Here is a 57,671-nt window from a genome sequence, read left to right on the forward strand (position 1 = left end):
ATATTTCGGACTGTATCAACTCCGGAGAGGCAAAACTTCGGACATATTTGTCGCCTTCCTTTCCAAGAATAAATTTTCCGGTATGGCTATCTGACTTTAGCTCGTGGAGAATTTCATGTGTAAGCAGCACAGACGACTCGGCCACAAAAAGTTCGAGGCCCAGTAGTTTGAGCTCATGAAGTCCCCCGATCTGGGCTATTGTACAGAGGCTTATTGCGTCAATCATCAAAGATCGATGTTTTTTCAGGGCTTCAAACGAGGTGGTAACATCGGCAACGTCCCAAGCGGTAAATATTCCGAGCCTATCATCTGAGATAAAGTTCTTCCATACCATGATCAGATTGGCATCGCGTATTGATGCAATGGCAGAAATTGGGAGCATATCCTTTCGATAGGCATCGGCCATTCTATTGTCTGCGGCAGATCTCCGGTCTAGTGCTTCGAAAAGCGCTTTAAAATCCTTCTCCGGATCCCCGGTATCACCGACAGCCATCTGGCGGAAGCTGGTCTGTGAGGCAAAGATGGTGCTGATCATTTGATAGCTCTCCCGAAGGGCCGCATTAAAAATATGCTGGATTTCTACGATTGTATATCTGATTGCCTGAGGTCCAAGTATAATTTCATCCCCGACCTTTTTGCCCAACATCACCATTGCCTCGGGACTGTCCGGGGACAGCTCTCCATGGCTTCTGCTAAGATCAGCCCTACCTTCGATACGGTAGGTTACCATCTGCTCTCCGGAACTGATGGTAACCTGGCAATCAATGCCAACTATCAGAGGATTATCAGGATGCTCCCTTTCTGGAGAGATGACCGTTCCCAGATGGATAAAGTTCTCATGCGCCGATACCCGGTCTATAAACTGCCTTCTTGCCTGCAGCGCAAAACGGTGGAATTTTTCCATCCTTCCAGAATCATGGCATGATATTGCAAGCTTAAATTGCATATCTATTGCCAATGTCCTATCCAAATGGTCTATAGAGTCAATAATATCACCAACCTTATCCCATTCTTCTTTTCTGTAATAAAGAAGTGCCAGCCTGCCTTGTATCGCCTGATCTTTAGGATAAACCTCCAGATATTCCAGGCAGGTAGCAATCGCCGCAGGAAAATCATTGATCTCTGCCTGGACATACGCTTTTAGCTCGGTCACCATCGCTATAGGTCCATTTTTTTTGGTAAGCACCTGGCATGCGGAAAGCAGTTTTCCATACTCGCCAGATCTGAAATAGAGCTTTAGCAGCTTTTGCGTGTTGGAAGAGTAGCTCTCCAAATCCGTCACCATTTCCATTAGCTCTATGGCCTCTTTATTCATCTTCAGTTCTTCGAACTGAAGCGACAGATCAAAGATGTCAACCTCTGGAGTGTTTTGATTGATTGTAGAGAGGATATGGCCGAAGATTTCCTTAGCCTCTTCATCTTGTCCCTTTTTTAAGGCTATCTTTCCCTTTAGCAATTGCGCGGTAATTGCGTTCTGATCTATGGAAAGTGCAAGATCATTATAACTGATCGCCGCTTCGATATTTCCGTGATCAATCTCTCTCTGGCACAGGTAATCGATGATGAAAAGCCGAAGACTCTGGGAAATATCCTGGGTCAGCAGTTCCCCGAATATATCGAGTGCTTTTTCCACCTCGCCAAGCTGCAAGTACAATTGGCCATGAAAATGTTCAAGTTCGTGGAGGTCGCTGCCAGATAGCAGAGACTTGAGCTCATCCATTAGGGCCATAGCTTCGTTTTCGCGCTTGGTCCTCGCTGCTGATATTGCTACATGTCTTAACGAAAAGCTGTCCCTTCTGTAGCTCAACGCTTCTTTGGCATCCTGATAACTTCCCTCAAAATCCTCAAGGTATGTCTTAGCAACGGACCTATTGATCAGAAACCAGACCCTGGACTCGCGCAGGTCGGTATTTTTGATTTCATCCCACGCCCTACTGTACAGCTCGACGATATATCCAGCCTTGCTTCTTGTATCATGGCTGATCTGTGATGTCACGACATGGTAAGGGCTCCTGATACTATCCAAGATAATTGTGCCCAAGACCGCCCTAAGCTCGTACTTGTTATCGGAGGCATTGTCAAGGGCAATCTGTCCCCAGGTGATGGCCATATCATATTCCCCCTTTAGCTGCGCCGCACGGGCAATCTCAAAGGAAACTTCCGTATGTTGCCGTATATCGACAGGCACCATTTCTATGATTTCCTTTAAACTAAGGCTTCTATTCAATCGGATAAGGGCGCCATAGATGCCAACATCATTGGGATTGATCTCCAGCCCTTTTTTTATCAGTCCCTTGGCATTCTCGCCATCTCCGATAAGTGAATAGCCCAGTATTGCCCAGCCAATTGCCTTTGGATCGTCTGGCTGATGTGCATGGGAATCGATGAAGTTCTTTGCTGCCTCTTCATCCTCAAGGAGATCCAAGTGAAATATGCCTAGATTGGCCTTTACCCTATAGCGTTCTCTCGGCGATAGGCTTTCCCAATCTTCATCAATCATTTTTTGAAAAAGCCTAATTCCCGCCTTCTGCTGGAAAGATTTCCGCAGGGAGTTTATTGCGTCGATCTGCTTATCAAAATCAGTCTTTGAAAACTTATCAGCATTTTCATTCTGAACTGCTGCCAAGACCTGTTTGATGAGCTGGGTCTGCTCTTCTTGACCGCTCAATATTTTTTCCGTGGTGTTCTGGATAGTTGCCAGTGATTTTTGAAGTTCTATTTGAGCGACCCTATCAATCTGATCAGGTGTAGCATAGGTTGGCGCGGCCCTGAACTTGTTTTCATGACTAGCTTTTATCAGGTGCATTTTTTCTGTGGTATAAATCTCCACATTATCCGTAACCTTATGGTGCTCATAACACATCAACATAAGGTTACTATACTGCCGCCTATCTTCGTTGCTACTTTCGGCATTAAACCTTTCTCCACCTTCCTTGGCACTCTCGATGTGGCATACCTGTCCAACGAAAATATTGTCCCCACGGAAAAGTGCATTAGAACATCCTGGGAATGCACACACATTCCCGCTTAAACTAAAAAGCAGTGTAAGCGTATCCTTCGTAGGAGCTAATCTTTTAACAATTTCCTTTTCCATTGAGCGCCAGAGTTGGTGGCAGCTCCTAAATTACCGAAATTCCTGCTCAGATTTAAGGATGTCGAAAACTAAGCTATGTAACCAATATCCATTGACAGTACAGTAGGATAGAAATCATATATTTTTGGCCTCATGTTCTAAAAGAAAAACCGGTCTATAGTTGGACAGGTCGTGTAAAAAAATTTCCAGTAGATATTAGCTGGTTAACTTCTCCAATGGTCAAAATCAAGCTGCTCCTGATCGACGAAGCTAAGGTCAAGTGCAGGGTGGTCTGGATAATCAAGCGGCGTGGCCTCGCCCGCAAAACGGTAATCCTTATCAATGGTGCAAGCCTCCATTAATTTTGACGGGATCTGGGTAAGGGCAATTTCGGTCAGACGTTCTTCGCTCGGTTCTTCCATGAGCCATTCCCAGGCAAGATCATCTGTAAGTATGGTAGGCATCCGTTTTTTAGAATTATGGATCTGCTGCATGATGCCATTGGCCGCCGTCGTTCCAAATGCAACGGTACGTACCCACTGCCCAGCTTCTTTATCGAACCAATCGTTATATACTCCAGGAAACCAGAAATATTCCTTGCCAACGATTCCAATTTGATATGGCACTTTATCGGTAGCCTTCAATAACTGCCCCTTTTTGCCATAGGTAGGCACATGCATGGATTCGATGATTCCGGTAGAAAGCACCAGGCATCTGCGCTGGCGTGCAGCCTCGGCCCACATGGATTTTTTTCCCACTTCGTTCTTAAACAGGTTTTCTGCCTTGAAATTTAGCGTCGTGTACATTCCCCTGAATTTCTTTGCCTCTTCGCGGTCTTTTGCATAGCCGGGGATAAATCCCCATTCGGCCTGCTGGATTTCGAAATCCCTGCGATCATCAGTAGCTACCACTATTGCGCATGGCGCATAATTGAATCCATTATGAACCCCGGTATCCAAAAAATCGTAATTCCTTACCGCTTTCTCTAACTGCTTAAGCTGTATAAATTCAGCCCTAGTCACTTTCTGTCCGTTGTAGTAACACATAATCCTATTTCCTTTTAGCGCGGATGTGCTCCGCTATTAATTTTCCTATATCGGTAGCCTCTTTCTGACGGCCCTGGGGGATAGAGGTCCAAAACTTATCTCCCGAAACGCCAACGCCAATTGAGATTACCAGTGGCCTTGCGCCTTTGCCAAAATCCACATGGAACACCCTTTTTCCCCCCAGCTCATGCTCTGCGATTCGCAGCTGCCGGCCCAGGTATTCAACATCAAACGGCGGTTCGATTTCTCTCATTACCTAAAGTTAGCGAAATAATCCAAATTAATCTTCGCTCTCCTCTTCGCGTTCTTCTGGATGTTCCTCGAAATATTCCCTAGCTTTTTTAAGTCCCGTTGCGATTGCAATGCCCTCATCACCAGATTCCTCCAAAACCCCATTTGCAATTTCTGTAGCCTTGTCCCTTAGATATTTGGGCTGGTTTTTATATGATGGCGGGTAGTCTCCGTTATACCATGGCATAATTCCTCCTTTTTTACCATAACACTCGCAAAATAGATTTGTTTCGGGCTGACATGCAGCTGAGCAAGCGGGCACATTATGACTAAAGAAAAAAATTACGCCAAGGCTATTATAATGCAGATAGAATAGTCCGTTAAGCGCATTTGATTCTTCCGGACCGTTTGCAATAGTTGCATCTGCTTGTTACCTTGTAGGAAAGTTAACTGTTGCGCAACATGAAACCTACCGATCCAAAGCTGACCAATATGCTAAAAATAGTGAAAGCCTATGAAGGCCAGGGGGAACAAAGCGTCATCGATAAGCTATTCGCAGGTGCGTTTTCGGCCAAATATAAGCCAGGGATCCGCGCATTGCAGGTGAGGGTTCCCATGTTGAGGCAGGAACACGGCAAAAATGCCCATGCTTTTCTTAGTGAACTTCCACCGGACACCTACTTTAATGCAACCCTTGAGTTTTTGGAAAGGAACAAGCTGAACCTGAAGCTCTACTATGGCACTGGGTCAACATCAGTTCCCAAACTAGAAGCACACTATACCTTAAAGGAAAAAATAACAAAACAGTCTCCTGAGGAAATAGAAATCATGGTCTATTCAGACAATATTCTTGGGACTTTCCTTTCCAGGAAGTTCAGGCTGGCAATCATCGGGTGATTACCAAAATATTTCTGATCGCTAATCCACAAAAAGAAAACGGCCCACATCCATGGGCCGCTTCGCTAAAATAAAAAAACCAATATTCTGGGCAACCAATGGCTATCCTGCTGCCTCCCAGATCAGCCGCAGGAGTTTCTTTAAGGTGTCGCGGAAGATTTCCCTCTCTTCTGGGATATTGATATCAATTCCGCATACACTGCTTTTATTTGTTTCGGCATGCCATACGTTATAATAAATCCCGCCAAGGATGATGGCAAAACATGCGCGCAGGGAAATATCACCGTTGTTTGCAGATTTATCGGCAAGCTCCAAAAGGATAGATGCCTTCCTTTCGCGCTGCTCGGAAACATCCCTCATCGTGGCATTTGCCGCCGAGATCTGCCAGAGAATGAACTTCTGCATTTCCACATTACTACTGAAATAATCAAACTGGCTCTGGTAGATGTTGGTGATAAAATCCTTTAGCTTGGACAGCTCCGGCAGCTCGCCTTCCTCTAGGCCGGTAAACACCGGCACCCAGAAATCCGTTGAGTGTATATATTCTTTTAGCAGGTTATCAAAATCCCCGAAATAAACATAGATATTCTTTGGATCGACATCGGCCTTGATCGCCACTTTGGTGACCGAAAGCCCATGATGGCCCTCTTTTCTTAAGATATCTCCGACCGCGCCGAGAATCGCAGCCCTTGTTTCTTCGGAATTCCTTTTCCTGAATTTATTCTTTCTGTTTTTCATCGATGAGCGCAGGGTCTATAAGTTATTGGTATTGACTTCCCAGTTGAAGCTTCTTTGCAATGTCGCTGAACGCATTGAGCACCTTATCCAGCTGGGGCCTGGTATGGGTAGCCATTAAACTCATCCTGATCCTGGAATCCTTTTTTGCTACCGCAGGGTACATGATAGGATTTGCATAAACACCTGCTCTAAGCAGCAATCTGCCTACCTCTAAAGTTTTAGGAATGTCCCTGATCTTGACCGGCACAATGCCAGATGCCGTTGTGCCGATATCCAGGCCCAATCCCTTTAGCCCATCCTGAAAATAGGTGATATTTTCCCATAGCATATCCTGCCACTCGGGCTCTTCATCGATAAGATCAATTGCCTTAAGTATGGCCATTGAAGCAGGGGATGCGGTAACCGAGAACAGGTGCTGGCGCGACTGGTATTTCAGAAACTGGATAAGCTCTGCACTTGCCACCACATATCCGCCCACATGCCCGAACGTTTTACTAAATGTCCCCGAGATGATATCCACCTTATCCAGCAGATCATAATCCTGGATCAGCCCTCGTCCGGTTCGTCCCAGCACTCCTATGCCGTGCGCATCATCTACCATAAGATATGCGCCGTAGAAATGGGTAAGCTCCAAGATTTTATCAAGCGGGGCAAGGTCGCCATCCTGCGAATACACCCCATCTACCACCACGATCCTTGTTCTATGGGTATCCCTACTTTCCCGCAACGCCCGCTCCAAGGCATCCATGTTATTGTGCAGGAACATCTTGATATTGGTATTCATGCAGCCTTCATAAACGCTGGCGTGGACGGCCATATCAAGGATTGCCATATCCTCTTTCTTAAGCAGGCAAAGTAGGCTCGCGCTATTTGCCGTGTACCCTGTTGTGTAGGTAATGGCCGCCTCCCTTCCAAAGAATGCTGCGATTTTTTGCTCTAGCATCTCGTGAAAAGAAAAATGGCCGCCAATGGCAGGGGAGGCACCAGCGCCCGTCCCGAACTTTTTGATGCCGTCGATTGCCGCTTTTTTGACCAGATCATGCTGGGTAAATCCGAGGTAATCATTGGACACCAGGCTGACGTATTTTTTCTTTCCGCCATAGCCCGCAATATCCAATTCTACCTCAGGGCCGCAGCCGCTCATTGTCTCCATACGGTAATTCAAATGACCCCTGCTTTTGAGATACTCCAGGTACTCTGCAAAGTATCTCGCACGCTGGTAGGCATCCATTCCCTCGATGTTTTCGAAGTCCTTAAAACTTGCTTTTTCAAAATTTATATCCATAATGTTTTTTGCTTTATGGAAGTAAAAGTATCAAGCCAACTCAAATGCCATTTTGAATTAGCGGAGTATTTGAAAAAAAGTTTTTTACGAGAAAAAATGTGCATTTTTATACTTGTAAAGCCTGTTATTTCAAGACCCATTGAATTAGATTTTATAACTCTCACCATTGGCACTTAACAAATGTTAAGCGAGATTTTGTTCTAAACCAGGCTTTCAAGGAGCTCATGTTTCAGCCGCGAGAAGGTAACCGAATTCATGTGGAGATAGGCAGCGATCTGCTTATCCAAAAACTGCAGGTTATTTTCCCTCTCGAGCATCGGAAACTGGGCATAGAATTCCCTGATCCTATCGATGCCCTTAAGCCCCAAAAGAATATCCCTCAACCGATCTTTATCCATAATGCTCGAAAGTATATTTGCCGCTAGCAAACTGGCTCCTGGATTTCTGGCAAATATCTGCCTGAGCGAAATCGTATCGATTGAAAGCAGCGTAGTATCTGCGCATGCCATAAGCCCTGTTTTAGATCTTCGTTTGTTAAAGAAGCTATCGGCTAGTAGCGCGATCTCGCCTTTCTGAAAAATACGAAACGGAACCCTCGCGCCAGCTGGATCGGTATAGAATGCATACGCCATGCCCTTATGGATGAAGAATGCTTTATTTGCAACCTTGCGCTCGGCCTGTAAAAGCGTAGGCTCGGCATATTCCTCATATTCCATCTCCGAATCAAGGGAATTCCTAAAGGTATGGTCATCTATCCGCTTGAAACTATCCAGAAAAGCCATCAGGTTATGGAATGCCGTTCTGGGTAGCCGTAATTTATTGGTGTTCATATTATGTATTGAATAGGGTGATTGGATAATTAATTCTTCTTTTTATTGGTCACTTTGTTTTACAGCTTTTAGTGAAACAAAAAAGACAGGCTTCCCTCCGGGAAGACCTGCCTGTTCACTATTAACTGATCTTGAGTATTAATTTTCTGTTGAAAAAGCATAAATGGTTTTTGTTCGATAGATTTCTCCGGGCCTAAGCAAGGTGCTCGGAAACTTTGGGCGGTTAGGGCTGTCGGGATAATGTTGGGTTTCCAGGCAGAATGCGGTTCGCAGACTATCAGGCCCTGTTCGCAGCCTGTTCTTTCCCTCCATAAAATTTCCAGAGTAGAACTGAAGTCCGGGCTGGTCGGTAAACACTTTCATCACAATGCCGGACTTTTCTCCCTTGACCATTGCGCTGGGAATGATTTTACTTTTGTTGAGCACATAGTTATGGTCATAGCCCTTGCCGAACCTGAGCTGCTCGTCGCTGTTACCAATTCTGCTTCCAATGGTCGTAGCGCCCCTAAAATCAAAGACCGTTTCCTCTACATCCCGGATTTCCCCGGTTGGGATTAGCGTGCTATCCACTGGCAGGAATGCATTGGCGTTGATCATGAGCACATGGCCCAAAATACTGCCCGTTCCATTGAGATTAAAAAAGGCGTGGTTGGTAAGATTGACGACCGTAGGCTTATCCGTTGTGGCTTCATAGTCTATAAGCAGCCTATTATCTCCCGTTAGCGTATAGGTAACTTTTGCAATTAATTCTCCAGGAAAACCATTCTCTCCATCAGGGGCCTTTAAGCTGCATACCAATACAGAATCACTTGCTTTCTCCAGCGACCACTTTTGATACTGGAAACCATCTTTTCCGCCGTGCAAAGCATTTACTCCATTATTAATGGTAATCTGGTATGGCTTGCCGTCTATGGAGAATTTACCCTTTGCGATCCTGTTGCCATAGCGTCCGATGGTTGCTCCAAAATAGGGTTCTGTGGAAGCGTCATAATCTTTTGGGTCATCGAATCCGACTACCACATCGACAAGCTTTCCGTTTTTGTCGGGCACTTTCAGCTCCATTAGCCTTGCCCCATTTTCGCAGAATTTTGCAGACGAGCCACTGGCGCCATTAATGGTAAACACTTTATATTCCGCCGTACTTTTGCAGCCGAAACTTGCAACTGCCAATAGGCCGATGGCGGAGATGGCCACCGCCTTTAAGTTTAAATTGATGTTTAAGATTTTCATAGGTAGATATTTCTAAAATTTCAATTATTTATTTGTGAAGGCTATTTTCACACCGAGCCACGGAGCAGCACCTGCATCGGGTTTCTCTTAGAACTGAACATTTTCCTCTGGATCATATCGGCTATAAAATTTCCCATCTGGGAAAAATCCGTACTTACAACGGTAATATCCAGCACCTGCTTCAATGCAGTATCATTAAAGGATATTACTCCAATGTCCCTTCCTAAAATCAGCCCAGTATTTTTTGCCAGTAATAGCACCTCGGCCAGATCCTGTTCGCGAAGCACAATATATACACTGCCCGAAGTAAGCGAAATAGCTTTCCCCAATCCCGAAAAAGAAACGTTGAAGGCTTTTGAGTCAAGCTCGCAATAATAACGTACACCATCAATGATCTCTTTGGGGTGATGGCTTCCTGAAGGGAACACTAACTCAAGAGCATTGTAGATGCGCAGCATCTCGCGCATCGCGCAAAGCCCCTCGCAGATGTCGCAGAAAAAATCCTGAAACACCGCACCAAGGTAGTTCGCGCCCTGCACCATTTTATCCAGCAACAACAGCTGTTCAGATGGGATGCGTTCGAGTAATTCCAAGACCATCGATTCGGGCGTTCCCTCAAAGAAGTGAGGCATCAACACGTAATAGTGGTATCCCCCAAGGTGCCTGTCTAGGAGCTCAGAAAATATTGCGGGATCGTAATGATGTATGCACAGATCTACCGATGCACCAGATCCAAGGCCAGTTACTATCCCATCATACACCATCTGTTTATAGGCACTAAGTTTATTGAAAAGCAAAAGCACCCGAAGCCTTGTATCCGGGACACGCTCCACAAATACTCCTTTGCCGGGAATCGAACTGATAAGTCCCTCCCTTCGTAGTAGAGCATATGCCTTTTCAACGGTGTCCCTTGCCACTTTGAATGTTATAGCTGCTTTGTTTACCGACAATAACTTATCTCCAAAGCCATACTCCCCACGTTCTATCTGAAGACGTAGCCGCAACGCAAGCTGTGCCGGAAGACTTATCACTCTTGAGGCATTTGACGCTAGGTTATTTGAACTCGAATTCTTCATTAGCCAAAAATCCAGTCCACTATTAATATGTTTTTTGCTATTACCATATTTTGTTTTCAATTATTAAAGTAAGCGGCTGGCCATCCAACCAAGCCGCTCTACTATCATTAACTAACCAACTATATACTAACCTAAAACAAGTACTAGTCGGCCACTTATTGTTTGTTAAACTCTATGATCATTTGTAAGAACAGCATATCAAGCCCAATCGGGCGGACAACGTCCGCCCGGGACCATCTATTAACTATTTAACCTAAACTATTCCATTTAAAGCTCTTTGCTCTCTCCCTTATCATTCACCTTATACCATTTTCCGCCCTCGAAAAGCGCTGCCTGATGGTCGCCTGCATGGCGATTGACATCTATACCAAGTACCTTTCCTTCATAATAAAATGCAATGTTTTCTGGAACTATTGTGTGTCCTGCTACAATGCGCTGTACCCCGAACACTCGGAGGGTTTCGGACACTTCAGCCTCGGTTGCCTTTGGGTCAAAGAAATATCCTCGGTACCAGAACAGCGAACTCTCGCCCTTAAAAAATGGATCGATCTTAGCATCGCCTACTCCCTTAAGTACCTTCACCTTATCATAATATGGCCTGCAAAGCCTGTTGATGTCCGCGACCGAAAGTCCAAGAGAGTTGATAATGGGAGATACCCCCGCGTGCATACATAGATTATCACCAATTTTTTCAATCGTATTCTTTGTGCGAAGCCATCTACCAAGCTCAGCGTCCGTACCGTAAAGCGACAGGTAATCAACCCCTAAGATTTTCGCCGACTCTATATATTTTTGCTGTACATAACGCAGGTCGCCGGAAAGGTTCATGATATCATGGTTTCCAAGTATCGTATGCACATATCCTCCGGCGGCTCTGGCTAAATCTTCAAGTTTATAGATCAGCCATATACTCTCGGGAACCGAAAGGCCGCGGTCGAAAAGGTCGCCGCATATAACAAGGTGTCCCCTGCCGAATGTCCACTGGTATTTTTCATTGATGACCTTGTTTGCGATTAGTAGCCTCCTAAATCCCTCGAACTCCCCTTCGATATCTGATACTATGAAAAGTTTTTCTGGCTGTACATACTCGGAAGCCTCGACCTTAAGCTCTAGGCGCAATGGCACCTTAAAATCCCAGTCGCTGTGTCCATCAAAATTTACCTCGATTTCCCTTTGTGTCTTTTTATCGCTCGCAAAACTTTGAATAACCGCTTTTCCACTTACTACCGACATCACCTTTGTACTGTCGCCCGCATACTTTGCATATGGGCCATCATTGATCCCTTGCGCAAATCCATTAAGGGCTAAAAGCGCCAACAGAAAACTGCCTATAATTTTTTTCATCATCATATTTTTAAATTCTCCTCTAATCATTCACTTAATTTTTTTACCGGAACCCAGATCTGCTTGAACTGCATTATATCGCTATCTATAAGGTAGCGCAGGATAAACCTTGCCTCCGAAACGGATATCTTGAGCTCTACCGCCACCTCTTCCAATACAAATGCTTCCTCGGAAACCACCATGATAAAAGCATCAACTGTCTCATTTGGTATGCCCAGCTCTTCCAGCGCCATCATTTTTTCTTTTTAGTTAATGACCTGATCAATTCCGTTTCTTTTGGATCATAGGGCGTTCCGTCCTTTCTGAAAATATCATGGAACCATAATGCAGGTTCCTTCTCGCCCCAATCTTTTTCGTCCCAGGCATATTTGGTCTGTGTCTTTCCATCGACCAGTCCCCAGTTGATTGCACCAATATTCTGCTTTTTGAGCATTGGGAGTATGGCCTCAAATGTGGACCCCCGCTTTCGAGCCATGTACTCTGTACATATCAAAGGCCTGCCTCCGGACACTCGGTTCAGAGAATCAATTCTTCTCTGGTGGATTTCGGGCTTATCGTAACTATGGTAGGTAATCACATCCGAATTCTCGATCTGAAATTTAGTTATTTCCCTTTCACCATCATCGTAGATACCAGAGGTCAGTGGCTGGGAAGGGTCAGCTTTCCTTGCCCAGCCGAAAGCCTCTATCATTAAGGGACGACTCTTGTCATGTTGATCGAACTGACCAGGTTCATTGTAGATATCCCACATCAGCACTCGCCTGTCTGTTCTAAAAGTTGTAAGGATATCGGTCAGATAGGCTTTAAGCGTATCGAGCAATGGCCCACCTTTCTGCACGATGTTCCCAGGATCTTTAAGCCATCCGCTGTTATGGATTCCAGGCTTGGGGCTTGGCTGCTCGCCTATTTTGTATGTATCATTCCAGCAGTCGTCAAAGAAAACGAATATGATCTTAATCTTATGTTTACTAGCTGCCGCTAAGAATTGTGACATTCGGTTCTTAAAGCCATTTGGATCTACTTGCCAGGCCAGATGGTGCAAATATACCCTCATCGAATTCATACCAATTGCCTGCGCAAGGGCCAGCTCGTGATCAATGGCTTTCAAATCGAAAGTGGCCTCCTGCCAGAACTCTAACTGGTTGATGGCATACGCAGGGCAGTAGTTCGCACCAACTAACCAGCCCTGTCTGCTATACCATTTTTTTGCTTGTGCTAATTCATACCGCTGCGCAAGTGCCAATTGTTCCAGCAGCATCAGGCAGATAATTATTGTAATATATTTCTTCATTTGATCAAAATTTATGTATTCTGTTAGCGTGAACCCAACCATTTTTCCTTTGGCCACACATAACACTTCTAAATGTATTTTCTAGGTCCAAATCTCCAATCGCTGTCACTAAACCTATCTAAAAAAACTTCCGCTTATTTGCATATTATACATTCTCAATTTAGGTTGACGTCCTAACCTTAAAATCTTATAATCGGGTAAAGTAACTCCTTATCTCCATTTGGGGGCAGGTCGTCTTTTGGGCCATAAGGTCTCTAAGGTGTTACCATCGTAGAGCACTCCGTCTTTCATCACATATCTGATCTCCCTCGTGTTATGTATATCCTCCAAAGGATTTTTTTCAAGTATCAATAGGTCAGCTATTTTGCCCGGCTCTAAACTGCCCAAATCTGCCTGAAGTCCGAGCGCCTGGGCGCCGACAATGGTAGCTGCCTGCAACACTTCCGTGTTGCTCATTCCACCCATCTGCAATGCCCAAATCTCATTATGCATCCCAATCCCCTCATTATTTCCATGACTACCAACTCCTATCTTCCCACCACTTTTAAATATCCCATAGTCGATCTTCGCTGTCGATAGAAAACCTGGCTGAATTGAATCTTTCGGGATCGACATCCGTATCGTTTCTAATGTCTCTGCACCGTTAGTTGTTGGACGAGCAATCGTTTGAGTAGGGTCACTATAGGTGAAACGTTCAAGCTTTACATCTTCTTCATGCCAATATTTGTATTTAAAAAATTCTTTTGCCGGTTCGATACCGTATCCCACTTGTAACGCAGGCGTCAAATAGGTCTCTGATTTTGCATAAAACTGGATGACGTCGTCATAAACGTCCCCCCATTCCGGGTTATGTTCTATCCCCGGACTACCATCCTTGATCATCGCTATTTGGCCGATTAAATCGCGATCTCCTTCATTGGTCATATTTAGACCTGCTTTATCTGATGCAAGTAATGTCCATTGTCTTTGCAAACGAGTTTTTAAACCATATTGCTTAATCGATATTCCACCCATTTGTTTTCTTTTGTTAATCGTATGCTGCACATCTGACTGGCTGTCCATTGAAACAGTTCCATCATAAGAACCCTCTGCCATACGCACAGCGCGGCCGACTGTGATGAGCCTTGGTCCAAGCATGTGACCGGATCTCAACAACTCTGCATAGCCAAAGCTGTCATAATTTTGGGATGGATCGCGGGCAGTTGTGACACCATACGCTAAGTTCGCCAACATCATCCAGCTCTGTTGGGGGAACACATTGGATGGGACACCTATATGGCAGTGGAGATCGATCAAACCAGGCATTATGGTTTTGCCAGCCAAGTCTATAACTTTAGCGTTTTTTGGTATATTGGGTTTACCTCGTTTTCCAATCGTCAGAATCTTTCCATCCTTGATCACCAATGTGCCATTTTCAATAACCTCCCAAGCACCCATGGTAATGATTTTTGCATTTGTCAGTGCTATTGTGCCCGTTCCAATCATTGAAGGCACAGTAAGGTTTACGGCAAGTGATTTTTCTGGTTTAACGATTGAAGTAACAATTCCCTTAGCTGGAATAAGCTTAGCTATTTCAGCAAGACTTGCACTATGGAATTGATTTGCAAATACCCAACAAATCATTTTACCATCACTGCTCCAAATCGGGTCTACGCCTGCAGCGAACCGTATCGCTGCTTTTGGCAAGCCATTATCAAATAACTCGGTTTTTGTGGTAGTTTTGTTTGCCTTAAGCAGCATTACATCATCTCCTTGTGAATAGATTAAGTAGTTCCCATCGGGAGAAAGCGAACACCCTGTAAGATGCCGGGGTCTCTGTTGCTTATCCGTTATCAACACTTCAATAGAATCTGACACAAGCGATTTGCTTATCAGTACTTGCGTCTGAGGTTTTGAACCGGGGATATAAGGTACGTAATAAATAGCTTTTCCATTCCTTGAAAACGAAAGCTTGTTCCATAGCTGAACATCCGTGTCTAGTATTCTTTGTTTCCCATCTATCAGTGAAATTAGCAATAAGCTTCCTTTGCCGGCATCATCGCGATCACCCAAAACAGGCTCACCCTTGATCACAGCAATATATTTTCCATCCTGAGAAAAACAGGGGTTTTGATACTGGCCTGAAATATCTGCCAGTTTTTTTTGCTGTCCATTCCTTGCATTTGTCAACCAAAGCGATCCTCCATCTTTGTCGTCCCAGGTTACGTATACAATCCAGTTTCCATCTGGCGACCATACAGGTTGATATTGGTTGATATTTTGTGTGGCTAGAATTTTTGGCGTCCCCTTTGGTATTTCCATTGTGTAAATCTTGTTCATAGCCGAAAACACCAATTTTTTCCCGTTGGGACTAATGCTAGCATTTCGGATATATTTTGTGTTGAAGTCGTTCTGTTTCAATTTGAATGTATGGTATGCCAAGGGACCACAAGAAACACTAACCCTTGCTTCAAAAGGAACAACTTTATCTTCACCTGTAAGTTCTACTTTATGTATCTTTCCTCCATAGCCGATGAAGATGGAAGAGTTGTCGGCTGAAAACGCAAAATTTTGCCGATAATCCTTACTCGTATCTTGTACTGAAAGAAATTGAACAAGCACTTTTTCTTTTCCTCTTTGGGTATTCATGAGATAAAGGCTCGTTCTTCCCTGTTTTTTACCAATACCCTTTTCCTTTCTCTGTTTTGCCTGTTGCCAAGCAACCCATTTTCCATCACTGGAAATGCAGTTAGCGTCTTTTGGCACCCCACCTGGTAACTTCACATTGGTGAGCAAAGTTGAGAGTCGCCGAAATGGGTCCTTATAAACCATTTCCTTGATTTCAATATTTCCATTTTCAATATTGCGAATATGAGTTTTCATTGTACCGGTGCTATCACACTGATAGGCAATGAATTTACTGTCGGGCGACCATACCGGATTGAGATGAAGCGCAACGCCCTTTGTGAGCTGTATCGCTGTTCCTCCTGAGATAGGAAGCAGATAAATATCCCCAAGCAGGTCGAAAGCCAGCATCTTTCCATCTGGGGAGGGATTCACATTCATACAACTACCTTCGGTAACAACGAACTCAATGTTCCGCGTAGGCTTTATAGGCAACTGTTGCGCCCTTGTTGTTAAAGTGCCAACAACTAGCCATACAAAAAAATTTAAATTTCTGATTATCATATATTTAGGATAATTTCTTTGTTTAAGTCTGGGCGGATTGCGATTTAAAATTAAGTTGCTTGATAGAGAGGTTCAACATTTCGGCCTGACGAAACTCAAACTGCTTGATGGCATACGCAGGGCAGTAGCTCGCACAACTAACCGGCCCTGTCTGCTTCACCATTCTTTTGCCTTTTCCATTGTCTATTGTTTGCGCAAAAAGTCCCGAACTCGCCATTATTACAAAAAGAAAAACTATTAAGTATTTTTTCATCTTATCAAAATTTTATGTTTTCCAGCAGTAAGCTGTCTTTCAAATTCTTTTACTCCAACTTCGGCTTTTGCCCCTTCTGGGATATCTACAGTAAGTTCAACTCCTCGCTGAACCCTTTTCCATTTAACCCCGAGTTCACCAAATGGGCTTCTATATGTCCCGCTGGCCCAGTCAAGATTTTTTGGAAAAACAGGCGCTATGGTAAACCGGGAAAAACCTGCGAAATCTTCATTGGGTTTTATCCCCACAAGGCTTCGATAGCACCATGCATTAAAATCGCCGAAGAACACATGGTTCAGGGACTCATCCTTTGGCTCCCATCCCTCGTACAATGTAGTTGCCCACCCAGTAATCCATTTGCCCCAGCCAGCGTTCGGATTAGTAAGAAGGGCAAAAGCCTCATCAGGGTAACCGTTATCGCTAAGTGCCGACAGGACCCATTTTGTTCCGAGCACCCCAAAATCAGGTACAAATTCTCTATCAAGCACGCCTTTTGCAAGCTCCGCCGCAACTGTTTTTATCGATTGCTCGGGACATAGCCCATTTACCAAAGCGCCGCTAAGTGCAGTAAGCGTTTTCACTTTGTAGGTTCCTGCCGATAGATCGAAAAACTCATCATTAAATGCCTCCTTTACGCTGTCGGCCATTTTCATATAACTGGCTGCCTCGACATATCCCAGCACTTTAGCCATTTTGGAAAGCACGACCAGATCGCGGTATAAAAATATTGTTGAGGTACAGGCTTTTGGCGTTTTTTCCACCGAAAGGAAATCGTCCAATCCTGTCCTGTAAATATTTCCGGATGCCTTAGCCTTTTCGGCCAAATAACCTACGTAGCGCTTTACCGCTTCATAATTTTCCTTTAGCACTTCTGTATCGCCCGTGTGAACATATACTTGCCAGGTTATCAGCGGTAATGCCGAACCCCAAGCTGGACCAAAATCCCTGTCCGATGGGTCGATCCAATGATATCCAATTCCTTTGGTTGGCGCTACCCCGGGCAGGCTTCCGTCTTCAAGCTGCACATCCCGGATATCTCCCAAAAACTTTCTGTAACTCGAGGCTGCATCAAAATTCCAAAGTCCAATCTCGCAAGCTACATGTGCATCGGCAAGCCACCCCATTTTTTCCCTTTGCGGACAATCTGTTGGGATGCCCACATAGTTTGAACGGTAGCTTTGAAGCGCTGCCGCATTAAGCTGGTTGAGCATTTTGGATGAACTTTTGAAACTTCCAGCTGTAGTAAAATCTGTGCTATAGAACAATCCAAGTATAGAGGATTTAGAAAGCTTTACCTCTCCCTGGACTTTTACCTGAACATACCGAGATCCATGGTAAGTAAACCGCGGGGTATAGGTTTCCACATTTCCGCCCCTTAAGATATAAATGTCGGTAGCAAATTTTGGATCAGATTGTGGCCCGATCATCTGCCCGGCATTATGTAGCGAGTCCAGCGAGCCGTCAGGATTCAACCGCTCACTGTACTTGATTATTGCTTTGTCACCAGAATTGCCCTTTATCTTTAACCTAACTACGCCCGCAAAATTTTCTCCCATATCGTAGAGGTAAACTCCAGCGGACAACTCCCTATAATCTTTTGGCTTGATATAACGGATGACCTTAACGGGCGGCATTGAAACCTGTTCCATTATACCCTCAGGTGATATCGCAGGCAACGCCGCTTTCCAGCCGCTGTCATCAAAACCAACCTTGTTCCAACCAGGCATCTCTTTTCTAGCATCATATATCTCGCCCGCTGGAAGGCTGTTGAACTGACTGGCTCCGTATCCGGTTTTCCAAGATGGGTCACTTGAAATCACTTTTTGAATGCCACCATTATACTCTAGCACCAGATCCATGATCACTCTAGGCGATTTTCTCCAACCGATCTTATCAAAATTCCAGATCGTCTTGCTCTGCATATTGAACCAGCCATTTCCAAGCTCAACTCCTATAGAGTTTTTACCAGTTCGCACCAGATGGGTGACATCATATTTGCTGTAATGCAACCGTTTATCGTATCTGGTAAATCCAGGTTCCAATACCGCACTGGTAACTGGTTTTCCGTTGAGCGTAGCATGGTGATATCCTACTCCGCAGATGTACAGCGTTGCCTTATTGAGCCGCATTCCGTTTCCATAATGATGCAGGCGAGAAGCGGTTGTAAATTCTTTCCGAAAGAGAGGGGATGGGCCAATGTTTATGTTTTCTGTTGACGTAATCCACGAACCCTTGAAATGGTAAATATCCTGCGCATCTGCAGAACCTATTCCGATCAGAAATGCCAAAAGTACTACCAGAAAAATCTTAATCCCGCTCATTTTATTTAACCGCTAACTGGACTACGCTTTTAGGTGGTAACACTACCATAAGCTTTCCATCTTGAAATTTCGCTGCTACAAACGGTGCCAGTTTTACCTCTGGACTTTTTCCAAAATCATTGAACGAATTTATTTTTGGCGCCGTAAGCAATTGCCCATTTATACTTGTTCCATGTATATCGATCTTCACAGTAATCTCTTTTGTAGGATCGATATTCACCATTGTGATGTTTATGGTTGAATCTTTTGTTGATGCAGATGCATTTACCGCTTTCAGGGACTTACCTTCGAAACTGTAATCTGGTGAGGAAATAGTCAAAGGAAGTAGTTTTGCATCTTGGTGAACCTTCATCATATCAAACACATGGTATGTAGGGGTAAGCACCATCTGATCTCCCTTGGTAAGAATGACCGAATGGATGACATTAACGGTTTGCGCCAGATTTGCCACTCGTATACGGTCTGAATGGTTATTGAAAATGTTCAATGTAGACGCAGCAATTAGCGCATCGCGCAGAGAATTCTGCTGGAACAGCCAATCCTTCGGCTGCCCAGGTTCCTGCGCAGTCCAGATTCCCCATTCATCTACCAGCAATGCCGCCTTTTTTTGGGGGTCATATTTATCCATAATGGCGCTATGTTTACTCACTACTTCCTCCATTTTTAGGGCATTGGCCAGTCCTCCGAAATACTGGTCCTCACCAAATGAGGTTGCAGATCCAGAGGGCGGCCAATGACCTGTGATGAGTGTATAGTAATGCAATGATAGACCCCACATTTGGCTCCAGTGAATATTTTTCATGCATACCTCTGTCCAGTTATAGTCCTCGGCATTTGCACCGGAAACAATCTTTTTAAGCTTAGGGGCACCAGGATAGGTTTCACAGAAACTAGCATATTGCTTATAAAGGCCTACGTAATGTTCAGGGGTCATATCTCCTCCACAGCCCCAGCTTTCGTTTCCCACTCCCCAAAATGAAATTCCATAAGGCTTTGGGTGTCCATTTTTTCTTCGCTCTTCGGCAAACGTTGATTTGGAATCTGAGTTCAGGTATTCGATCCAGCTTGCCATTTCCTGTGGAGTTCCAGTTCCAACATTGCCAGCAATGTAAGGCTCACAACCAATCCGCTCACACAGATCTAGGAACTCGTGCGTACCGAAGGAATTGTTCTCTTCGACCATTCCCCATGTTGTGTTTATTCTGACCGGACGTGAAGTTTTCGCTCCGATTCCATCACGCCAGTGGTATTCATCAGCGAAACATCCGCCAGGCCAGCGCAGGTTTGGCACTTTTATTTTTTTTAAGGCCATTACAATATCCTCACGGATTTTTCTATTCCGGTAAAATCCATCATAGATACTTCGCCCAAGGTGTTCTGCAAACTGTCCGTAGATATGCCTGCTTATAACTGGTGCATCAGTTTTAGATTCCAACTTGATTTCGGCTGTTTGCCCGAGGGCATAAGTTGAAGCTAGGAGCAATAAAAATGTCAAAAAGCGGGTCATTTTTTTGGCTTATATTTTTGTTCCAAGATCCAACTTATGCAGTCATCAATCCACTGCACCTTCGCTTTTTTATTGTTTATACCATATCCATGGGCTCCTCTTTCATAAAGGAAAATATCCATCGGCACATGATGCTGCTTCAAAGCTGCCGCGAAATAAAGGCTGTTCTTTACGTCAACTATCTTGTCATCCATACCAGAAGTCATAAATGTAGGCGGGGTATTTTCGGTAACCTGAAGTTCATTTGAATAATATTTGATCTGCTCGGAAGTAAACGACGGTCCGATCAGGTTCATCCTCGATCCTTGGTGGGTAAGCGAATCAGCAAAACTGATGACTGGATAAACTAACACCAAAAAATCTGGTCTCAATGAAGTCTTTCTTGGATTTTGAAGTTCTGTTTTGTCATATCTAACGCCTACCGTAGAAACGAGATGTCCCCCTGCAGAAAAGCCCATAATGCCGAGTTTATTTGGATCTACTTGAAGCTCTTTAGCATTTTCCCTGACATATTGTATAGCACGCTGTGCATCTGTCAAGGGCACTATCTCTTTGTGATCCATACGCAGATCAGAAGGCACACGGTAATCTAAAAGGATGGCGGTAATTCCCGACTCGCTAAGTTTCTTCGCCGCTGGTATTCCTTCGACACCGTTAGCTCTGCCACCATAGGAACCGCCTGAACAAACTATGACCACTGTTCCCTTGGCTTTTTCTTTTACGGGCCTGTAAACCGTAAGTTTTGGCACCTCTGTTTTCTCTTTTGCAAATGGTATTTTTCCTTCTGGGTAGAGGGGAATTATTTGTTGCGCTCGAGCGCTATAAGCGAACAGGAGCAAAGCCCATATTAATTTTTTCATATTTGGTTTATTCTGTTTGGTTAGGGATCTAATGGATCAAGCGGATCTCGGAATAAGGCGTCAACGACCGGATAAAATGAAAATTCATTTTCTGAAAGCCTTTTAAGCTCTCTATACGGAAGATACCCAAGCTCACGTTTGTTTCTGAGCTCAAATTTTGGGTCAGCTATATAATCTGCCTGATCCTTTGTCGTTAGCAGGAGGGCGGCCTTAGAAACTGGAAATCCATAATTTAACAGATACCTGCATGCGTTGCGAAAATTGGTTGTTGTATGCCTCGCATGTGGATCCATAATTATAGCTTTTTCAGGTATACCGAAGACCTTCATTAGGTAACGTTTCATTTCAAAAGCTTCGCAGTATCTGGTTTTAAAGGGATGGCAATAGCCTCCGCTAACGATGATAAAAGGGGCCTTCTTTTTGAAGTACCATTCCGCTGCCAAACCACATCTTGCTTTTCCCCCATCAGAAAGCCTTTCACCATATTTGTCTGGTCCTTCTCCAGGAATCACAAGTGCAGAAAATGCAAAATTTGAAAATCCGATTCTGCTAACCTGCATTTTGGCTGCCCGATTCTCTTTCTTGTCAAGAGGTTCGAATCTAGCAGCTTCATCCCTACCATTAATCCGGAGCAATCCAAGCGCCACTTCCAAAGGACCTTCGTAGAAATACTTTGGTGCGTTAGCATTCGTAATCTCAGCTAGCATACCTGAAATCTTTAACTGGTAGTTCTTGCTGCCGATTGGATAATTTGCACTATCTATTGAGGGATACCTTAGCCTACCAGTAAGTCCATATCCTGAAATGATATAGTTGACCCCATTGAAATAATGCCTCCAACAGCTTTGCCACAAAGCTCTGTTAGGTAATTGGCGATAAACGTTATAATTTCCTGAAGGCCGAATCACGTTATCCAAAAGTTGATCGATAATTTCTTTATTTAGATCGTATGTAACTAATAACTGGCTATCTAGTTTAGCACAGTATTGTAGCGAAAAAAGATAGTCAGCTAAATTATTATGCTGGAGAGTAGGCTTTGGTAAAAGGACACATATACCCACGTCTTTCTCCACTGCCGAGACTATAAAAAAGTTCTTTTCTATAATGAATTTCTCAGAGCGGATTAGCGTTTTTTGAGCACTTACCTCAACTGTACACAACCAACAATAAAGTTGTGCTACAAAGTATATTTTTGACCTAAAATTTTTCAAAATATGCCTTTGTGGTGTATTTAATATCCCCTTGCTCGACATCGCGTTTGACAAATAGCGTCTTCCCATCGTTTTCTAAGCTCCAGGTCTCAACTGTCGTTCCTATACTTTGTCCATTAGCGTTGGTAGATTTTCTAGTCAAAATGAATATTTCGCTGTTTGTCCATTTCAATGTGCTTGACACTGTGTTACCACTGGGCATCTTTTTAACGAATACTTTACCATCAAATGCAACAGTGTCAATAACAGGCGTTTGTTCTTGCATTTTTGCGTTTAGCGGTGTTCTTGCAATGATGAACCTGTCCTGCAGTTGTACAACTTTAATGAACTTAGGCAAAATGTAATTGGGAGCAGGTCCCCAGTTGACTTTCTCTTCATTAACTTTAAAAGTGCCCGAAAAATTAGCTTTTTGAGCGAATGCATTTGTTGATGCGCATAACAGCGCGAATAAAATTAATTTTTTCATATGTTAAATCTTTCTTAATTAAGTGCGTTTGCATCAAAATCAAATTTCCAATGTGGCGCTAGGCGTTTCATCTAATCTTTAATTCTTTTCAGCTTTTGACTTAGTGGGATTTTGGAATATTCTTCTATGCGTTTTTGTTCTGCTGCACTAATCAAAGGGCTTCTATCAGGTGTGCGACCAAGTGTATCTAGTTCCAATCCAGTATTTCCCAAGCTTTCCACCATCCATAAAGGAACTGATGCACCTTTCAAGTAGTGATCGAAGAATTGCACAACTCTGGTAGTTAAGTCCCACTGGTTTTCAATATTCCGATCTACCAGATGGTCCTCTTTATCGTATTGCAAAAGCCATGCTGGTTTACCTAACCGTTGTAGAGCAATAAAAAACTCAGCCCCTTGGCTGAATGGTACGTGATTATCAAGTCTATTATGTAATAATAAAATTGGGGTCGTCACTTTATCAACGTAAAATATTGGCGAGTTTTGAATATACCACTCAGGTCTATCCCACATGGATTTAAAAAGATTTTGCTGCCCCATTTCAATCCAATTACTTGGTCCTCCTTTCGAAAAGGAATTATTGTTTGGAAGCCAATCATTTACACGTTCGACAAAATTAATTGTAGGTGCGCCGATTAGTGCTGCTTTGTATCTTTTCGAATGTGTTACAAAGTAAGCAGTTTCCCAGCCTCCATAACTGTGCCCGCTAAGTCCCAGACGCCCCTCATCCACGTATTTCCTTGTAAGTAGCTCATCGACTCCAGTTTCTAAACATTCTAGTGCACTTTTGCCGCTATCGCCTACCCGATATTTCATATCTGGAACAAAAACAATATATCCGCGACTTACCATCCACGGAATCTCAATATCCGCACTATGCATCAATTTCGGAGAAATATATTTGAATAGATTTTGTGACTTTTCTCCATAGTAGTTAACGATTACGGGGTATTTCCTATTAGTATCCAGGTTTTGGGGCTTGTACAGAATTCCCTGCAACTCATCGCCATTTGTATTTTTCCAGTTTAACAATTCTACTGTTATCCAGTTATAAGCTTTTTCAGGATAAACGAAGCTAACCTGTTTAACAACTACTCCATCACTCACAAACCAGTTTGGAAATTTATCCGCAGTAGATTTTCTAAACAACCACACATCGGCATTAGTAGCTTTAACTACTTTTTCTATGTCAGCGCAATCTTTGACAATAATTTTTCTGGGTAAGGAAGAGGCTGTTAAATCGATTTCAAATATACTTCTACATTTGCTAGAGTAATTATATCCCGATACTATTATCTTGTTTCTATCAACGTCTTCATCTAAGCCTATATCTAGTATCGAGAATTTAATCCTATTATTCTTTGCATAATGTGAGGTTAGACATATTGGCGCTTCATTACCAGTAGGATCTATCTTCCATAAATCATCAAACACATCTTTAACTATAAGTTGATCGTTTTTTAGCACTTTGAATATTTTCAATTCCTTATATTTCATAAAAGGGAACGAGAGCTTTATGAACTCATCATCCTCATACATTTTAAAGAATTCATTTTGACTGGTCAAATTAACAGTAGTGCCCGTTTTTGTGTTATAGCTGTGGAAATCGCCATGTTCCGTATCAAAATAAATAAAAAATCTACCACCCCGTGTAACATGAATACTTGTTTTATTGGAAATAGAGTCAAGCCTATCAAGAGGAATTTCACTGCCATTTTTGTTGGAAATCAAAGAAAAAAACTTAACGTTGGTCGAGGGCTGTGGTCCAAAAGCAAATTTGCTCATAGGGCGTTCCCGCTCACCGATTAGCCAGAAATTTTCATTAATCCTTTTAGCGTGTCGGAACCGATCATCTAATATTTTTATTTTTTTTTGCGAGTTGAAAATCAGCCCGATATATTTTAAGGGAACATCTACTGCTAAAATATTGTCAAAAGGCTGAACTTGCCAGCTTTTATAGCTCCATATCGTTACTTTAGATTTATTCTGCGGTAAACTATGTTTGCTTGCCTGGTTTAACTGCAAAAGCGTCAAACAAGTAATTCCATTTGGGGAATTGTCATTAAGAGATGAGATCTTAATTTGCTTTTCTTTTTGTAGTTTCTCATCATCGAATATAAAATCCAGTTTTCCAGCCTTACTCTTAACCCAAATAGAGTTGACACCCATTTTATCAGATTTTAATAACGTCTGATTATCCTTGACCTCTTGTGAAATCGAGCGTTTATTCGTTTCTAAATCCATTGTAACAATCCTGATGTTCCCGTTGGACGACTGAACCTGAAATTTCAAATCCTTCCCACTAAGTATAGAGCGGACATTAGATGCTAGAAATGTCAATTTAAACTTCGGTAACTTTAGTGAAAATAGTGAATCACGTTGTTGAAATACAAAATGCTCGTCCATAATAAACCTAGCCTTGATGGGGTCAAATGGTCCTTGAATGATATACTTAATACCGTTATTTTTTACCATTTGGACAATTCCAACAGAAGTGCCAGATTCTGAAACTTTATAAGCGACATATTTTCCTGTAGCACTGATACAAGCGTTTTTTGACATAGAAGGCCAATTCGTTGTACTCGCTCTATCGACGATGGCTTGATTCTGAGAAAAGGCAAACTCTAGCCCTACTGTAAAAACAAATATGGATACAGCCAGTAAACGCCTAAATATGTTATTTACCATGTTTTTTCACCCCTTCTCATTCTCTCTAGATTCGTACTGAACTCTTTTAAATTAACATTGTAATCCACAGCTTTGGTTTGCCATTTAATAGCACATTTAACTTTGCCCGCTTTGTATAAAAGATTGGCGTATGTGTCAATTGGATTCGCAAGCTCTAACTCTTTGATTCTACCGGGTCTAGGAGTAAATGGGTTTTCAACTATCTTTCTTGATTGAAAGGCGGCTCTTTTTAATATTTTACGATCGGTGATGTTTTTGAAAATCTTATCATACAGTACATTATTAATTCCAACTACCAGTGTAAAATGATCCGTGACATTTTCGATTGGGTGATATCTCTCCAAATCGGTAAGGTAGGCTTTCGCAAAATTGATCCAGTCTTTTTTTAAAGTATAGTAACGAATCTTTGCACCGACGATTAACTTTGGGACATCAACAGAACGATACTTCTTGGCGACACTTTTTTGTATTATCTTCCAATTTGGCTCTACATTTATAGGTTGTTTAAGTGCATCGTCTAAATAGATAGCTTTATTGATTTCCTGGTTTAGAATTTTCTGCTCACTATATGTATTTTTACCCTGAGCAGATGCTATGCTTGGTAATAGAAATAAAAGTAATATGATATTTAATTTTGCCATAATTAATAGATTAATTAAAAAAAGCAGTATCTAATGGCAGGTCAAATTTTACCTGTCATTAAATTATCTCTGCTGATTTTTTAGTAGTGTGGTACTCCAATTACTCCCAAAACGTCTGTGCCGCTCCCACCTAATATGCCCTTTAAAGCCAACGTAATATTTCGATGCCTAGACGAAGCGATGCTAATTGTACCAGTGGTAGGAAGCGTATACGTGAAAAGAACCGTACCTGTGGCATTTCGAAACTGAAATACGTTTGTGCCACTTGGTATGACGGCAGGAAGGGGTAGGGTAATAAAGTCAGTAACCTGTTTATAGGCTACATTAGTGAAAAGGTTAACGTTTGGAGTTGATGCCAATGTCACATTAATAACTCCCGCGTTCGGAGATAAGTTTACTAATCTTACATTGACTACATCATCACTAGGATACGGTGGAATGTCATCCTTAACAAATACTGCTTCCGCGGTTGCATTTGTTCCAGTGAGATATAGGGAATAAATTCCACCTTGAGCAATATTTAAACTTTGATGATAATATGGCGTATTTGGAGCACTGCTGGCGAATGCCTTAATTGGAGATGGATTTCCTGCAACGATCGTAAATATCTTGTAATTATTTAGAGCACAACTATCAATGACATTACTGTTCAAGCGAACAAATTTGCCTTGTGAAATTACATTGGTAATGGTCAAGGCGGCCAAGGGTTTTATTGGAATATCATTTGGGTCGTTTTTTTTACAAGCCATAATTGATATTGTTAGCAGGAAAAAAATCATTATTTTAAAATTTCGTTTCATGATCATTATAATTATTATAAATGTGCATTTAGTAACCTGGGGTCTGAGTAATATTCTGGTTTAACAGCATTTGTGATGGCATAATTGGATAAAAGGATTGATATGGCTGCCAGTCCAGCCCTCCCTTATTAGGCGTAGCAACCCTCATAATATCGTCGATTTTCCCTGTACGCTTCAGATCGAACCATCTATGACCAAATTCGCTAAACAATTCTATCCTTCGCTCAGCAAGAATGGCGTCCAAAAGCTCATCTTTCGTGCTCGCTGTAGTATTTCCCAATCCTGCGCGGTTGCGAATAGCATTTAAAAACCCTTGTCCTTCAGATATTTTATTATTTTTTACACAGGCTTCGGCGCAGATTAAATATTGCTCCGCTACCCTAAGTACCATCGAATATTCGGTAACGGGAGAATTTAATGTTGCACTTTTATATTTAAACGGGTAATAACAAGTAACACCGTTAGCTATAGTGCTACCTATCCAAGAATTTCGGCGAAGATCTCCGCTCTCAAAGGCCGAAACAAGTGCGTTGTTTAGGTAATAAACCTTAGTTCCATTAATTAATTCAGCCCCGGTGGCAATAAATGCCCATGCTTCTTGCGTATTCCGTCCAGTAACTACCGGTTGCAGTTGCCAAATGGCTTCTCTGCTATTTGCCTTAAAAACATTCTCTAAGGTTGTGAGAGAATATAGGTTTGTATTATTTATTACCTCTTTAGATTCAGTCTCAGCAGCTGCAGTGTTCCCAGTGAATATATATACCCTGGCAAGTAAAGCTTTAGCTGCCCATTTTATGGGTCTGATCCTAGGGCTTGTAGCAACCGATGTCGTTAGGTCACTTTGTAAATAAGCATCTGAAAGGTTATCAACGGCATACTTTAAATCACTAATAATCTGCTGATAAACTATTTCCTTACTTGTCCGAGTGGCCACGGAATTGACTGCATAGTTACTACTGGTTAGCAACGGCACATCACCGTACAATTGTACAAGATAAAAATAGGAAAATGCCCTAATAAACTTCATTTCTCCCAACAGTTGCTTTTTAACCTTACCACTCAATTTTGAATTTGAATCCTCACCAGAAGTTTTTTGTTCACTAAGTCCTTCTATAATTCTATTACTATAATACACTTCGGTCGAGTAGAACCTATTCCAAAACTGGTTCGCATTACTAGTTGCAGTCAACGCGGTAAGTGCGTTCCGATTAAACTCGGCCATGGCAGTATAAGTATTTGGCAGATATACCATCAATTCATCAGAACTAAGCCCAGGAAAGCTTGACAATCCTAGAAAACTGGCTTGAAGGAGATCTGATCCTGAAGCGTTTGCATATACTTGGTTTACTGCAGCAATAGCACTTTCATCGTTCGAAAAAACAGCCTCAGCAGTTAACGAAGTTCTAGGGGGGGCTATTTCTACAAGCTTTTTACAGGATAATGAAATCACCAAAAATATACCCATATATAATACTGTTCTTATTTTCATTTTTTAAATTTTTGAGATTAAAAACTTGCGCGTACATTGAGTACGATTACTCGCATTGGAGGCATAACGCCAGAGGGGCCTGTAATAGGATCAGGTCCAGAGTATTTAGATAAGGTGAAGAGGTTCTGGGCATTTATTCCAATACGACTACTTTTCATACCTATTATTCCTGTCCAACTTTTTGGAAGATTCCAAGAGATTGCAATATTGGTCAATCTTAGGTAAGTAGCATCTTCGTAAAACGCCTCTGTTTGCGTAAGCAAACCTGACCCAAGTAAGGTTGAGTATTTCTGAATTACAGCGATGTCACCTGGGTTTTCCCACCTATTTAATGAATAAGCTATTTCAGGCTGATTGTAGGCATCACGCCCTGGTCTACTAGAAACAAAGAAATAACGTGGTTTTAACTGCTTATTGAAATCAAATGATAAATTCATACTTAACCCCTTATACTCAAAAGAACTCTGCAATCCCGCATAAAAAGGCGAGGTGTAAAGATTGCGCAAAGTAGTTTTCATATTGGCAGTGCTACCTGCTGTTGCAACAGGATTTCCATTGATATCTTCCAAAACTTCGAGGCCTGTGAGAGGATTTACTCCCATGTAGGTATTCATTGTTGTAGTGCCAAGCGGTAGACCAATATGATACCCAAAGCCTGCTACCCTGTTGACTTTATCAAGGCTTGGCAAACTTAAAAGTTTATTTGTTGGAACAGTGAGGTTTGCATTTACATTCCATTTAAACGCCTTGGCGGCCAAGAGCTTAACCCCAATCGTATATTCCCATCCTGTATTTTGAACTAATGCATCGAAATTTACGTCGACAGATGCAAATCCAGCGGTTACAGGCAAATTGAGAGATTGTAAGAGATTGCTACTTCTGTTTCGATTGTAATTTATGCCTAAAGTTACGCGATTGTTTAAGAGGTTTGCATCGAACCCAATGTTCAAAGATCGCTTTTCTTCCCACTGTAACTTTGAGTTCAATAGCCGCCCAGGTGCAAAACCTACAACGTTTTGATAAGGTAGATAAAATGTATTAGCAGAGTAGAGATCCATAAATGTATAATCTCCGACACCATCACTTCCAGTAAGCCCATAATTAGCTCGAAGTTTGAAGAAATTTAACCACGGGAGTTTTTCCTTGACCAAGGTTTCTTCAGAAACAATCCAACCTACTGCGGCGGACCAGAAGTTGGCAAATCGATTATCGGGCCCAAATCGTGTACTTCCGTCTCGTCTGGCTGACAATCCCAACAAGTATCTCTCTTTAAAATTATAATCTAATCTGAAAAACCCTGCATTATATCGGTATTCATAAAAACTCGAGCCCGTTTGGTTAAAAGATGATGATGCAGACAAATTTTTGACCTGTGAATCACTACTCTGTCCTGAACCAGTAATACCAGAAGTTTCGCCCTGACTTTTGTTGTAGGTTGCCCCTAACAAGAAATTAAGTTTGTGTCCAGAAAATTGGTGATTATATAAAATTTGTGGTTCTATAATATAATTATTTGTATTGGTGAACCGATAGGAACCCGATCTAATGAAAGTATTTCTAGCGGTGGGTGCAACTGATTCCGCAAGGTTAGAGGTAAATTCCTGTTGATCCAACCTATTGTAACCAAAGCTTGTTTTAAAGTCAAGTCCATTAACTATGTTGTAAGACGCAGTTATATTACTTGTAAAATTATTTGTCTTAACTTCAAATGGATTTGTGAGGTAGGTCGAAAGCGGATTTCTAAATCTACTAATAGTGCCTGTTGGATCCATATCCCAATTCAACGTTCCATCTGTATTATAAAGGTTTGGTGCATTGGGTGGTAGTAAATATAAAAAAGAACCAGCAGTAGTTTGATTGAGACTTGGTAAGTTATTGAAACCGTTTAAATAATTTCCTACAATACCTAGTTTGAATTTTTGATTTGCAGATGCTGTGTTTAAAGAAATACTTAATGCAATATTATCGTTCCTAAAATTCCTCGCATATGCACTATTTTGACGATTCCCTGTAAGATTTAATCGGTAGCTAGAATTTAGCGTGCCTCCAGATACACTTAGACTCGCGTCATCATAGCCCGTTGTCTTGATAAGTTCCTTTTGCCAATCGGTAAATTTTTCCTTATCCCAAATACCGTTTAGGTCGTAATTTGTAGCTGATATTACAGCGTTGGAATTTCTGTAAGCCTCATTTCTAATTCCTAAGTATTGTTCGGTATTCAAGAAATCAGCACCAAAAGTTGCTTGATTCCATCCATTTCTCGAACTGAAATCAATTTGTAAGGTTCCAGGTTTGCCTCGCTTAGTTGTAATTACAATAGCACCATTAGCCGCTCTCGAACCATAGATTGCGGTTGCATCAGCATCCTTTAACACGTCGATGCTCTCAATATCGTCTGGGTTTAGGAAGCTTAGTGGATTGCCCGAGCCATAGGAAATACCAGCATTGTTGCCTGCAACCCCTAAAGCAGTAGGTGTCGCTTCCCCCCAAAGATTGATATTACCCGTACCGACCATCGTAGTAGATGAATAAGGTACACCATCGACAACAAAAAAAGGCGAACTATTTCCTCTAAAGCTACTAACACCTTGAATTTTAACATTTATAGTGGCACCGGCATTGCCACTGACTTGCTGAATCTGAATACCAGCAACCTTGCCCTGCAAAGCAAGCAGGGGATTGCTTACAATTTGGTCTTCAATTTCTTTCGCCCTAACCGAAACAGAGTTGGATAAACTTAATCTTTTGCTAGTCGTAGTATATGCTTGGATTTGCACAGCGTCAAGTTCACTTGTTGCAAGGTTTAACTTAATTGTTCCAAGTTCTCTTGCTGCCTTAACCTCCTTAGGATCAAAACCAATATATTTTATCACAAGAATTGCTCCATCGTCAACTCCACTCATTGTGAAGGTCCCATCAACAGTTGTACTAGTTCCTTTGCCGTTTGCTTTTAATACAACGGATGCCCCAGAAAGGGGTGAGCCATTCTCATCTACAACCTTTCCACTAACGACAATTTGGTCGTTCAATTCATATTTATCTTTGGGTTGTATAACGATAGTTTTTTCATCAATTAGATATGAGTATTTGTCAGAATTTATTATAAAATTTAGTACTTCCTTTAAAGAACTGTTTTTAAATTCAACCGAAACTTTTCCGTTTGCGTCGAATTTCTCACTCTCCCATAGAATGGAGTAACCTGTTTGTTTTCGAATTTCTTTAAATACCTGAGCTAGGCTTACATTTTTTTTATTTAATGTAAGGTGTTGTGCCATTCCGGCTGCACTTACTTGAAGCAAAGCAGAAATCAATATTGTTGTGGTCAGCTTCATAATCATTAGCATTCTTCGGATGCAGGAAAAGTGGCTGCACCAAAATTTTGTAAAATTTTTGTACATTCGTTTAATGGGTTTTAGTCCTTAATAAGTTGTTTCACGCATTTGATTAGGTATACCCAGGATATTGGCCGGGAGTGTTAGAGCACTTCCGGTTATTTTTATCTAGATAACCTTTGCTAAGATTAAGGCCCTAAGTTTCTATGTATTTTCATGTTTGTTTGGTTTTGTTGTTTTAACTTTGGTTAATTGGCTTTTCTTTCGGCGATTATTTTTTGGTCCTTGATCTTAAAGACCACAGATTTCGTGAACTCTAGTTTTCTTAGGACTTGTGACACTTTTGCATATCGAGACACTGAGCCCGAGAATTTCTTGGTTTTAAGACTTTCGTCCTGATATTCAATTTCTACGTTATACCATCTAGAAACCTGTTTCAAGATATCGGAAAGCGGTTCGTTACTGAAAACAAAAAAACCATCCTTCCATGCAACTTCATCATCAACGTCTACATCTGAGATTGTCAACTTATTATTTAATAAAGTAGATTGTTTGCCTGGTTCCAAAATTTTATTTCCGTTCCCATTTCGTATGGAGACTTTAACTGAACCTTCCAATAAAGTGGTCTTGGTGGCCATCTCATCTGTATAGGAGTTGATATTGAAATGCGTTCCCAAAACTTCTACTTCCTGTTTATCTGTTGAAACTATGAACGGATGGGCTCCGTCCTTTTCAATTTCAAAATATCCTTCTCCAGTAAGCTCTACTCTTCGGTCTTTTGATGAGGCAAATGACGCTGGATACTTTAAGGAGGAAAGCGCATTTAACCACACCTTGCTACCATCAGGGAGAACAACCGCTTGAGTTTCGCCTCTGTATGTGGTAAGTGTTTGCATCACGCCTGGTCCATTTTCGCCGCCAGCCATCCCGTATACCAGCTCACCCTGTTCGTTCTTGGTAATTGTAACTCCGCTCTCTTCTGCAACCTTTCCCTTACTGGCATCGGCGATATATATTTTCTTTCCGCTGGAAAGTGTAAGGGTAGCAGCGATCCTTCCAGGTTCGATGTCGTTCGCTGCGAACTGCTGTTCGGTTTTGTTCCTGTGCTGCTGGTAAAAATAACCTACGGTGGCAACTGCTAATGCAATGGAGGCGGCAACGGCAATTTTTGGCCAAAGTCTTGTTTTCTTATCTCCCTTCAAATAAGGTTTTAGCGCTTCGCGGCCACGGGCAATAGTCTGCTCATGATTTTCTTCGCTATAGATTACTGGCTCGTTCCCGCCAAGTTCATGCACCCAGCGTTCGAGCAGTTCTTTCTCCTTGTCGGTTGCCTGTCCGTTACGGTATTTTTCGAGAAGTTTTGATGCGTCCTTCATATAATTTTGATGGAAATAAATGATTTCAACTTGTCACTATTTACCACATTTTATAACTAAGCCGATTAACTTGACAAGTACTGTACAAAATATTTTAAAATAACTTCAATCCATTGACATTCAGTGGTTTAAATTACCATCAAAAAAATTTAATTCCAAATCATTGACCTTTTTTGTTGGTCTTATGGCTTTGTTCTGGCTATGATTTAGCTTCAGAAGCGAAATAGCATATATAGGAATATGAACAGCCCAAGTTTGGTGCGCAGGATCTTAAGGGCGCGTGTAATATGACGGCTTACGTTTTCTTCTGTTGTACCGAGTACCTCTGCGATTTCCCGATGGCTCAGGTTTTCCTTGCGGGACAGGAGGAATACTTCCTTCATCTTTGTAGGGAGTAGATCTATTTGCTTATTAATGATTTCGATGATCTCTTTTTCCCTCACGCGGTAATCGGCTTGTTCGCTGAAGTTCTTTGCGTAGGTGTCCAGCGACTGGAGATATTTGTCTTCTACCTTCTGGTGGCTGAAGATGTCTAGGATTTCATACCTAACTGCGCGGTAGAGGTAACTAGCTAGTGAGGATTCTATATTGATGGACTCATGTCGATTCCAAAGGCTTACGTAAACCTCCTGAACGACATCTTCTGCTTCCTGTCTGTTGCGCAGTTTTTTGTCGGCGTAAATGATAAGCAAATTATAGTACCTCTCGAAGATTTCCACAAATGCGTTTTTATCTCCCTGCTTGAGCAGGTCATAAAGTTCGGAGTCCTTATGGGTACTATAGATTAACATCGAATAAAAGCTGTTAACGGAATTTACCGTCAGTCTAATTTAAGAAATTTTGTTGCAGCAATGATAAATATATTTTCTTTAACGAAATGTTAAATCTTCCATGAGATATTTATTGCACATCTGGAAAGCTCAAATCGGATTTACGGAAATTCAAAAATCTTTTTGGGATGACTGGAGATTATTTTCGATTAGGAATTTTTTGTATTCGCTGAGATGCTTCAAATTTAAACCAGGAATATTCATAATTTCTTCGGGCGACAGTTCAAGTAATTGCTTTAAATTTTGGTATCCATTATTCATAAGAACCGCCTTTAATGGTTCACTGAGATTAAGTTCGGCTATCTTTCTGTTTTGCAACTCTTCCACTTTGAAGAAATATATTTTATCCAAAGATAAAACAATTTATTCAATAGTTCCTTATATTAAGGGTTATGATGTGCGGTTGTGCATAATAAGGCTGTTGATTTGTTTTGCAATATGCCTAAAGGAGTCGATCTTTCAGAGAAAAAACATATCAAGTCACCAGACATCTACCTCAAGAAGTTTGGCGAAAGAGTACGCGCCCTTAGGATTGCCAAAGGTTATTCAAGTTATGATATGTTCGCCTATGAACATGATATCAACAGAAGCCAATGGGGAAGATATGAAACCGGCAAAGATGTACGCCTTTCTTCTATTCTGCAAATCGTTTCCGTTTTTGACATGACCCTCGAAGAATTCTTCAGCGAAGGTTTTGAGGATAAATAATTTCGCTTTTTATTTTTTTAGTTAATTCAAGACTGCCTGTTACTTGATGTTTTAAACTTGCTGCCAATCAAGTTTAAACCTTTTATACGTAATGGACAGAGTTTATATCGGGAAACTGTATGCTTCGATGGAATCGGAGCTTGCGGGCATCTATGAACTTCCCGAACAATTTTCTAATTCGCTGGGCATCGTGTCATCAGCGATGCACCAGCTGCACCGGCATATTTCTTCGTCTGGTTTCTTTGGGACTGAGGAAATCGAGTTCTTCAAGGAGATCAAACCCAAATTCTACCACTGGTACATTTTTCTGGTGGAACGGCACAATGTGATAAAGGGGCTTTCTATGGGCACCGAGCATATGGCAAGGGACTACTACCTGCAGGAGCTTTCATTTATCAAACGGTTTTTTGACCAGAACGCGTTTGTCTACCAGTATTTCCTGGCGCAGGAGATATCAAAGGATGAGGAATATTTTCTGCGCTCCAATTTTGAGCCGGCTTTTGAGCGGCCGATATTTCAGCTCGAGAACTTTTCCACCAACCAGGATTATTTGTTCGCCAAGTTTATGGCCTACGAACGCTTGCAGGAATTTGTGGTGACCAGGCTCCGCGCCACTTACGTATCTGATGCCAGTACAATATTTGGCGAACTTAGTTCTGCAAAGAAACGTACCTGGACGGACGGAAAGATCAAACTGGTGGAACTTGCCTACGGGATCTATTTTATGGGCTCGGTAGATTTTGGGAAAGCAGAGATCTATGATATCATCTCTGCGCTAGAGGAAAGCTTCAACATCCATCTGGGCGTGGCTTACCGCAGGTTCGTTGAGATTTCAAGGCGAAAGTCAGAAAGCCATACCAGTTACCTTGATGCCATGCGTGCTGAAATCGTCAGGCGGATTACCGAAAAGGACCGCTACAAACCTTTTGTTCCCAAAACAAGATCCGGAGAATCTCCCGGATAAAATATCTAACTGCCTAAATGTTGTCAATCCCCCTTCCCGCTACTTTGGAATTTTGCTGCCAGTATCTGTTAGATCTTTGACATCTGGGAACGAAACATTATCCGAACAAGCTTCGGAAATTTTGCGAAGGCAGAGGTGAGAACCCCGAGCTGAAAGCGCATTGGCAGACGAGAGTCCGGGTCGTAGGACCTGACGTGAGAAGTTCCGAAAAATATAGAGGCCATTTTCAGCGGGTTGATACCGCGCTGTTTAGGGCCAGCTTAAAGGGGGGCGTTTGCCCCCTTTTGCATTTGATAACTTTTTTAACTTAATAATGTATGGCCGCCTATATCGACGCAGCAGAACTGCTCTCTGAGATTTCCATTCTGGATTTTTTAAGGCGCCTTGGGCATGAGCCTGTAAAGTATTCTGGAAACGAGCATTTTTATTTGAGCATGTTAAGGGAAGAGAAAACGGCATCGCTGTGCGTAAACGATAACCTCTCGGTATGGTTTGACCATGGAGGACCGAACAGCTCGGGCATTCGGGGCGGAAACCTGATCGACCTGGCCATCTCGTATTGGCATCCGGTAACCTATGTAGGGGCGCTCTCTAAAATCAAAGAACTTATGGAAAACACAATCAACTCTTCACATTCTATAGCTATTGGAACAAGGGAAAGGAAACGGCTGCCGGTAAAGCTGCCGCACTATAAGATTGAAAACATCAGGTCGCTTGGCACCAATGATGCGATTACCGGCTACCTGCAGCAGCGCGGGATCTGGGCAATGGCCGAAGGCCATATCCAAGAGCTTTATTATTTTGTAAGGGACGACAAGGGCGTCCAGAAAAACTTCTTCGCTGCCGGGTGGCAGAACGAGAACGGCGGCTGGGAAGTTCGTAACAAATATTTCCAGGGGTGCCTTGGGCACAAGGGGCTGAGCGTCGTCCCTGGGCGGGAGGATTCTGTTGTGGTATTTGAAGGCTTCATGGATTACCTCAGCTGGAAATACGAACACGAGGAACTTTCTCCAAGCGTGATCGTACTGAATTCCCTTTCGCTGTTGCCGGCTGGGATTAACAGGGCACGAAAGTTCGACCACATCGAAACCTATTTTGACATGGACAAAGCGGGACTGAAAGCGGCTATCGATTTTAAGCAGGCGCTCCCACAATCCAAGGATTGCAGCCCAGTTTATCTGGGCTACAAGGATTACAACGAAAAACTGATGGCCGATCTAGCAGTTCTGCGTGGAAATGTTTTCAGTCCGACTGCACACAATACCTCTATAGGTTTTGGGCAATCCCGACGTTGATTTTTGGTTTTGGTATAACCTGATATCTGTATAACTGGATATCCAGACATTCGTTTATGGGAATATCTAGTTATTGGGATATCTAAACTTGCCTTTTAACCTTGGCATAGCCAGCTATCTAAGAGTATACATATATATTAATATTTGTATGCATAGATATGTAGGTACGTTGGTATGTCTAGATATCGCAAGGCAAGAAAGTAACGTTTCGGTTGGTTGTCCTTTTAAGTGAATTGGATATGCTAATTCCCTTTCGATTTAAAAATTATGTTTTTAATGTTCGATTGGCCTTCGCCTTTTTTCTATATGCGTCCGAGGGGAATCTGCGCTAAGCGAAAAGGTGCATTTTTTTTTAATGCAGCAAGCCGAAGTTGGGCAGAGCCCTACTTTGCTTGCCCCACACGCTGCTGTGGGGATTTCAAGTATCCTCCGGGGATACTTGTCCGCGCTTTCGCGCTAGTCGGGGGAGAAATCGGGAACCTGTGCGGGAACCTTTGGATTTATTTAAGCGTTTTTTTCAGTTGGCGGTATGGAAGATCTGAATATCCGCTCGGTAAGGTTTACCGTTGCAGTGGACGAAAAATTTGAGAAGGTTGCCAGAAAGCTTGGCCGAACCAAGCGATTGCTGTTTGTCCAGATGGTGGATTATTTCTATAAGAGCAAAAAGGACCCGGTCGACTTAAACGATGAGCTGCTAAAAAATTCGCTGGTGAAAAACCACCAGCAGTACATTAGCTTTATCCGTGCGCAGGAAAATATGTTGCTCGTTCCGATCAAGGCGGAGGTGGACAGGGTTTCCAGGTCCCAGCGTGATATCATCGAGCGGTTCAATTCGGAAATCTTAAAGCACAATGCACTGTTGCTCGGCGGACAGAAGTCGCAAGGTTCTGCCATTGGTGTGATGGAAAAAACGCTCGGGCAGCTATTGAAAAAGACAAAAGATGTCGATGTGCTAAAAGCGCAGTTCCTATTTTTGTTTGAGGAATATTTGTTGGCAAGGGAATCTCTGGGGCAAAGGGCTTCGGCAAAGGAAAAACAGGAACTTGGCTCCAGGATCAAAGACCAGGTACGAATGCTCTAACCCGTTATGTATGTTCATCAGTATTACCGATAAAAAAGAAGCGGAGAACAAAGGTAGCAGTGTGACGCTTGTACATTACCTTGAAAAAGAAAACCGGACGGCTAAAAAAGCGAAGCAGGAACTTTGGTTCAATGCAGTGCGCTCAGACATTTCGGCCTATGAGGTCATGAGAAGGATCGATGATAATGTGGCCAAGCTCGGAAGAAACGATCCAAAGTTCTTTCTCATCAATATCTCACCGAGCAAAAAGGAGGTTGCTTTTCTGCTGGAACGGTTTGGAAGGGATGGCGCTAGAGAAGAACTCAAAAAGTTTACTTCTAATGTAATGGACGAATATGCCCGAAACTTTAAGCGCGATGGCATCACTGGGCGAAAGGACCTGCTATGGTATGGGAAACTGGAAGACTACCGCTACTATTCCCACACTGACCGGGAAGTAAAAAATGGCGAGAAAAAACGTGGCGAACGAAAGGATGGCGAGCAGATGCACATTCAGGTGATCGTAAGCCGAAAAGATATAAGCAATAGGATCAAGCTTTCTCCGCAGAATACCTCTAGGGGAAAAAACATCGAACATTCCAAAAAGATGGGGCAGTTTGACCGGCTGGCTTTCAAGCAGAGCGGGGAATCGGTTTTTGATGAACTCTTTGGCTTTGATAGGCAGCTGAAAGAAACCCTGGCCTTTGCCAATACGCAGAAGAACGGCAGCTTGTCCGAGCGCACCGAAATGGCCGCACGCAGTTTGGAACCAGATCTCGTGTTGCCGACATCTTCCTTGGGCGAAGAACGTGAGATTCATCTATCAGAAAATTTGGGCGAAGATTTGGACATCGAGGTGGTGGAATACTTGCCTTTGCTGAACGAATTCTCGATTGATATCTCCGATGACATTGACGATGAAGCCATTCTGGGCAGGAACCGCCATCGCAAAAGAAAAGCCCGGACCAATACCAGGTAGGTGTTTTCGGATGTGTATTTGCTTGTTGCGCGAACCTTCGCGTATTCCGTTTTATTAATTGCCACTATAACCTGCTTGTCTACTTGGTGCTTTGTGCACTTCATTCTAACCAATATCCATTCACCCTTTAACCCATTGCCTATGCTTAAACACGGAAGCCTGTTCATCGGGATCGGCGGTTTTGATATCGCCGCCAGCTGGGTGGGCTGGCAAAATGTTTTCTCCTGCGAGAAACATCCATTCTGCCGACAACTATTACACTATTACTGGCCAAACACAGCTCATTATGACGACATCTTCCAATTCAGCGCAGCTCAGTATCACCGATCAATCGACATCATCTCCGGAGGCTTTCCCTGTCAGCCCTTCAGCCAGTCCGGGCGGAGAAAGGGCACGCAGGATGACCGCTACCTCTTCCCGCAGACTGTGCGAATTATTAAGGAAGCAAGGCCCAAATGGATTGTTCTTGAAAACGTATCTGGACTGTTCAGTATTCTCGAGCCCGGAAGTCTTTCTAAGGTGGAAATCAAAGAGGTCGAGCTTTTTTGTGAGGATCTCGACCAGGTACCAAACCGTACGATCATCCGACTGCAGCGAAGGGTCATCGCCAGTATCATCTCAGAAATCCGTGCAGCAGGATACCTACTTCCCCAGCTTAAGGACGGCACACCAGTCATTCTGTGTGTTCCGGCTGCTGGTGTTGGTGCCCCGCACGCGAGAAACCGGGTCTGGTTTGTTGCCCACGCCGACGGCCTCGGAGATAACCTCGATAAAGGCAACAATCCGGACGGCCAGGGCGGGCATGCCGCTGAAATCGAGAAGAAACGAAAAGGGAAATGGCGGGCAGATTTCGCTGACGGATTTTCTGGTCTACCTTACGATAAGGGCATCCTTGAAACCTGGTCAGAGCAGTGCGGGAGAATCGCCAGCTTCTTTCCTGGGCAGGCTGCACCGGGCGCTTCCGCAACTGGGGGATTCGGTATTCCCAACTGGGAAAACTGGCCAACTCAGTCCGCGTTTTGTAGCGGAGATGATGGGTTTTCCCCTGGACTGGACGGAATTACCTTTCCGAAATGGCGGGAGGAAAGCATAAGGGCCTACGGCAATGCCATCGTTCCGCAGGTAGCGCTCGACATTTTCCGCACGATCGCATCAATTGAGGCTGCCTGCTGATAAGGGTGTGATTTGAGTTCCCTGATCTGCTGCTTTTCAAATTTTAATCACAATTACTATGGTCATACTACTCGGAAACCAGAAGGGCGGGGCGGGAAAAAGTACGCTCACGCTGCTACTGGCAAACTACCTTTCGCTGGTAAGAAAGAAAAAGGTAACGGTACTGGACATGGACTATCAGGCCTCAATTTCAGCCAAGGCCGAAAAAGCCAAAGTCCCGGAAAGCGAGCCACTGTATGAAGTCATCCCCTGCGACCTGAAAATCTATCCCGCTGTTTTCTCTACGCTAAAGGCAAATATGGATGAACTGATCATTATCGATATGCCGGGAAAAATGGACGACGATGGTCTGATCCCGGTTATCCTTTCTGCGGACCTGATCCTTTGCCCTTTCAACTACGATGAGTTTTCGGTGGATTCCACGCTGCTTTTTGCAATGGTGTGTGCCAAGCTAAATCTCACCAAAGGTATGCTTTTCATTCCCAACCGCATCAAGACCACCGTGAAATATGAAACCAAACTGGAGGTGGACAATGCGCTAAGGAAGTTCGGCACCATATTACCAGCGATCAGTGACCGGGTGGACTTTCAGCGACTGACCACTTCTCACATTCCGCTTTCCCTGCTGCCAGTAGTTATTCCAGTGCTTGACCTGGTGTTTGAATCCTACATCATGAAAGGGAACCTGCGGTGAGCAAGATCAGATCGATTGCCGATGAGATCAGGGAAAAAATCAGGGCGGAAGTCGCTTCTGAGCCTGCGGAGAAGTCGGTGCGGGAACATGTTGCGAAACCGAAATCTTCGCCTAATAAAATTGTTGGCGGCGAGGTTTCTGAAAGCCAGATCCACGATTTTTTTGAGCAGATTTCCGCCTTTCGGATGGTAGGCAGCCAGAAAATCATGATCAGGCTTGACCCTGCCAGCATGAAACTACTAAAGCAGCTGAAGTTTACCCGCGATATCGATATGACCAAGGTCATTGTATTTGCCTTTTCCAAATTTCTTTCCGACCACCACTGGCTGCACGGCTACGTGAGGGAACTACTTACAAAAACAGAAAATGAACTATGAACTGGACTGAATTTATGATGATCCTGATCGGGATCTATTTTGCCTACTATGGGCTGAACCTGGTATTTGACCTATTGAACTCTGGAGATCGGCCAAAGCCCAGCCACGAAGATGAAGGGGTGCTGCATTTTACGGGGGATGAACCCGAACTGATCATTCCGGCAAAGGAAGGCTTACAGGTTGCAAGTGATGCGGTTGAACCTGAGCCTCCTAGTGGAAATCCTTTTACCTCATCGGGACTGATTTCCAGCGGGACGGCGAGCCTGAAGCAGCTGTTTGAACTGGCCAAAGATGACCTGATCGAATATACCAAGGCCATTTCCTATTAGCACCTGGGTTTATGCGCCGCTTTACTTGTTTTTTTATCTTATGGCTGAGCCTACTGCTTCCATTATTTGGCTATGGCCAGCCAGGTATCTCGGATTTTTACCAGGCCTCCTCCGAGGTCCGCCACTGGTACTTTGCGCTTTCTGACCTGGTACTGGTGCTGGGCGCCATTGCGGGGCTGATTGGTGGACTGCGCGTCTATACCAACTGGCAATCGGGCAGGCACCACATCGATGCGCAGGTAATGGCCTGGTTTTTTTCCTGCCTGTTCCTTGCTCTGGTGGGCACTTTTCTAAAAGGGCTGTTCGGCCTTTGATTTTAATTTTTATTCTTTAACACCATTTATTTTATGACAGCAAAACAGAAAAAACTGTTTTCTCTTGGCCTCGCTATGGTTTTAGCGGGGCATTCTTTTGCGCAGACCGCTGGCGGTACGACCGGCATCAATGCCGCCACCTCTTCGCTTACCAGTTACGTGGATCCGATTTCCACGCTCACCCTTGCCATTGGTGCCGTTGTCGGGATCATAGGGGGCGTGCGCGTGTACATCAAATGGAACTCTGGCGACCAGGATATCAACAAGGATATCATGGGCTGGGGCGGCTCCTGCCTTTTTTTGGTACTGGTTTCGGTATTCATCAAGGCGTTCTTTGGGGTTTGATGCAAAGTTTTTCCATATACAAGGGGCTCGATCTGCCCCTTGTATATCGCGGTTTCAAGGGAAAATTCATCTACTATGGGATCGGCTCGCTAGCAGCAGCGCTGGTACTGGGCGGCCTATCGGGCGCACTATTTGGCATGTATGCCGGAGGCTTTATCACAATCGCCACTATTGCAGGCGGACTGTTTTTTACTTTCCAGAAACAGAAGAACGGCCTTCACGACAAGACCCGCAGCAGGGGCATATTTATCCATCCCACTAACCTAAAGCTAAGCCATGCAAAAAGAAAAGAAAACAGCATTTGAGCTGCCCTTTGCAGGCATCGACCGTTACGGGGACCTCGCGCTGCTGTACGGATCGGGCGGGGATTTTTCGGTGGTGATGCAGGTATCCAACCCGGTGCTGCAGTACTGCGCTGATGGGGAAAGCTATGCAGGGTTCCAGAACATTATGCTCAACGCCATTAAGATCCTGGGCGAAGGGCACATCATCCAAAAGCAGGATGTATTTATAAGAAAGCAGTACAAGGGAAGAGCGGAAAAGGGATTTTTGCAAAAGAAATACCATGAACATTTTTCCGGCAGGGAATTTACCGAACTAAGGACCTACTTTGTGGTGACCCGCCAGGTAAAGCGCAAGGCCTTTTACACCTATGATAAAAAGATACTTGCGGATTTTGCCCATTGCATCGAAAAGCTTTTTGACCTGTTCACTGGCGCTGGACTTCGTCCAATATACCTCGAGGAAACCGAAATCAACCACTATGTGACAAGGATCCTTGGGATGGAGTTTGCAAGTCCCAGCCTAGCGCTTGATAACCTGCGCTGCAGCGATGAACAACTGTTCATTGGCCCCAGGGCAGTTAAATGCATCAGCCTGATCAATACCGATTCCATTGACCTTCCGGAAAAGGTAGCCCCATTTACCTTTAGGCAGGATATCAAGGGGGTAAAGGATTTTCCAGCCGATAACCTCACTTTTTTGTTCAACGTGCCCGGTTACAGCTCAATCATTTATAACCAGCTGATCGAAATCCCCGCGCAGCAGATGACTCTGCAAAAACTGACGCTCAAGCGCAAACGCCATTCTGGGATTCCAGATCCAGCGAACCTGTTATGCGTAGAGGATATCGACCGGCTGCTCTCGGACGTGGCCAGGGATAACCAGCTGTTGGTTCATGCGCATTACTCCATTATTGTTGCAGCCGACAGGGAAAAGATCGGCAAGGCGGTAAACTTCATCGAAGCATCGCTTTTCCAGCAGGGCATTATCCCTTCTAGAAACGCCTATAACCAGCTTGAACTGTTCCGCTGCGCAATGCCGGGAAACGGGATAGAGCTGAAGAAGTACGACTGGTTTTTGACTACCGCCGATGCTGCACTGTGCTTTTTCTTCAAGGAATCGCTGATCACCGACGATCCCTCGGATTTCCTGCTGTACTTCACCGACCGCCAGGGTACTCCGGTTGCCATTGATATCTCCGATCTGCCCATGCAGACCGGACGGCTAAAAAATAGAAACCGCTTCATTTTAGGCGGGTCGGGAACGGGAAAGAGCTATTGCGTTAATAACATTGTCCAGCAGTACCTTGGCTACAATATGGACGTGGTGATTGTAGATGTTGGTCATTCCTACTCCGGTCTTTGCGGTACCTATGGCGGAAAGTACATCACCTATTCGGAAGAAAAGCCGATCACGATGAATCCCTTTTCTATCGAGGAATCCGAATACAACATTGAAAAAAAGGATTTTCTGATTACCCTGATCTGCCTGTTATGGAAGGGGGCCGATGGCAGCGTGAGTACGATTGAACGCGACGTGATCGCGCAGGTGATTTCGGCCTACTATGGGGATTATTTCGGGCAGCCCTTGCCAAGTGTGGAACAGCTCGACTTTAACTCGTTTTATGAATTTGCATTGAAAAAGATCCCGGATATCAAGCAGCAGGAGCAGATTCCGTTTGACCTGGAAGAATTCCGCTTCGTACTGAAAAAGTTCTACCGGGGCGGAGAATTTGATACCATTTTGAACGACGCAGCCGACCAGTCGCTTTTCAGCGAACCTTTCATTGTCTATGAAATCGACGCGGTGCAGGAAAACAAGGTGCTTTTTCCCATCGTTACGCTCATTATCATGGATCTATTTATCCAGAAGATGCGCCATCGTACCAGCCGCCGCAAGGCGCTGATCTTGGAAGAAGCCTGGCGTGCAATCTCTTCGCCGCTGATGAGCCATTTTCTATTGTACCTGAACAAAACGGTAAGGAAATTCTGGGGAGAGATCATTGAGGTCACCCAGGAAGTTGGCGACATTATGGGAAATCCCATTATAAAGGACAGTATCATCAATAATTCTGATACCGTCATCCTGCTCCAGCAGAAGGAGGCCGACCTTAGAAAGGTTGCCGAACTGCTTTCGATCAGCGACATCGAGTTGCGCAAGATCCTCACCATCAATCGGCTGGATAACCGGGAAGGCCGCTCCAGGTTCAATGAGTTCTATATCCGAAGGGGAACGGTTGGTGAGGTATATGGCGTAGAAGTGAGCATGTACCACCACCTTGCCTTCACTACCGAAAAGCCGGAAAAAAATGCACTGGAAACCTATGTGGAAAGGCTGGGCAACTATTTTGATGCCATTTCGGCTATGGTAAAAGACCTAGAAGCTTCCGGCCTCAGCCTGCCCGCGTTCGTTGCACAGGTAAACTCAAAACTTAACATTCAATAATTATTATGTACAGACTGATCATTATGTTAGCGCTCGTTTTAGCGCAAGGCATCTGCCGCGGACAGATTTACGTGGATCCCACAACAGCTGGGGCCATGGCGGTACATTCCTCTGTGATCAACGGGCAACTGAACAAAACCAATGACAACCTCACGCTGATACAGCGCGGACAACTGGCGGTGACCGGGCAACTGGTGATCGTAAACGACCTTCAGGCTACCATCTATAAGGGGCTTTCTGAGGTTTCTGGGATCATGCGCTCGCTACTTGCCGTTCAGGATATCTATGAGATTTCTGAAGATATAGTAACCGACGTGAACAAGGCCATTGGCATTGCCCAGCAGAACCCAGCGCTATTGCTTTTTGCAGAGGGCGGTGCGCGTGAATTCAAATCAAGGGCCACCAATCTGGCAGTAGAGGTAAGCTCTTTTGTGCTGAAAAGTGGAAAGGAGGCGCTGATGGACTCGGGCGAGCGGGCAAAACTGTTGAACCGGATCGTGACCGAACTGACCATACTGCAAGGGGTCGCATACGGGATGTACCGCTGCATGTACTGGGCGCAGCAAAGGGGATTTTGGAATTCGCTGAATCCCTACTCAGGGTTTATCAATATCGATAAGCGCATTGCAGATGATATCATCAGGAACATGAAAATGCTTAAACCATGAGAAGATTGCTTATGATACTGCTGCTGTTGGGATTAGTATTTCCCTCAGCAGCGCAGTTGAACGTTGAGCTACTGCACCAACTTGTTGCCGAAAGCAAATCCGAACACCAGAGGCAGGCGGAGGCACGGACCAACCAGGGCCTGACGACAACTAACGAATCGGTAAACAAAACTGCGCTCACCAGGCTAAAGGAAAAGTACAGAGATATCCAGAGCCGTTTTAAGACTTTGGGGCTTGCGATTTCCACAGCACAAATTGGACTAGAAGCTTACCCGATTGTATCGGACATTATTGTGCAACAGGGAATCATCTTTGACATCTGTAGTTCCCAGCCGCTGTTATTGCCACTTGCCGTTGAAACCGAAGCGGATATCGGCGACCGTGCCTATAGGTTATTGAACTACCTGTATGGCCTGGCCCTTGTAGCGGGTGACCTCAACCAGATGAAGTCTGCTGATAGGAAAATGCTGTTCTCATTTGTGGTAACTGAACTTAGGGCCATTTCAGGAGCATCAAGGGGACTTGCATCGACACTTTCCTATGCCAGTAGAAAAAAGGCGATGGATTCGCTTAACCCTTTTTCAGGGTTTATCAACCAGGACAAAGCGATTATCGATAAGATCATGGAACGCGCAAAACAACTTGGCCAATGATGAAGAACATTATTTTACCTTTTCTACTGGCCTTGGCAATTTCAGGCTTTGGCCAGCGGGTAGTTTTTGACAGGAACCATTTTAACATCGTGAACGAAAACGGAGCGGTAAGACTGGCCGCTGAAAATACCCACAACTCCTACCTGAATACCATCAACAACCGGCTGAACGATATCAACGTCAACCTTTCTTCTGTTGTGCTCGTGCAGAACATGATCTTAAGCTCCCTTGCGCAGGTGGACGGAGCGCTACGCCATGCCATTGCGGTAAGGCAGATTGGGGAAATCTGTGATGATATATTTAGTGAAAGCAACGAACTGGTCCAAATGGCTAGGGACAACCCTGCGCTTTTGCTTTTTGCCGAAGATGTAGCAAGGCAGCTCAAGGACAGGGGCGTAAGGCTTGCTACGGAAGTTTCCTCATTTGTGCTAAAGGAGGGAGAAAATGTGCTGATGGATTTTGAAAAGCGCGATGCGCTATTGAAAAAGATTGCCCTGGAGCTCCGCGTCATGCGGGCACTGGTATTCAGCATGAAAAAATCCATGTACTGGGCGCGGGTAAATGGCATTCTAAAAACGGCCAATCCATTTCGTTTTTATATCAACCAGGATAAATGGCTGGTGGACGAGATTATCAGAAAGTACAATCTACTTAAAAACTAAACCTTATGAAAAAACTGCTTTTGCTCCTGGCGCTATTGCCACTGGCCGTTCCGGTCTTTTCCCAAAAGAAGATCCGCGACAAACATATCACCCACCAGCAGGAACGCATGGTGTTCAAACAGTGGGACGAAGACCTTTTTACCCCGACCCCTGGCTTTTTATGGCTCAACCCGGAGTACTGGATCACCTGGGCACTGCATCCCAATTATCCAGATACTGACCTGCGTCCCTTGGGGCCTATAGGTCCCCAGACCCAGCGGCTGGCGCTAGTCGCTGCCATGCAGTCTACTGATAATGCCTATAAACTTCAGGCCGATACGATCAGGGGCCTTGCTACAACAGAATTGCTGAACTACGCAGGGGCTGTTTCTTCGGTAGACCCTCTTTGGATCCTGTTCTATAGCAGGGAGTTTGAGCCGCTGATCTCTAATGAGGATTCGCAGGTTCTAGCCGGGCTAAGCCCAAGGGAAAAAGATTACCTGGTCTCTTCTGGCGCCTATGGCTGGTTCGTTGAAGAATCCCATGCGCTTTTGGAACGCCTGCAGGCTGCACGGAATACTACTATGGACAGGGGTTCCAGGATATTGGCCTATCACCGGATGCTAGAAGAATACCGAAAACTAAAGGCCACCTGGGAGGACAAAAAACAAAGGGCAAAGCTTTACCTTTCTTTGCGCGATAAAAACCAGGCGGTAAAGAAAAACAATGTGCCGCTAAAGCAGTCTTCGGGCAAAAAGACCGACAAGCAGATTGCCGAAGATATCCTAAAGGCATCCAAACTCTAAATTTTATTCTGTTATGCTAGATAAGCTATTCGCCGGCACTGCCGGCTTTTTTGTGCAATCTGCTCCCGTTGATGTTCCCGATTCGTTTCGGGATACCTTTAATTTCCTTCAGGGAAATGGGGTCTACGAGGAAGGCACGATGCACTTTTTAAAGGAAATGAAGAACACAATATGGACGCATTACGATGCCTTCATTGCCGATGCGCAGGCGCTTTGCGCGATTTTTATGCTCATTTTCTTTGCGATCAAAAGCTATGAGATGATCTCTGGCGACAAGAAACTGGAGGTCATGCCGCTACTGCGTCCCTTTGCGCTGGTGATGGTAATCTTATGGTGGCCGACCTTTACCCGGGTGGTGGCGTATCCGACGGACCTAGTTGCGGCAAAGACCGAGGCGATGTTCGACGGTAGCCAGACGGTGGTCAATGACCTGCGCATCCAAAGGGCAAAGCTGATGGTGGAACTGGCCGACCAGTTGCTGACCGTTCAGGCGCAGACCGAAACGGCCAAACAGGAAGCCGATACCTGGTACGAAAACGCTTGGGAGTCGGTAAAATCTTCTGTAAAGGAAGGCTTTAGCGAGGTATGGAACCCCATTGTCGAAATGCGCAACCGCCTGCAGGTTGGGCTCCAGCTACTGGCCACTTCTTTGGTAGAAACCCTTGCGATCTGGATACTGCGGATTGCGGTGTACGTAATATTTATCATCCAGATCATCTTTTCTACGATACTGATTATCCTAGGTCCGTTTTCGGTGGCGGTGAGTATCCTTCCCGCATTCAGGGATTCCTTTACTACCTGGATTGCCCGGTTTATTTCGGTAAACCTGTATTCGGGCATCGCTTACCTTGTGATGTACGTGGCCTCGTTATTTCAGCATTATGCGATGGAGGCCGAGATTACCCGTTATCAGGAACTGGTGGGAACCTCGGGCGCGGACATGGAAAAACTAAGCGTATTCGCAGGTAATGGGCTACTTTCCTTTGGGATCGTCGTGGGCACCTTTGTCATCGGGGCCCTTACGATGCTGACCGTTCCGAGCATTTCCACCTGGATTGTTTCCACCTCGGGTATCAGTTCTGCCGCAAGTTCAATGGGACGTGGCGCGTCGACTATGGGAAGAATGGCAGCTGGGGCAATGGGGGGAGGACATTAGATGATCATCAAAAACATTGAATCCAAGATCCGCCTGGCCAGTTTTCTGTGCCTGGCCAGTTTCCTGCTCTCTTTTTCCATCAGCGCGACCGTTTCGTTTTTTGCCTTCAGGCAGGTAAGCGAGGCGCGAAAGAGCATCTACATTTTATCCGATGGACAGATTCCGGTGGCTGCTAAACAGACCGATATCATGGTGAACAGGGCCGCGGAATATAAGGCCGATATCGCACGGTTCCATTCGCTGTTCTTTTCGCTTACTCCTGATGAAAAGTTCATCGAATACCAGATGAAGCAGGCCATGTACCTAGTTGATGAAAGTGGCGCGATGCAATACGCGAACTTAAAGGAACGCAGTTTTTTCAGCTCCATCCTTTCTTCTTCTGCCGTGCTGACCATCCGCACTGATTCTATTTTCCTGGATGAGCACCGGAAATATTTCCGCTATTACGGCACCCAGAAGATAGACCGCAGGAGCTCTGTTGTTACCCGTTCGCTGGTGACCGAAGGCTATCTGCAGGACCTGGAACAGCGGAGCGAAAACAATCCCCATGCGGTGCTGATCACCAGATGGAAAACCCTAGAAAATAAAGACAAAGAAAATGTTCAGAAAAATTCATTCTAAAAACCCTGCCACAGGACTTGGGGCAGCGATGATGGAGGCATTTGGCTCTAGACTGTCTGTGCTAGGATGTCGCTTTCGCTGTCTCTGCCAGCGGCATCCCAAAAAGATATATGCCCTGATGGTTTTTTTGATGGCCGGATCCATGGTGCTCTGCTTTAGCATCATGCGACTGGAAGACCCGGTCTACACCAAAAACGTAGTTAGCCCCGTAAAGGTGGCAGGCTCCAGTGCGGGAAATATAGGATCGACCATCGACAAGCTCCAGCGGATAATGGCGCTGCAGACCGAACTTCAGGCACTATCGAAAAAGGATTCGCTTACCAGAGCGGACAGCATCCGCTTTTCAATGATGCTAAATGAAATCAGGCAATTAACCTCAAGCAAAAAATAAAGATGAAAATAGATGTTAAAAAACCAAGGTATGTACTGCCACTGGTACTTTTGCCCTTTATCTGTCTCCTTTTTTACGCCTATAAATCTGGGCCGGGTAAGGAAACGGTAAAAGTGGCCGGAGGAGATTCCCTTCAGACCCAGATTGCCCAGGTCTCTGAAAAAGTCCAGAAAGAGGGCCTATCGGATAAGCTCGACGCCTTTAGGGACAAGTTCAAAAAGGGTGATGGCTATACTGCTGTGGGGGGCATAGCTGAAGAGAACCTGACCGTCACCACTCCGGGAAGCCTTTACAATGAACGCGAAAAACGTATGCTGGATTCCATTGATGAGGCCATGAAGCGGAGGTTTTCTCCCGTGGCCGGTAATACCGCAGCAAGACAAACTCAGTCTACCAAAATCCCTAGCCGCGCATCCTATTCCAAACTTGACCAGGACAGGGCATTGGCACTGGCGCTTTCCAAGTTAAATGCCCCCCAGAATCCGAAAAGGGAAAAACTGCCACTGCAAACGCAGTCAGATCCCATGCAGTTATTCCGTCAACAAATGGCACTGGTAGACAGCATGGGAAAGGCGAATGACCCAGAGTTCAGGGCAAAAAAAGAAAGGGAACGTTTGGCCTCGCTAAAAGCCATATCTCCACCTGTTAAACCACTGGCGGTGAGAAAAGCAGAAAATGGGGACGGCGCCTTTAACACCGTGATGCCGGAAAAATTCCAAACCCCGCTGTCTGCGGTGATCGATCAGGACATTACCGGATTCTCGGCCTCTAGGCTCCGCATCAGGCTACTGGACGATATGCTCATCGGTAAAAGACTGGTCAATAAGGGTATGTTCCTATATGCGGTGATCTCCGGATTCTCTGGCCAGCGCGTGCTGCTTTCGGTGAACAGCGTGTTTGTTTCCGGAGAGATTTTTCCGGTAAAACTGGACATCTACGACAACGACGGCCTGCCAGGCATTTATGTTCCCGCGTCTGCCTTTCGGGAATTTACCAGAGACCTTGGCGGCTCTTCGGTTTCTGGGATCAACCTCGAACAATCGGAAAACAATAACCAATTGGTGATGGGGGTACTGGGCAAGATGTTCCAGTCCACTACTACCGCGGTAAACAAACTGATCCGTTCCAATAAGGCCAAGCTCAAGTACAATACCATGGTCTATTTGATAGACCCCAATGAACTCAAATCAAAACAGAACCAATTGCAATAAAGAAATATTATGAAAAAATACCTGCTGATCCTTTTAACCTGCTTCTATTATCTTGGCACGCTGGCGCAGGGGACCGACACGCTTCCGCTCATCGGCCTGTCCAGAAATGCGACGCTGCATTTTGTTTCCCCTGAAAACATCTCCTATGTGGATATTTCTACCGCTGCACTAAAGGGAGATCTGCCGCTAAAGAATATCCTGCGCGTAAAGATTTCTACCGATTCGGCATCCAGGATCGTAAACAATGCCGACGCAGGCATTCTCACCATTGTGGGGGAAACCTTCATCGCCCAGTATCGCATCTATTTTCTGCCCACATGGGAAAGCTCTGGTAAACCTACTGTTGTAGATATTTTGCCAGGCCACTGTAGACCGGTTGTAGCGGGCACTGAAATGCCGATGGCCGACCTGAAATCCCATGCGCTTTCCTTGCTCAAAAACCGAAATGTCTTGGCTTTGAGAAAGGAAGAAAAGTACGGGATCTCGGTTTCACTAAAACAGCTGTTCACCGCTGGCGATTACATTTTTTTTGACCTGAACCTTGAAAACTCGACCAATCTGCCCTTTGACATCGATGCGCTCTCTTTTAGCATCGATGATAAAAAGATTACCAAGGCGACCAATGTACAGTCGATAACTGTGGAACCGGTTTTCCAGCTCTACCAGAGGGACCGTTTTAAAAAGAACTTCCGCAATATCTACGTGCTAAAAAAACTGAGCTACCCGGAGAACAAGCTGCTGAGCATTTCGTTAAAAGAAAAACAGGTTTCCGGGCGCAATCTGGTACTGCAGGTTCCTTACAAAGACATTTTAAGGGCCGACACATTCTAGCTTATGGAAGAAACAAGGGAACAGCAGCGCTTTCACCGCTTTCTCCAGTTTTTTGTCTACTTCTCCCTGTTCCTAGATTTTTTAGTGTTTGTATATGGCACCAAGATAGGCAGCATCCCCCAAGCCGAGCGGATCGGATTTTCAAGGTTTATGGCTAGACTTGCCAGGCTGCCGATGTACCAGGATCCGTTTTTTAGTAAGAGCTTTCTTTTGTTGCTATTGTGCCTGACTTCAATCGGTACGCTCAGCAGAAAAAACAAGGATATCGATATCCGAAAGTCCATTGTATTCCCTTTGGTCTTGGGATTGATCTCGCTTTTCGGCAGCACCTATTTTCTAGGTTCTAAAGGAAAGGAAATCCTCCCCATGACCACTTGGGACAATATTATCTATGTTCTGGGCTCTTTTTTGGGAACACTACTGGTCCACATTTCTCTGGACAATATCTCCAAGGTGATCAGGAGCAAACTGGGAAAGGACAAATGGAACGTGGAGGGAGAATCGTTCATGCAGGCAACCAAGCCAATTGATTCCCCTAGCAGCGTCAACATCCCCTCGCTTTTTTATTTTAGGGGCAAGGTGCATAGGGGCTTCATCAATATAGAGAACGTTTTTCGAGGCACGCTGCTGATCGGAAACCCGGGCTCGGGAAAATCCTTTGGCGTGGTGATGCCCTTTATCCGCCAGCTACTGGCCAAGGAGTTCTGCATCTGCCTGTATGATTTCAAGTTCCATGACCTTGCCGAAGTGGCCTACTACCACTACCTGCTTGCCAAAAAGAAAGGCAATTGCAAAGACCATGATTTCCACGTCATCAACTTAACGAAAGTGGAAAGGTCAAGGCGGATAAATGTGCTCAGGCCCGATTATATCCGTACGCTGGCCGATGCTTCGGAAACTGCAGAAGCGCTGGTCGAAGCGCTGAAAAAGGGAGATAAATCCGGGGGCAGTGACCAGTTCTTTACCCAAAGTGCGGTGAATTTCTTGGCCTCGTGCATCTACTTTTTTGCCCAGCACCAGAGCGGCAGGTATTCAACTTTTGCCCATGTGCTATCGTTTTTGAACTGCAGCTATGATGAGATTTTTGGGGTACTGTTTACCAATAAGGAACTCACTTCCCTTCTGTCACCATTCTACACCGCTTATAAGGCCAAGGCCTTTGACCAGCTAGAGGGACAAGTGGGAACGCTGAAGATTTTCATCTCGCGCCTTGCCACAAAGGAAACTTTCTGGGTGTTCTCCGGCGATGACTTTGACCTTAAGATCTCTAGGCCCGAAAACCCGTCCATTCTGGTACTGGCCAATGATCCAAACACCCAGAACATCAACTCGGCATGTTATTCTGTGGTGCTAAACCGGCTAACTAGGCTCATCAACTCTAAGGGGAACCTACCTTCTGCGCTGATCATCGATGAGCTGCCGACCCTATTTGTCCACCGGATCGAAAACCTGATCGCAACGGCCAGGAGCAATAAGGTGGCCGTTCTAATGGGCCTTCAGGAGATCCCGCAGTTCCAGCAGCAGTACGGAAAGGATACGGCAAACACCATAACAGCGGTAGTGGGCAATGTGCTCTCGGGAGCTGTGAGAAACAAGGAAACATTGGAGTGGCTGGAAAGGCTTTTTGGAAAGGTGAAACAGCAGAGCGAAAGCCTGTCCATCGACCGCAGTAAGACCTCGCTCTCGCTGAGCGAAAAACTAGAGCCGTTGATCCCGGCCGGAAAGATAGCTTCGCTCCGAACAGGTGAACTGGTAGGCGTACTGGCATCTGATGCGGTGAAAGAGTACAGCGGGGAATTTGAGACTTCTGCCATAAATTGCAGGGTGAACCTGGACATGAAGGCCATTGAGATTGAAAAGGAAAATTATCCGGAGCTCCCGATCTATTATGATTTTGGTGGAAACAAGGAAGCCATTCTCCGTGAGCATTTTTTTAAGATCACTGCGGACGTGGCCGCTATGGTTGCATCCTTCAATTTGCCCCAGGCACCTGCAAAACCAGCCGCAGCGAAGGCCTCAATGAAGGCCACACAATAAACAATTCATTTTTAAATTTTAATTCAACATCATGGAGGAACTAACAGGTACCCTTGTAGCGGTACATCCTGATCTCACCCAAGACCCTGTATCTAGGCAGGGCCAGATTGGTATGGTGGTCGCCGCCGATCTGAAGACCGATACCATCAGTGTCGGGTTTGGAAGCACGGAACTTGGCCATTATTCATCTGATGCGCTACTGGTGCTAAAGGACAAAAATGAGCTGTTCAAAGATGCGATGGTCAATGCAAAGGAACTAGGTCCGGAAGTCTTTAAAAAAATGCTGCTGATCAATATGATCCAGGACAACAGGCCCGAACATAAGTACATGATGCAGGCCATGGAAATGGCCATCAGCAGCGAGCGGATAATGGAGAGCAGCATGACTTCGCTGGAATCAAAACTTAGCCAGCAGATCGCTCAGGCGCAGCAGCAGACCCAGCACGCGAGCATTGGCAGATGACCAAAAAGCTAGGCTTTTTGGGATTGCTGATGATATTTTGCCTTAAGGCTACGTGCCAAACGGACTATTCATTGCCCCTGAACCATTTGAAACTGACCAGCAATTACGGTACACGGATACATCCCATTACCAAACAAACGGATTTTCACCGGGGCATAGACCTTTCGGCAAGGTGCGAGCCGGTAATGGCGGTGCTTTCCGGAAAGGTTTCCTCCTGTGGATATGATCCGATCCTTGGCAATTTCGTAAAGATTGACCACGGGGAAATCCGTACCGTTTATGGGCACCTGCGAATGGTTGCTATTTTTCCAGGAGAATCCGTGCAGGCCGGAACTTTTATCGGTATCACCGGAAGTACCGGCCGTTCCACTGGCGAACACCTGCACTTTGCCGTAAGCGTTTACGGCAGCTATGTAAATCCCCTTGCTTTTTTATTGGGACTGACCAACCTCTGCACTACTGAATGAACCTCAACTTTAAACCCTTTTTATGAAAACTTTATTTGAACCTCACCAGCTGCCCATTTCCGAATTTCAGCGCCTCGGCCTGGTTTTCGAAAACCATATTCAACTAGATCCGGTAGACCTGAATGCACTTTTGCTGGGGCGACGAACCGGGCTGATCACCTTAAGGAACCTTGAGGCCAATGGCCTGAAACTGGAAAAGATAGACCTAAAGCTATCACTGGAAACTAACCGTGAAGGCAAGCTCTCCCTCTCGCTTCATCCCATCTTCCGCAGCCCGCAGCAGCATCCGCTGCTTCAGGGATATGACGCAGATCCTTTGATGGACGGTACAGCTGCCAACATCCACAAAGTTTACAACAAAAACAGTAGGCAGGAATATGAAGCCGTTATTGAATATGACCCGCAGACCAGATCATTTATTGCCTATGACCCCTTGCAGGTGGCCGCACCGATTGCTATCAACGGCATTACGCTCACCGAGCCGCAGGACTATCAGTTTAGGCGGGGCTTGTTGGTGGATTTAGGGGACGGCACCAAGTTCCAACATCGTGCCAGCGAGCCCTTGGGCATTGTAGCCAACCGAAGTGAACTGATCCTAACCTTTGAAGATCCGGGTCCTTTTCAGCATGTGTACATGCACGGCATCCGCAATATACCATTGACCAGACAGCCCCAGCTATTTCCTGATACCCTAGCCTTTCGAATGGCAATGCAGGAAAACGATCCGCCAAGGTACACCGCTTTCGCTAGCGGGGAAATCAGTTCCGCTGAAAACCAGCCACTGCCGTCTCGCAAGCGATGATTCCCGAGCATTTCAAGCAGAACATTCAGCTTGGCATCAAGGTCTATGGCTTTGAAGTGCAGGTGGATTACCACTACTGGTGGCCGGAAAAGAAATCAGAGGCTGAGCAAGGACCGCTTAAATGTCACGCCGAGTTTCGCTCGGATTCCCCTGTGATTTCCAATACCGGTTACCGCTCACACTTTTTCTATGCCGATCTATTACGGTATAGTACCCACTCAACACTAGAAGATCTGCTGATAGAAATAGGGGAATACCTCGCCCGGGAAAACGGCTACGAGCCGCCATCTCTAGGTAATCAGTTATCACTTTTTTAATCATTTATGAACGACGATAATTTGACAGGCCTGAAAAATACCCTTGATCGATTAGGATTTGGAAATAAGCTGAACGAAGTGATGGAGAGTGCGATAAGAAACCAAACGCCGTCATTTTTGCTGGGCATCTGCAGCTACTTTGACCCTCCGGTAAAATTAACCAGCAGCCAGGGGCAAAAAGATTTTGTACAATACATTTTAAACTTTGGACGTTCCCAGAAAACCGGCGACTATAGGCTTTTTAACTACCTGGCCGAACTATCCACGCACAATGGCGTTGAGCGCAAACAGGGATTTGAAATAAATTCCGACCATTACGTTACCGCAAAGGATGCCTACTACCTTCTACTGGGAAATTCTGTGCTGAAAGAAGTTTCGACGCGAAAGGGGTCAACTCTGAAGCCGCCCGAAAAAACAGATGTCTGGTTACGGTTAAACCTACAGATTCCTGCTGCTCTAAACAGGCATCCACTTTCCAAATTTTACCCGCCACATGGATTCTCTGTCCACAACGTTGTTGACAAATACCCAATCTTTTTTCAGCACCCTAATGACAAGGCTACACTGATTAATGCCCTTAAAAAAGGCATGCTGCCAAAAGCGGATATGTTACTTGGCTGCCGGCTTGAACTGGTTTATCTATCTATAAATCCGAAAATGAAAAACCTCGATGTCTTTGATCAGCGCATGAACACGATCAGCAACGACTACATTTTTCAGCAAATACCGCTCTCAGGTATGCCACAGCGCATCGAATTTTCTAATTACACAACATTTGACCTCGAAAAGAACACCGAGAAAGCAAACGAAGCGGTGCAAGGTAACCCTGTCGATGAGCAGCAAGGTAAAGCTCGAAGAAGGTAACCGCAGGAGACAAAACTTCCTATAAAATTAAAGATCTATGAATGAAGCAAATTTAGAATATCTAAAAAAGACCCTCAACTATTTGGGATTTGGTACCAAGCTCAACGACGTCGTTGAAAGCGCGATAACGAAAGAAATACCGAAATTCAGCGTCGGCATTAATACCCGGTTTGAGCCACCACTGACTTTGGGAAATGGCGCAAAACAAAAGGATATCGTACAATTCACGCTTGACTTCAACAAAGCGAAAGAAACCGACACCTATTACCTTAACGATTATACAGCCTATCTGACTGCCCACGATGGCACCAGTCGCAGCCAGCAGTTCAACCTGGAGCGAGATCTCCGTGTTACGGCAAATCAGGCATACCGCTTGCTGCTCGGCGCAGCTCTCCAAAAAGAAACATCGAAACGGCCAGAAGGTGAAAATACGGTTGCTGGAAAAACAAAGGTCTGGATGAAACTTAATCTAGATGTCCTGGATAGCTACGGCAGACATCCGGTTTCTAAAACCTATCCTGCATACGGATTTGACCTTCATTCTGTTCTGGAAAAATATCCGATTTCTGGATTAAAAGAAAATGAGCTTCCCTCATTGATTACTGAAGTTGAAAAAGGCATGCTTCCAAGGCTCACCATGGAAATTGAGGGCAGGATAACTCCAGTGATCATCTCGGCCAATCCTCAGATGAAGAACCTGGATGTATATGACTTGTTGATGAACCAAATCAAAAACGATAGGATTTTCACCGCTGAGTTGAAATCAGATCCTGCACAGCGTGTCGAGCTAACTGAT

57 protein-coding genes (2 of these 57 running past the window's edge) are annotated in these 57,671 nt (G+C 44.5%); 30 read left to right on the plus strand and 27 right to left on the minus strand.

The window, feature by feature from the left end; translation table 11 throughout:
• From AC07YT_RS03915 to AC07YT_RS03930, 4 genes are all read right to left on the minus strand, one after another.
• Positions 1–3,094, minus strand: partial view of a PIN domain-containing protein gene (locus tag AC07YT_RS03915; RefSeq protein ID WP_086548357.1) — the 5' portion only. It extends 704 nt beyond the left edge of the window; 3,094 of the gene's 3,798 nt are visible here — the first part of the coding sequence; it begins with the start codon at positions 3,092–3,094; its stop codon lies off the left edge, out of view.
• Positions 3,095–3,297: 203 nt separating this feature from the next.
• Positions 3,298–4,119 carry an SOS response-associated peptidase gene (locus tag AC07YT_RS03920; RefSeq protein WP_086548358.1) on the minus strand — a complete coding sequence of 274 codons (822 nt, stop codon included), beginning with the start codon at positions 4,117–4,119 and terminating at the stop codon, positions 3,298–3,300.
• Between the two features lie 4 nt (positions 4,120–4,123).
• Entirely contained in the window at positions 4,124–4,372 is a 249-nt protein-coding gene (locus AC07YT_RS03925; protein WP_086548359.1) for a hypothetical protein, read from the minus strand.
• A 27-nt stretch (positions 4,373–4,399) separates the two neighbouring features.
• The gene (locus AC07YT_RS03930; RefSeq protein ID WP_086548360.1) at positions 4,400–4,597 is read right to left on the minus strand and encodes a DUF2188 domain-containing protein; all 198 of its coding nucleotides are present in this window, start codon (positions 4,595–4,597) and stop codon (positions 4,400–4,402) included.
• A 215-nt stretch (positions 4,598–4,812) separates the two neighbouring features.
• Here AC07YT_RS03930 and AC07YT_RS03935 point away from each other — a divergent pair, with 215 nt between their 5' ends.
• Positions 4,813–5,247 (plus strand): hypothetical protein, encoded by a 435-nt coding sequence (locus tag AC07YT_RS03935; RefSeq protein ID WP_086548361.1) that lies wholly within the window; start codon positions 4,813–4,815, stop codon positions 5,245–5,247.
• Between the two features lie 102 nt (positions 5,248–5,349).
• Here the strand turns inward: AC07YT_RS03935 and AC07YT_RS03940 are convergent, their stop codons facing one another.
• The 23 genes from AC07YT_RS03940 to AC07YT_RS04050 form a co-directional block, all read right to left on the minus strand.
• A complete protein-coding gene (locus AC07YT_RS03940) occupies positions 5,350–5,985 on the minus strand; it encodes a TetR/AcrR family transcriptional regulator (protein WP_086548362.1) in 636 nt (211 codons plus the stop codon).
• 22 nt (positions 5,986–6,007) lie between these two features.
• Positions 6,008–7,270, minus strand: a complete 1,263-nt coding sequence (locus AC07YT_RS03945) for an aminotransferase class I/II-fold pyridoxal phosphate-dependent enzyme (protein WP_086548363.1) — start codon at positions 7,268–7,270, stop codon at positions 6,008–6,010.
• 200 nt (positions 7,271–7,470) lie between these two features.
• On the minus strand, positions 7,471–8,100 hold the full coding sequence (locus AC07YT_RS03950; protein ID WP_086548364.1) for a Crp/Fnr family transcriptional regulator: 630 nt from the start codon (positions 8,098–8,100) through the stop codon (positions 7,471–7,473).
• Positions 8,101–8,238: 138 nt separating this feature from the next.
• Positions 8,239–9,330, minus strand: a complete 1,092-nt coding sequence (locus tag AC07YT_RS03955; RefSeq protein WP_086548365.1) for an aldose epimerase family protein — start codon at positions 9,328–9,330, stop codon at positions 8,239–8,241.
• A gap of 47 nt (positions 9,331–9,377) precedes the next feature.
• Positions 9,378–10,466 (minus strand): GntR family transcriptional regulator, encoded by a 1,089-nt coding sequence (locus tag AC07YT_RS03960; RefSeq protein WP_086548366.1) that lies wholly within the window; start codon positions 10,464–10,466, stop codon positions 9,378–9,380.
• A 207-nt stretch (positions 10,467–10,673) separates the two neighbouring features.
• A complete protein-coding gene (locus AC07YT_RS03965; RefSeq protein WP_494945174.1) occupies positions 10,674–11,780 on the minus strand; it encodes a metallophosphoesterase in 1,107 nt (368 codons plus the stop codon).
• Complete coding sequence (locus AC07YT_RS03970) at positions 11,777–11,986, minus strand: hypothetical protein (protein ID WP_086548367.1); 210 nt, start codon at positions 11,984–11,986, stop codon at positions 11,777–11,779. The genes AC07YT_RS03965 and AC07YT_RS03970 overlap by 4 nt, the downstream gene beginning before the upstream one ends.
• Positions 11,983–13,041, minus strand: coding sequence for a glycoside hydrolase 5 family protein (locus AC07YT_RS03975; RefSeq protein ID WP_086549461.1), 1,059 nt, complete (start codon positions 13,039–13,041; stop codon positions 11,983–11,985). The genes AC07YT_RS03970 and AC07YT_RS03975 overlap by 4 nt, the downstream gene beginning before the upstream one ends.
• A gap of 210 nt (positions 13,042–13,251) precedes the next feature.
• On the minus strand, positions 13,252–16,209 hold the full coding sequence (locus tag AC07YT_RS03980) for an amidohydrolase family protein (RefSeq protein WP_086548368.1): 2,958 nt from the start codon (positions 16,207–16,209) through the stop codon (positions 13,252–13,254).
• A 22-nt stretch (positions 16,210–16,231) separates the two neighbouring features.
• Positions 16,232–16,462 carry a DUF2909 domain-containing protein gene (locus AC07YT_RS03985; protein ID WP_086548369.1) on the minus strand — a complete coding sequence of 77 codons (231 nt, stop codon included), beginning with the start codon at positions 16,460–16,462 and terminating at the stop codon, positions 16,232–16,234.
• Positions 16,459–18,783 carry a family 78 glycoside hydrolase catalytic domain gene (locus AC07YT_RS03990; protein WP_086548370.1) on the minus strand — a complete coding sequence of 775 codons (2,325 nt, stop codon included), beginning with the start codon at positions 18,781–18,783 and terminating at the stop codon, positions 16,459–16,461. The genes AC07YT_RS03985 and AC07YT_RS03990 overlap by 4 nt, the downstream gene beginning before the upstream one ends.
• Before the next feature lies 1 nt (position 18,784).
• Positions 18,785–20,290 (minus strand): alpha-N-arabinofuranosidase, encoded by a 1,506-nt coding sequence (locus AC07YT_RS03995; RefSeq protein ID WP_086548371.1) that lies wholly within the window; start codon positions 20,288–20,290, stop codon positions 18,785–18,787.
• A complete protein-coding gene (locus AC07YT_RS04000; protein WP_086548372.1) occupies positions 20,287–21,150 on the minus strand; it encodes an alpha/beta hydrolase in 864 nt (287 codons plus the stop codon). Before AC07YT_RS04000 ends, AC07YT_RS03995 begins: the two co-directional genes overlap by 4 nt.
• 20 nt (positions 21,151–21,170) lie before the next feature.
• The gene (locus AC07YT_RS04005; RefSeq protein WP_494945175.1) at positions 21,171–22,361 is read right to left on the minus strand and encodes a YdcF family protein; all 1,191 of its coding nucleotides are present in this window, start codon (positions 22,359–22,361) and stop codon (positions 21,171–21,173) included.
• Positions 22,348–22,827, minus strand: a complete 480-nt coding sequence (locus AC07YT_RS04010; protein ID WP_086548374.1) for a hypothetical protein — start codon at positions 22,825–22,827, stop codon at positions 22,348–22,350. Before AC07YT_RS04010 ends, AC07YT_RS04005 begins: the two co-directional genes overlap by 14 nt.
• Positions 22,828–22,898: 71 nt before the next feature.
• Positions 22,899–25,514, minus strand: a complete 2,616-nt coding sequence (locus tag AC07YT_RS04015; protein ID WP_086548375.1) for an alpha/beta hydrolase family protein — start codon at positions 25,512–25,514, stop codon at positions 22,899–22,901.
• Positions 25,508–26,155, minus strand: a complete 648-nt coding sequence (locus AC07YT_RS04020) for a hypothetical protein (protein WP_086548376.1) — start codon at positions 26,153–26,155, stop codon at positions 25,508–25,510. Before AC07YT_RS04020 ends, AC07YT_RS04015 begins: the two co-directional genes overlap by 7 nt.
• Before the next feature lie 80 nt (positions 26,156–26,235).
• On the minus strand, positions 26,236–26,955 hold the full coding sequence (locus AC07YT_RS04025; protein ID WP_145954286.1) for a DUF4397 domain-containing protein: 720 nt from the start codon (positions 26,953–26,955) through the stop codon (positions 26,236–26,238).
• Positions 26,956–26,983: 28 nt separating this feature from the next.
• On the minus strand, positions 26,984–28,444 hold the full coding sequence (locus AC07YT_RS04030; RefSeq protein WP_086548378.1) for a RagB/SusD family nutrient uptake outer membrane protein: 1,461 nt from the start codon (positions 28,442–28,444) through the stop codon (positions 26,984–26,986).
• Between the two features lie 17 nt (positions 28,445–28,461).
• Positions 28,462–31,776, minus strand: a complete 3,315-nt coding sequence (locus AC07YT_RS04035) for a SusC/RagA family TonB-linked outer membrane protein (protein ID WP_494945176.1) — start codon at positions 31,774–31,776, stop codon at positions 28,462–28,464.
• Positions 31,777–32,024: 248 nt separating this feature from the next.
• Positions 32,025–33,152 carry a FecR family protein gene (locus tag AC07YT_RS04040; protein ID WP_086548380.1) on the minus strand — a complete coding sequence of 376 codons (1,128 nt, stop codon included), beginning with the start codon at positions 33,150–33,152 and terminating at the stop codon, positions 32,025–32,027.
• Positions 33,153–33,364: 212 nt separating this feature from the next.
• Positions 33,365–33,943 (minus strand): RNA polymerase sigma factor, encoded by a 579-nt coding sequence (locus tag AC07YT_RS04045; RefSeq protein ID WP_086548381.1) that lies wholly within the window; start codon positions 33,941–33,943, stop codon positions 33,365–33,367.
• A 150-nt stretch (positions 33,944–34,093) separates the two neighbouring features.
• Positions 34,094–34,309 (minus strand): DNA-directed RNA polymerase subunit alpha C-terminal domain-containing protein, encoded by a 216-nt coding sequence (locus AC07YT_RS04050; RefSeq protein WP_494945184.1) that lies wholly within the window; start codon positions 34,307–34,309, stop codon positions 34,094–34,096.
• 111 nt (positions 34,310–34,420) lie between these two features.
• Here AC07YT_RS04050 and AC07YT_RS04055 point away from each other — a divergent pair, with 111 nt between their 5' ends.
• The 29 genes from AC07YT_RS04055 to AC07YT_RS04195 form a co-directional block, all read left to right on the plus strand.
• Positions 34,421–34,690, plus strand: a complete 270-nt coding sequence (locus AC07YT_RS04055; RefSeq protein WP_086548383.1) for a helix-turn-helix domain-containing protein — start codon at positions 34,421–34,423, stop codon at positions 34,688–34,690.
• A 91-nt stretch (positions 34,691–34,781) separates the two neighbouring features.
• The gene (locus tag AC07YT_RS04060; protein WP_086548384.1) at positions 34,782–35,654 is read left to right on the plus strand and encodes an RteC domain-containing protein; all 873 of its coding nucleotides are present in this window, start codon (positions 34,782–34,784) and stop codon (positions 35,652–35,654) included.
• A 317-nt stretch (positions 35,655–35,971) separates the two neighbouring features.
• Positions 35,972–36,949: a DUF8464 domain-containing protein gene (locus AC07YT_RS04065; protein ID WP_086548385.1), complete on the plus strand. Its 978-nt coding sequence runs from the start codon at positions 35,972–35,974 to the stop codon at positions 36,947–36,949.
• 529 nt (positions 36,950–37,478) lie between these two features.
• The gene (locus AC07YT_RS04070) at positions 37,479–38,030 is read left to right on the plus strand and encodes a BfmA/BtgA family mobilization protein (protein ID WP_086548386.1); all 552 of its coding nucleotides are present in this window, start codon (positions 37,479–37,481) and stop codon (positions 38,028–38,030) included.
• A 10-nt stretch (positions 38,031–38,040) separates the two neighbouring features.
• Positions 38,041–38,988: a DUF5712 family protein gene (locus AC07YT_RS04075; RefSeq protein ID WP_086548387.1), complete on the plus strand. Its 948-nt coding sequence runs from the start codon at positions 38,041–38,043 to the stop codon at positions 38,986–38,988.
• Between the two features lie 141 nt (positions 38,989–39,129).
• Positions 39,130–40,161, plus strand: a complete 1,032-nt coding sequence (locus AC07YT_RS04080) for a DNA cytosine methyltransferase (RefSeq protein WP_086548388.1) — start codon at positions 39,130–39,132, stop codon at positions 40,159–40,161.
• A gap of 58 nt (positions 40,162–40,219) precedes the next feature.
• Entirely contained in the window at positions 40,220–40,855 is a 636-nt protein-coding gene (locus AC07YT_RS04085) for a ParA family protein (protein WP_086548389.1), read from the plus strand.
• Positions 40,852–41,232 (plus strand): hypothetical protein, encoded by a 381-nt coding sequence (locus tag AC07YT_RS04090; protein WP_086548390.1) that lies wholly within the window; start codon positions 40,852–40,854, stop codon positions 41,230–41,232. Before AC07YT_RS04085 ends, AC07YT_RS04090 begins: the two co-directional genes overlap by 4 nt.
• A complete protein-coding gene (locus tag AC07YT_RS04095) occupies positions 41,229–41,561 on the plus strand; it encodes a hypothetical protein (RefSeq protein WP_086548391.1) in 333 nt (110 codons plus the stop codon). The genes AC07YT_RS04090 and AC07YT_RS04095 overlap by 4 nt, the downstream gene beginning before the upstream one ends.
• Before the next feature lie 11 nt (positions 41,562–41,572).
• Positions 41,573–41,875 (plus strand): DUF4134 family protein, encoded by a 303-nt coding sequence (locus AC07YT_RS04100; RefSeq protein ID WP_086548392.1) that lies wholly within the window; start codon positions 41,573–41,575, stop codon positions 41,873–41,875.
• A gap of 33 nt (positions 41,876–41,908) precedes the next feature.
• The gene (locus tag AC07YT_RS04105) at positions 41,909–42,220 is read left to right on the plus strand and encodes a DUF4134 domain-containing protein (RefSeq protein WP_086548393.1); all 312 of its coding nucleotides are present in this window, start codon (positions 41,909–41,911) and stop codon (positions 42,218–42,220) included.
• A complete protein-coding gene (locus AC07YT_RS04110) occupies positions 42,220–42,525 on the plus strand; it encodes a DUF4133 domain-containing protein (protein ID WP_086548394.1) in 306 nt (101 codons plus the stop codon). Before AC07YT_RS04105 ends, AC07YT_RS04110 begins: the two co-directional genes overlap by 1 nt.
• A complete protein-coding gene (locus tag AC07YT_RS04115) occupies positions 42,497–44,947 on the plus strand; it encodes a TraG family conjugative transposon ATPase (protein ID WP_086548395.1) in 2,451 nt (816 codons plus the stop codon). Before AC07YT_RS04110 ends, AC07YT_RS04115 begins: the two co-directional genes overlap by 29 nt.
• Positions 44,948–44,952: 5 nt before the next feature.
• Positions 44,953–45,615 (plus strand): hypothetical protein, encoded by a 663-nt coding sequence (locus AC07YT_RS04120; RefSeq protein WP_086548396.1) that lies wholly within the window; start codon positions 44,953–44,955, stop codon positions 45,613–45,615.
• The gene (locus AC07YT_RS04125) at positions 45,612–46,268 is read left to right on the plus strand and encodes a hypothetical protein (protein ID WP_086548397.1); all 657 of its coding nucleotides are present in this window, start codon (positions 45,612–45,614) and stop codon (positions 46,266–46,268) included. Before AC07YT_RS04120 ends, AC07YT_RS04125 begins: the two co-directional genes overlap by 4 nt.
• A complete protein-coding gene (locus AC07YT_RS04130; RefSeq protein WP_086548398.1) occupies positions 46,265–46,930 on the plus strand; it encodes a hypothetical protein in 666 nt (221 codons plus the stop codon). Before AC07YT_RS04125 ends, AC07YT_RS04130 begins: the two co-directional genes overlap by 4 nt.
• Before the next feature lie 5 nt (positions 46,931–46,935).
• On the plus strand, positions 46,936–47,715 hold the full coding sequence (locus AC07YT_RS04135) for a hypothetical protein (RefSeq protein WP_086548399.1): 780 nt from the start codon (positions 46,936–46,938) through the stop codon (positions 47,713–47,715).
• A 13-nt stretch (positions 47,716–47,728) separates the two neighbouring features.
• Positions 47,729–48,871, plus strand: coding sequence for a TraJ family protein (locus AC07YT_RS04140; RefSeq protein WP_086548400.1), 1,143 nt, complete (start codon positions 47,729–47,731; stop codon positions 48,869–48,871).
• Entirely contained in the window at positions 48,872–49,492 is a 621-nt protein-coding gene (gene traK, locus AC07YT_RS04145) for a conjugative transposon protein TraK (protein WP_494945177.1), read from the plus strand.
• Entirely contained in the window at positions 49,470–49,883 is a 414-nt protein-coding gene (locus tag AC07YT_RS04150; RefSeq protein WP_145954287.1) for a hypothetical protein, read from the plus strand. The genes traK and AC07YT_RS04150 overlap by 23 nt, the downstream gene beginning before the upstream one ends.
• A gap of 2 nt (positions 49,884–49,885) precedes the next feature.
• Positions 49,886–51,094, plus strand: coding sequence for a conjugative transposon protein TraM (locus AC07YT_RS04155; protein WP_086548402.1), 1,209 nt, complete (start codon positions 49,886–49,888; stop codon positions 51,092–51,094).
• Between the two features lie 9 nt (positions 51,095–51,103).
• Complete coding sequence (locus tag AC07YT_RS04160; RefSeq protein WP_086548403.1) at positions 51,104–51,925, plus strand: DUF4138 domain-containing protein; 822 nt, start codon at positions 51,104–51,106, stop codon at positions 51,923–51,925.
• A 3-nt stretch (positions 51,926–51,928) separates the two neighbouring features.
• Positions 51,929–53,962 carry a type IV secretory system conjugative DNA transfer family protein gene (locus AC07YT_RS04165; RefSeq protein ID WP_086548404.1) on the plus strand — a complete coding sequence of 678 codons (2,034 nt, stop codon included), beginning with the start codon at positions 51,929–51,931 and terminating at the stop codon, positions 53,960–53,962.
• A gap of 31 nt (positions 53,963–53,993) precedes the next feature.
• Positions 53,994–54,425: a hypothetical protein gene (locus AC07YT_RS04170; RefSeq protein WP_086548405.1), complete on the plus strand. Its 432-nt coding sequence runs from the start codon at positions 53,994–53,996 to the stop codon at positions 54,423–54,425.
• 86 nt (positions 54,426–54,511) lie between these two features.
• Positions 54,512–54,892 (plus strand): M23 family metallopeptidase, encoded by a 381-nt coding sequence (locus tag AC07YT_RS04175; protein WP_494945178.1) that lies wholly within the window; start codon positions 54,512–54,514, stop codon positions 54,890–54,892.
• Between the two features lie 22 nt (positions 54,893–54,914).
• Positions 54,915–55,694, plus strand: a complete 780-nt coding sequence (locus AC07YT_RS04180; RefSeq protein WP_086548407.1) for a DUF4099 domain-containing protein — start codon at positions 54,915–54,917, stop codon at positions 55,692–55,694.
• Complete coding sequence (locus tag AC07YT_RS04185; protein ID WP_086548408.1) at positions 55,691–56,011, plus strand: hypothetical protein; 321 nt, start codon at positions 55,691–55,693, stop codon at positions 56,009–56,011. Before AC07YT_RS04180 ends, AC07YT_RS04185 begins: the two co-directional genes overlap by 4 nt.
• Before the next feature lie 6 nt (positions 56,012–56,017).
• On the plus strand, positions 56,018–56,875 hold the full coding sequence (locus AC07YT_RS04190) for a hypothetical protein (RefSeq protein WP_086548409.1): 858 nt from the start codon (positions 56,018–56,020) through the stop codon (positions 56,873–56,875).
• A gap of 37 nt (positions 56,876–56,912) precedes the next feature.
• Positions 56,913–57,671 carry the 5' portion of a hypothetical protein gene (locus tag AC07YT_RS04195; protein WP_086548410.1) on the plus strand. 96 nt of this gene lie beyond the right edge of the window, so the window shows 759 of its 855 coding nt (coding positions 1–759); its start codon is at positions 56,913–56,915; its stop codon lies beyond the right edge, outside the window.

The organism is Pedobacter sp. GW460-11-11-14-TSB4, assembly GCF_059423705.1.

Bases quoted from the DNA above. Each gene is read 5' to 3' on its own strand.
- AC07YT_RS03970 (WP_086548367.1), bottom strand. From the start codon at position 11,986: ATGATGGCGCTGGAAGAGCTGGGCATACCAAATGAGACAGTTGATGCT.
- AC07YT_RS03945 (WP_086548363.1), bottom strand. From the start codon at position 7,270: ATGGATATAAATTTTGAAAAAGCAAGTTTTAAGGACTTCGAAAACATC.
- AC07YT_RS04150 (WP_145954287.1), top strand. From the start codon at position 49,470: ATGTTCAGAAAAATTCATTCTAAAAACCCTGCCACAGGACTTGGGGCA.
- AC07YT_RS03925 (WP_086548359.1), bottom strand. From the start codon at position 4,372: ATGAGAGAAATCGAACCGCCGTTTGATGTTGAATACCTGGGCCGGCAG.
- AC07YT_RS04105 (WP_086548393.1), top strand. From the start codon at position 41,909: ATGACAGCAAAACAGAAAAAACTGTTTTCTCTTGGCCTCGCTATGGTT.
- AC07YT_RS04030 (WP_086548378.1), bottom strand. From the start codon at position 28,444: ATGAAAATAAGAACAGTATTATATATGGGTATATTTTTGGTGATTTCA.
- AC07YT_RS04085 (WP_086548389.1), top strand. From the start codon at position 40,220: ATGGTCATACTACTCGGAAACCAGAAGGGCGGGGCGGGAAAAAGTACG.
- AC07YT_RS03990 (WP_086548370.1), bottom strand. From the start codon at position 18,783: ATGAGCGGGATTAAGATTTTTCTGGTAGTACTTTTGGCATTTCTGATC.
- AC07YT_RS04180 (WP_086548407.1), top strand. From the start codon at position 54,915: ATGAAAACTTTATTTGAACCTCACCAGCTGCCCATTTCCGAATTTCAG.
- AC07YT_RS03975 (WP_086549461.1), bottom strand. From the start codon at position 13,041: ATGAAGAAATATATTACAATAATTATCTGCCTGATGCTGCTGGAACAA.
- AC07YT_RS04095 (WP_086548391.1), top strand. From the start codon at position 41,229: ATGAACTGGACTGAATTTATGATGATCCTGATCGGGATCTATTTTGCC.
- AC07YT_RS04160 (WP_086548403.1), top strand. From the start codon at position 51,104: ATGAAAAAATACCTGCTGATCCTTTTAACCTGCTTCTATTATCTTGGC.
- AC07YT_RS04075 (WP_086548387.1), top strand. From the start codon at position 38,041: ATGTTCATCAGTATTACCGATAAAAAAGAAGCGGAGAACAAAGGTAGC.
- AC07YT_RS04060 (WP_086548384.1), top strand. From the start codon at position 34,782: ATGGACAGAGTTTATATCGGGAAACTGTATGCTTCGATGGAATCGGAG.
- AC07YT_RS04125 (WP_086548397.1), top strand. From the start codon at position 45,612: ATGAGAAGATTGCTTATGATACTGCTGCTGTTGGGATTAGTATTTCCC.
- AC07YT_RS03985 (WP_086548369.1), bottom strand. From the start codon at position 16,462: ATGAAAAAATACTTAATAGTTTTTCTTTTTGTAATAATGGCGAGTTCG.
- AC07YT_RS04115 (WP_086548395.1), top strand. From the start codon at position 42,497: ATGCAAAAAGAAAAGAAAACAGCATTTGAGCTGCCCTTTGCAGGCATC.
- AC07YT_RS04185 (WP_086548408.1), top strand. From the start codon at position 55,691: ATGATTCCCGAGCATTTCAAGCAGAACATTCAGCTTGGCATCAAGGTC.
- AC07YT_RS04080 (WP_086548388.1), top strand. From the start codon at position 39,130: ATGCTTAAACACGGAAGCCTGTTCATCGGGATCGGCGGTTTTGATATC.
- AC07YT_RS04135 (WP_086548399.1), top strand. From the start codon at position 46,936: ATGAAAAAACTGCTTTTGCTCCTGGCGCTATTGCCACTGGCCGTTCCG.
- traK (WP_494945177.1), top strand. From the start codon at position 48,872: ATGATCATCAAAAACATTGAATCCAAGATCCGCCTGGCCAGTTTTCTG.
- AC07YT_RS04170 (WP_086548405.1), top strand. From the start codon at position 53,994: ATGGAGGAACTAACAGGTACCCTTGTAGCGGTACATCCTGATCTCACC.
- AC07YT_RS03965 (WP_494945174.1), bottom strand. From the start codon at position 11,780: ATGATTAGAGGAGAATTTAAAAATATGATGATGAAAAAAATTATAGGC.
- AC07YT_RS04070 (WP_086548386.1), top strand. From the start codon at position 37,479: ATGGAAGATCTGAATATCCGCTCGGTAAGGTTTACCGTTGCAGTGGAC.
- AC07YT_RS04015 (WP_086548375.1), bottom strand. From the start codon at position 25,514: ATGGTAAATAACATATTTAGGCGTTTACTGGCTGTATCCATATTTGTT.
- AC07YT_RS04025 (WP_145954286.1), bottom strand. From the start codon at position 26,955: ATGAAACGAAATTTTAAAATAATGATTTTTTTCCTGCTAACAATATCA.
- AC07YT_RS03920 (WP_086548358.1), bottom strand. From the start codon at position 4,119: ATGTGTTACTACAACGGACAGAAAGTGACTAGGGCTGAATTTATACAG.
- AC07YT_RS04155 (WP_086548402.1), top strand. From the start codon at position 49,886: ATGAAAATAGATGTTAAAAAACCAAGGTATGTACTGCCACTGGTACTT.
- AC07YT_RS04040 (WP_086548380.1), bottom strand. From the start codon at position 33,152: ATGAAGGACGCATCAAAACTTCTCGAAAAATACCGTAACGGACAGGCA.
- AC07YT_RS03955 (WP_086548365.1), bottom strand. From the start codon at position 9,330: ATGAAAATCTTAAACATCAATTTAAACTTAAAGGCGGTGGCCATCTCC.
- AC07YT_RS03950 (WP_086548364.1), bottom strand. From the start codon at position 8,100: ATGAACACCAATAAATTACGGCTACCCAGAACGGCATTCCATAACCTG.
- AC07YT_RS04065 (WP_086548385.1), top strand. From the start codon at position 35,972: ATGGCCGCCTATATCGACGCAGCAGAACTGCTCTCTGAGATTTCCATT.
- AC07YT_RS03995 (WP_086548371.1), bottom strand. From the start codon at position 20,290: ATGACCCGCTTTTTGACATTTTTATTGCTCCTAGCTTCAACTTATGCC.
- AC07YT_RS04100 (WP_086548392.1), top strand. From the start codon at position 41,573: ATGCGCCGCTTTACTTGTTTTTTTATCTTATGGCTGAGCCTACTGCTT.
- AC07YT_RS04010 (WP_086548374.1), bottom strand. From the start codon at position 22,827: ATGAAAAAATTAATTTTATTCGCGCTGTTATGCGCATCAACAAATGCA.
- AC07YT_RS04055 (WP_086548383.1), top strand. From the start codon at position 34,421: ATGCCTAAAGGAGTCGATCTTTCAGAGAAAAAACATATCAAGTCACCA.
- AC07YT_RS04000 (WP_086548372.1), bottom strand. From the start codon at position 21,150: ATGAAAAAATTAATATGGGCTTTGCTCCTGTTCGCTTATAGCGCTCGA.
- AC07YT_RS03930 (WP_086548360.1), bottom strand. From the start codon at position 4,597: ATGCCATGGTATAACGGAGACTACCCGCCATCATATAAAAACCAGCCC.
- AC07YT_RS03980 (WP_086548368.1), bottom strand. From the start codon at position 16,209: ATGATAATCAGAAATTTAAATTTTTTTGTATGGCTAGTTGTTGGCACT.
- AC07YT_RS04110 (WP_086548394.1), top strand. From the start codon at position 42,220: ATGCAAAGTTTTTCCATATACAAGGGGCTCGATCTGCCCCTTGTATAT.
- AC07YT_RS04140 (WP_086548400.1), top strand. From the start codon at position 47,729: ATGCTAGATAAGCTATTCGCCGGCACTGCCGGCTTTTTTGTGCAATCT.
- AC07YT_RS04020 (WP_086548376.1), bottom strand. From the start codon at position 26,155: ATGGCAAAATTAAATATCATATTACTTTTATTTCTATTACCAAGCATA.
- AC07YT_RS04190 (WP_086548409.1), top strand. From the start codon at position 56,018: ATGAACGACGATAATTTGACAGGCCTGAAAAATACCCTTGATCGATTA.
- AC07YT_RS03940 (WP_086548362.1), bottom strand. From the start codon at position 5,985: ATGAAAAACAGAAAGAATAAATTCAGGAAAAGGAATTCCGAAGAAACA.
- AC07YT_RS04165 (WP_086548404.1), top strand. From the start codon at position 51,929: ATGGAAGAAACAAGGGAACAGCAGCGCTTTCACCGCTTTCTCCAGTTT.
- AC07YT_RS04130 (WP_086548398.1), top strand. From the start codon at position 46,265: ATGATGAAGAACATTATTTTACCTTTTCTACTGGCCTTGGCAATTTCA.
- AC07YT_RS03935 (WP_086548361.1), top strand. From the start codon at position 4,813: ATGAAACCTACCGATCCAAAGCTGACCAATATGCTAAAAATAGTGAAA.
- AC07YT_RS04120 (WP_086548396.1), top strand. From the start codon at position 44,953: ATGTACAGACTGATCATTATGTTAGCGCTCGTTTTAGCGCAAGGCATC.
- AC07YT_RS04045 (WP_086548381.1), bottom strand. From the start codon at position 33,943: ATGTTAATCTATAGTACCCATAAGGACTCCGAACTTTATGACCTGCTC.
- AC07YT_RS04035 (WP_494945176.1), bottom strand. From the start codon at position 31,776: ATGAAGCTGACCACAACAATATTGATTTCTGCTTTGCTTCAAGTAAGT.